At 72.0% G+C, this 48252-nt stretch carries 46 protein-coding genes (1 of these 46 cut by a window edge); 19 read left to right on the top strand and 27 right to left on the bottom strand.

Annotated features, from left to right (window positions below; translation table 11 throughout):
- The 4 genes from IO20_RS0124930 to IO20_RS0124945 all read left to right on the top strand — a co-directional run.
- Positions 1 to 588, top strand: partial view of a carbohydrate ABC transporter permease gene (locus IO20_RS0124930; protein WP_030553891.1) — the 3' portion only. It extends 417 nt beyond the left edge of the window; the window shows 588 of its 1005 coding nt (coding positions 418-1005); its start codon lies beyond the left edge, outside the window; it ends in the stop codon at positions 586 to 588.
- Positions 589 to 592: 4 nt separating this feature from the next.
- Positions 593 to 1507: a carbohydrate ABC transporter permease gene (locus IO20_RS0124935; protein WP_030553893.1), complete on the top strand. Its 915-nt coding sequence runs from the start codon at positions 593 to 595 to the stop codon at positions 1505 to 1507.
- 89 nt (positions 1508 to 1596) lie between these two features.
- Positions 1597 to 3039: a GH1 family beta-glucosidase gene (locus IO20_RS0124940; RefSeq protein WP_030553894.1), complete on the top strand. Its 1443-nt coding sequence runs from the start codon at positions 1597 to 1599 to the stop codon at positions 3037 to 3039.
- A 107-nt stretch (positions 3040 to 3146) separates the two neighbouring features.
- Positions 3147 to 4094: a glycerophosphodiester phosphodiesterase gene (locus tag IO20_RS0124945; RefSeq protein ID WP_030553896.1), complete on the top strand. Its 948-nt coding sequence runs from the start codon at positions 3147 to 3149 to the stop codon at positions 4092 to 4094.
- Between the two features lie 27 nt (positions 4095 to 4121).
- Here the strand turns inward: IO20_RS0124945 and IO20_RS0124950 are convergent, their stop codons facing one another.
- The 3 genes from IO20_RS0124950 to IO20_RS0124960 are packed head-to-tail and all read right to left on the bottom strand — an operon-like array spanning position 4122 to position 6366.
- Positions 4122 to 5174, bottom strand: coding sequence for a CU044_5270 family protein (locus tag IO20_RS0124950; protein ID WP_030553899.1), 1053 nt, complete (start codon positions 5172 to 5174; stop codon positions 4122 to 4124).
- A complete protein-coding gene (locus IO20_RS0124955; RefSeq protein WP_030553901.1) occupies positions 5171 to 5815 on the bottom strand; it encodes an RNA polymerase sigma factor in 645 nt (214 codons plus the stop codon). Before IO20_RS0124955 ends, IO20_RS0124950 begins: the two co-directional genes overlap by 4 nt.
- 50 nt (positions 5816 to 5865) lie before the next feature.
- On the bottom strand, positions 5866 to 6366 hold the full coding sequence (locus tag IO20_RS0124960) for an HD domain-containing protein (protein ID WP_030553903.1): 501 nt from the start codon (positions 6364 to 6366) through the stop codon (positions 5866 to 5868).
- A gap of 82 nt (positions 6367 to 6448) precedes the next feature.
- Here IO20_RS0124960 and IO20_RS0124965 point away from each other — a divergent pair, with 82 nt between their 5' ends.
- Positions 6449 to 7393 (top strand): TIGR03564 family F420-dependent LLM class oxidoreductase, encoded by a 945-nt coding sequence (locus tag IO20_RS0124965; RefSeq protein ID WP_030553905.1) that lies wholly within the window; start codon positions 6449 to 6451, stop codon positions 7391 to 7393.
- A 17-nt stretch (positions 7394 to 7410) separates the two neighbouring features.
- On the opposite strand, the gene IO20_RS0124970 is transcribed toward IO20_RS0124965, so the two are convergent.
- Positions 7411 to 8115 (bottom strand): DUF2470 domain-containing protein, encoded by a 705-nt coding sequence (locus IO20_RS0124970; protein WP_030553907.1) that lies wholly within the window; start codon positions 8113 to 8115, stop codon positions 7411 to 7413.
- A gap of 109 nt (positions 8116 to 8224) precedes the next feature.
- Positions 8225 to 8506, bottom strand: a complete 282-nt coding sequence (locus tag IO20_RS0124975; protein ID WP_030553909.1) for a hypothetical protein — start codon at positions 8504 to 8506, stop codon at positions 8225 to 8227.
- 180 nt (positions 8507 to 8686) lie between these two features.
- On the opposite strand from IO20_RS0124975, the gene IO20_RS0124980 reads away from it, so the two are divergent.
- From IO20_RS0124980 to meaB, 3 genes are read left to right on the top strand one after another with little or no spacing between them, the layout of a single operon-like run.
- Positions 8687 to 10498, top strand: coding sequence for a methylmalonyl-CoA mutase subunit beta (locus IO20_RS0124980; RefSeq protein ID WP_030553911.1), 1812 nt, complete (start codon positions 8687 to 8689; stop codon positions 10496 to 10498).
- On the top strand, positions 10498 to 12672 hold the full coding sequence (gene scpA / locus IO20_RS0124985) for a methylmalonyl-CoA mutase (RefSeq protein ID WP_030553913.1): 2175 nt from the start codon (positions 10498 to 10500) through the stop codon (positions 12670 to 12672). Before IO20_RS0124980 ends, scpA begins: the two co-directional genes overlap by 1 nt.
- Positions 12669 to 13652, top strand: a complete 984-nt coding sequence (gene meaB / locus IO20_RS0124990) for a methylmalonyl Co-A mutase-associated GTPase MeaB (protein ID WP_030553915.1) — start codon at positions 12669 to 12671, stop codon at positions 13650 to 13652. Before scpA ends, meaB begins: the two co-directional genes overlap by 4 nt.
- 170 nt (positions 13653 to 13822) lie before the next feature.
- Here the strand turns inward: meaB and IO20_RS0124995 are convergent, their stop codons facing one another.
- On the bottom strand, positions 13823 to 14173 hold the full coding sequence (locus IO20_RS0124995) for a winged helix-turn-helix transcriptional regulator (protein ID WP_030553917.1): 351 nt from the start codon (positions 14171 to 14173) through the stop codon (positions 13823 to 13825).
- An 89-nt stretch (positions 14174 to 14262) separates the two neighbouring features.
- On the opposite strand from IO20_RS0124995, the gene IO20_RS0125000 reads away from it, so the two are divergent.
- Complete coding sequence (locus tag IO20_RS0125000; protein WP_030553919.1) at positions 14263 to 15162, top strand: NAD(P)-dependent oxidoreductase; 900 nt, start codon at positions 14263 to 14265, stop codon at positions 15160 to 15162.
- Between the two features lie 28 nt (positions 15163 to 15190).
- On the opposite strand, the gene IO20_RS0125005 is transcribed toward IO20_RS0125000, so the two are convergent.
- On the bottom strand, positions 15191 to 16408 hold the full coding sequence (locus IO20_RS0125005) for a nitric oxide synthase oxygenase (protein ID WP_063761432.1): 1218 nt from the start codon (positions 16406 to 16408) through the stop codon (positions 15191 to 15193).
- Positions 16409 to 16599: 191 nt separating this feature from the next.
- Between IO20_RS0125005 and IO20_RS0125010 the strand changes: the two genes are divergently transcribed.
- From IO20_RS0125010 to IO20_RS0125020, 3 genes are all read left to right on the top strand, one after another.
- Positions 16600 to 18363, top strand: a complete 1764-nt coding sequence (locus tag IO20_RS0125010; protein ID WP_030553921.1) for a histidinol-phosphate aminotransferase family protein — start codon at positions 16600 to 16602, stop codon at positions 18361 to 18363.
- Positions 18360 to 19163, top strand: a complete 804-nt coding sequence (locus IO20_RS0125015; RefSeq protein WP_030553922.1) for a phosphatidate cytidylyltransferase — start codon at positions 18360 to 18362, stop codon at positions 19161 to 19163. Before IO20_RS0125010 ends, IO20_RS0125015 begins: the two co-directional genes overlap by 4 nt.
- A 156-nt stretch (positions 19164 to 19319) precedes the next feature.
- On the top strand, positions 19320 to 20507 hold the full coding sequence (locus IO20_RS0125020) for an acetyl-CoA C-acyltransferase (protein WP_030553923.1): 1188 nt from the start codon (positions 19320 to 19322) through the stop codon (positions 20505 to 20507).
- 44 nt (positions 20508 to 20551) lie between these two features.
- On the opposite strand, the gene IO20_RS0125025 is transcribed toward IO20_RS0125020, so the two are convergent.
- The 13 genes from IO20_RS0125025 to IO20_RS0125085 all read right to left on the bottom strand — a co-directional run bounded on the left by IO20_RS0125025 (position 20552) and on the right by IO20_RS0125085 (position 32548).
- Positions 20552 to 21322: a hypothetical protein gene (locus tag IO20_RS0125025; protein WP_030553924.1), complete on the bottom strand. Its 771-nt coding sequence runs from the start codon at positions 21320 to 21322 to the stop codon at positions 20552 to 20554.
- 83 nt (positions 21323 to 21405) lie between these two features.
- Positions 21406 to 21948, bottom strand: coding sequence for a hypothetical protein (locus IO20_RS0125030; RefSeq protein WP_030553925.1), 543 nt, complete (start codon positions 21946 to 21948; stop codon positions 21406 to 21408).
- 26 nt (positions 21949 to 21974) lie between these two features.
- A complete protein-coding gene (locus IO20_RS0125035) occupies positions 21975 to 22631 on the bottom strand; it encodes a hypothetical protein (RefSeq protein WP_425423749.1) in 657 nt (218 codons plus the stop codon).
- The gene (locus IO20_RS0125040) at positions 22568 to 23083 is read right to left on the bottom strand and encodes a hypothetical protein (RefSeq protein ID WP_030553927.1); all 516 of its coding nucleotides are present in this window, start codon (positions 23081 to 23083) and stop codon (positions 22568 to 22570) included. The genes IO20_RS0125035 and IO20_RS0125040 overlap by 64 nt, the downstream gene beginning before the upstream one ends.
- Positions 23080 to 24372 (bottom strand): MCE family protein, encoded by a 1293-nt coding sequence (locus tag IO20_RS0125045; protein ID WP_030553928.1) that lies wholly within the window; start codon positions 24370 to 24372, stop codon positions 23080 to 23082. Before IO20_RS0125045 ends, IO20_RS0125040 begins: the two co-directional genes overlap by 4 nt.
- A complete protein-coding gene (locus tag IO20_RS0125050; protein WP_030553929.1) occupies positions 24369 to 25592 on the bottom strand; it encodes an MCE family protein in 1224 nt (407 codons plus the stop codon). Before IO20_RS0125050 ends, IO20_RS0125045 begins: the two co-directional genes overlap by 4 nt.
- Positions 25589 to 26614 carry an MCE family protein gene (locus IO20_RS0125055; RefSeq protein WP_030553930.1) on the bottom strand — a complete coding sequence of 342 codons (1026 nt, stop codon included), beginning with the start codon at positions 26612 to 26614 and terminating at the stop codon, positions 25589 to 25591. Before IO20_RS0125055 ends, IO20_RS0125050 begins: the two co-directional genes overlap by 4 nt.
- Positions 26614 to 27660, bottom strand: coding sequence for an MCE family protein (locus IO20_RS0125060; protein ID WP_030553931.1), 1047 nt, complete (start codon positions 27658 to 27660; stop codon positions 26614 to 26616). The genes IO20_RS0125055 and IO20_RS0125060 overlap by 1 nt, the downstream gene beginning before the upstream one ends.
- A complete protein-coding gene (locus IO20_RS0125065; RefSeq protein ID WP_030553932.1) occupies positions 27657 to 28712 on the bottom strand; it encodes an MCE family protein in 1056 nt (351 codons plus the stop codon). The genes IO20_RS0125060 and IO20_RS0125065 overlap by 4 nt, the downstream gene beginning before the upstream one ends.
- Positions 28709 to 29962, bottom strand: coding sequence for an MCE family protein (locus tag IO20_RS0125070; RefSeq protein WP_030553933.1), 1254 nt, complete (start codon positions 29960 to 29962; stop codon positions 28709 to 28711). Before IO20_RS0125070 ends, IO20_RS0125065 begins: the two co-directional genes overlap by 4 nt.
- Position 29963: 1 nt before the next feature.
- Positions 29964 to 30770: an MlaE family ABC transporter permease gene (locus IO20_RS0125075; RefSeq protein WP_030553934.1), complete on the bottom strand. Its 807-nt coding sequence runs from the start codon at positions 30768 to 30770 to the stop codon at positions 29964 to 29966.
- A 3-nt stretch (positions 30771 to 30773) separates the two neighbouring features.
- Positions 30774 to 31538, bottom strand: coding sequence for an MlaE family ABC transporter permease (locus IO20_RS0125080; protein WP_030553936.1), 765 nt, complete (start codon positions 31536 to 31538; stop codon positions 30774 to 30776).
- A complete protein-coding gene (locus IO20_RS0125085) occupies positions 31535 to 32548 on the bottom strand; it encodes an ABC transporter ATP-binding protein (RefSeq protein ID WP_030553938.1) in 1014 nt (337 codons plus the stop codon). Before IO20_RS0125085 ends, IO20_RS0125080 begins: the two co-directional genes overlap by 4 nt.
- 642 nt (positions 32549 to 33190) lie before the next feature.
- Here IO20_RS0125085 and IO20_RS0125090 point away from each other — a divergent pair.
- The 4 genes from IO20_RS0125090 to IO20_RS0125105 all read left to right on the top strand — a co-directional run bounded on the left by IO20_RS0125090 (position 33191) and on the right by IO20_RS0125105 (position 38018).
- Positions 33191 to 33826, top strand: a complete 636-nt coding sequence (locus IO20_RS0125090; RefSeq protein WP_030553940.1) for a hypothetical protein — start codon at positions 33191 to 33193, stop codon at positions 33824 to 33826.
- 189 nt (positions 33827 to 34015) lie between these two features.
- A complete protein-coding gene (locus tag IO20_RS0125095; RefSeq protein ID WP_342668790.1) occupies positions 34016 to 35590 on the top strand; it encodes a DUF6801 domain-containing protein in 1575 nt (524 codons plus the stop codon).
- A 55-nt stretch (positions 35591 to 35645) separates the two neighbouring features.
- Complete coding sequence (locus IO20_RS0125100; protein ID WP_030553943.1) at positions 35646 to 36590, top strand: hypothetical protein; 945 nt, start codon at positions 35646 to 35648, stop codon at positions 36588 to 36590.
- 216 nt (positions 36591 to 36806) lie between these two features.
- Positions 36807 to 38018 (top strand): PucR-like N-terminal domain-containing protein, encoded by a 1212-nt coding sequence (locus IO20_RS0125105; protein WP_030553945.1) that lies wholly within the window; start codon positions 36807 to 36809, stop codon positions 38016 to 38018.
- Positions 38019 to 38062: 44 nt separating this feature from the next.
- On the opposite strand, the gene IO20_RS0125110 is transcribed toward IO20_RS0125105, so the two are convergent.
- Both IO20_RS0125110 and IO20_RS0125115 read right to left on the bottom strand, forming a co-directional pair.
- Complete coding sequence (locus IO20_RS0125110) at positions 38063 to 38491, bottom strand: nucleoside deaminase (protein ID WP_030553946.1); 429 nt, start codon at positions 38489 to 38491, stop codon at positions 38063 to 38065.
- A 54-nt stretch (positions 38492 to 38545) separates the two neighbouring features.
- A complete protein-coding gene (locus IO20_RS0125115; RefSeq protein WP_030553948.1) occupies positions 38546 to 39382 on the bottom strand; it encodes a TIGR03619 family F420-dependent LLM class oxidoreductase in 837 nt (278 codons plus the stop codon).
- 94 nt (positions 39383 to 39476) lie between these two features.
- Between IO20_RS0125115 and IO20_RS0125120 the strand changes: the two genes are divergently transcribed.
- Entirely contained in the window at positions 39477 to 39947 is a 471-nt protein-coding gene (locus IO20_RS0125120; protein WP_030553950.1) for an Lrp/AsnC family transcriptional regulator, read from the top strand.
- A gap of 22 nt (positions 39948 to 39969) precedes the next feature.
- Here IO20_RS0125120 and IO20_RS36870 read toward each other — a convergent pair whose 3' ends face one another.
- Positions 39970 to 41133 (bottom strand): SGNH/GDSL hydrolase family protein, encoded by a 1164-nt coding sequence (locus IO20_RS36870; RefSeq protein WP_245685038.1) that lies wholly within the window; start codon positions 41131 to 41133, stop codon positions 39970 to 39972.
- Positions 41134 to 41383: 250 nt separating this feature from the next.
- Between IO20_RS36870 and IO20_RS0125130 the strand changes: the two genes are divergently transcribed.
- Together IO20_RS0125130 and IO20_RS0125135 are read left to right on the top strand one after the other, a co-directional pair.
- Positions 41384 to 42157 carry an IclR family transcriptional regulator gene (locus tag IO20_RS0125130; protein WP_030553952.1) on the top strand — a complete coding sequence of 258 codons (774 nt, stop codon included), beginning with the start codon at positions 41384 to 41386 and terminating at the stop codon, positions 42155 to 42157.
- A complete protein-coding gene (locus IO20_RS0125135) occupies positions 42154 to 42999 on the top strand; it encodes an SMP-30/gluconolactonase/LRE family protein (RefSeq protein WP_030553953.1) in 846 nt (281 codons plus the stop codon). The genes IO20_RS0125130 and IO20_RS0125135 overlap by 4 nt, the downstream gene beginning before the upstream one ends.
- Positions 43000 to 43058: 59 nt before the next feature.
- Here the strand turns inward: IO20_RS0125135 and mmsB are convergent, their stop codons facing one another.
- The 4 genes from mmsB to IO20_RS0125155 are packed head-to-tail and all read right to left on the bottom strand — an operon-like array spanning position 43059 to position 47973.
- A complete protein-coding gene (gene mmsB, locus IO20_RS0125140) occupies positions 43059 to 44279 on the bottom strand; it encodes a multiple monosaccharide ABC transporter permease (protein ID WP_030553954.1) in 1221 nt (406 codons plus the stop codon).
- On the bottom strand, positions 44269 to 45831 hold the full coding sequence (gene mmsA, locus IO20_RS0125145) for a multiple monosaccharide ABC transporter ATP-binding protein (RefSeq protein ID WP_030553955.1): 1563 nt from the start codon (positions 45829 to 45831) through the stop codon (positions 44269 to 44271). The genes mmsB and mmsA overlap by 11 nt, the downstream gene beginning before the upstream one ends.
- 16 nt (positions 45832 to 45847) lie before the next feature.
- On the bottom strand, positions 45848 to 46966 hold the full coding sequence (gene chvE / locus IO20_RS0125150) for a multiple monosaccharide ABC transporter substrate-binding protein (RefSeq protein ID WP_030553956.1): 1119 nt from the start codon (positions 46964 to 46966) through the stop codon (positions 45848 to 45850).
- Between the two features lie 5 nt (positions 46967 to 46971).
- Positions 46972 to 47973 (bottom strand): hypothetical protein, encoded by a 1002-nt coding sequence (locus tag IO20_RS0125155; RefSeq protein WP_030553957.1) that lies wholly within the window; start codon positions 47971 to 47973, stop codon positions 46972 to 46974.
- Positions 47974 to 48252: the final 279 nt, after the last annotated feature.

Raw genomic sequence — 48252 nt, forward strand, 5'->3', positions numbered from 1 at the left:
CGGGTCGCGATCCTCGCCCCGTACGCCACCTCGATCGCGGCGGCGACCCTGGTCTTCGCCCAGCTGTTCAACACCGACTACGGGATGATCAACGGCGTCCTGGGCTGGTTCGGGTTCGATCCCGTGAACTGGGAGTCGTCCAAGTGGCCGGCGCAGATCGCCATCTCGGTGATCGTCACCTGGCGCTGGACCGGCTACAACGCGCTGATCTACCTGGCCGCCATGCAGGCCGTGCCGCAGGACCTGTACGAGGCGGCCTCGCTCGACGGGGCCTCGCGCTGGCGCCAGTTCATCAGCGTCACGATCCCCTCGATCAAGCCGACGATCTTCTTCACGATCATCGTCTCCACCATCGGCGCCACCCAGCTCTTCGGTGAGCCGATGCTCTTCGGCGGCAGCGTCGGCATCAGCGGTGGCAGCGGCAACCAGTTCCAGACGCTGAGCCTGCTGATGTACGAGAAGGGCTGGGTGACCGGCGCGCTGGGCCAGGCTTCGGCCATCGCCTGGGTCATGCTGCTGCTCCTGCTCCTGATCGGCGGCGTCCAGGCACTCGTCTCCCGCCACAACCGCAAGAAGCTGGGGGGCTGACCTCATGGCCCGCACACTCGACACGACACCGACGGCCGAGGCCGAGGCGCCGACGACGGCCCGGCCGGGGCGCAGGTTCCGCCAGTCGGCCGGCAAGCAGCACCACGCCGGCCCGCTCACCTACGTCCTGCTGGTCGTGGCCGCGTTCGTCTCGCTCTTCCCGCTGTACTGGAACGTCGTCGCCGCCTCGCACACCGGCGAGCGGGTCGTGGAGGCTCCGGCGCCGCTGCTGCCGGGCAACCGTCTCCTGGACAACCTCAGCTTCGCCTGGAACCAGGTCGACATGGGCGAGGCGCTGATCAACACCACGGTCGTGGCGAGCCTGGTGGCCCTGTCCACCGTGCTGTTCTCCACGCTCGCCGGCTTCGCCTTCGCCAAGCTGCCCTTCAAGGGGCGCGGCATGCTGCTCTCCCTGGTGGTCGCCACCATGACGATCCCGCCGCAGCTCAGCGTCATCCCGCTGTACCAGATCATCACCGACCTCGGCTGGTTCGACCAGCTCCAGTCGGTCGTCCTGCCCTCGCTCGTCGCCGCCTTCGGCGTGTTCTTCATGCGCCAGTTCCTGGTGGAGGCGCTGCCGATGGAGCTGGTCGAGGCGGCCCGGATGGACGGGGCGCACAGCCTGCGGATCATCTGGCACGTGGTGTTCCCGGTCGCCCGGCCGGCCATGGCCGTACTCGGCATGCTGGTCTTCGTCCAGGCCTGGAACGACTTCTTCTGGCCGTTCATCGCCCTCACCCCGGACGGCAACCCCACCCTTCAGGTGGCGCTCGCCGGCCTCGGAGCGGGAAACCACACCGTGGACCACGCGGTCGTGCTGACCGGCGCGCTCATATCGACCGTGCCGTTGCTGCTCGTCTTCGCCTTCCTCGGCAAGCACATCGTGGGCGGCATCACGGCGGGCGCCGTCAAGAGCTGACCGGCCGCCGCCCCGCACCGTCCGTCCCCCCTTTCGTACCGCACGTACCGCACGTACCTGCCCCGTACCCGCGTTGGGAGCGCTCTTCTATGACCGCGTCCGAAACCCGGCCGCTCACCGCCACCCGCTCGTTCCCGTCCGACTTCCTCTGGGGCGCGGCCACCGCCGCTTACCAGATCGAGGGAGCGGCGGCCGAGGACGGCCGTACCCCGTCCATCTGGGACACCTTCTCGCACACCCCCGGCAAGGTCTTCGAGGGCCACACCGGTGACGTGGCCGTGGACCACTACCACCGGTTCCGCGAAGACGTCGGCATCATGTCCGAACTGGGCCTGAACGCCTACCGGTTCTCCGTCTCCTGGTCCCGGGTGCAGCCCACCGGGCGCGGTCCCGCCGTGCAGAAGGGCCTGGACTTCTACCGTTCGCTCGTCGACGAGCTGCTCGCCGCCGGGATCGAGCCCGCCCTCACCCTCTACCATTGGGACCTGCCCCAGGAGCTGGAGGACGCGGGCGGCTGGCCCGAGCGGGCGACCGCCGAGCGGTTCGCCGAGTACGCGGGGATCGTCGCCGACGCCCTCGGCGACCGGGTGACCCGCTGGACCACGCTCAACGAGCCGTGGTGCAGCGCCTTCCTGGGCTACGGCTCCGGGGTGCACGCCCCCGGCCGTACCGACCCGGTGGCGTCGCTGCGCGCCGCCCACCACCTCAACCTGGGCCACGGCCTCGCGGTCCTGGCCCTGCGGGCCGCGCTGCCGGCGGACCGGCAGCTCTCGGTGTCGCTCAACCTGCACGAGCTGCGGCCGCTGACCCCCTCGGCCGAGGACCTGGACGCGGTCCGCAGGATCGACGCCGTCGGCAACCGGATCTGGCTGGGTCCGATGCTGGAGGGCGCCTACCCGGAGGACCTGTTCCGCGACACGGCGCGGCTGACCGACTGGTCCTTCGTCAAGGACGGCGACGCCGCGACCGCGCACCAGCCGCTGGACCTGCTGGCGATCAACTACTACACGCCGACGCTCGTCTCGCACGTCCCGGAGGGGACGGAGAAGCCCCAGGACGACGGGCACGGCAACAGCGAGCACTCGCCGTGGCCGGGCGCGGACTCGGTCGCCTTCCACCGGGCGCCGGGCGAGCGGACGGCGATGGGCTGGCCGGTCGACGCGAGCGCCCTGTACGACCTGCTGACGCGGGTGTCCGACGCCTACCCGCAGCTTCCGCTGGTCATCAGCGAGAACGGGGCCGCGTACGACGACGTGGTCTCCCCCGACGGGTCGGTGAACGATCCGGAGCGCGCGGCGTACGTGCACGCGCACCTGGAGGCCGTGCACCGGGCGATCGGCGAGGGGGTGGACGTGCGCGGCTACTTCCTCTGGTCGCTCCTCGACAACTTCGAGTGGGCGTACGGCTACGCGAAGCGGTTCGGCGCCGTCCACGTCGACTACGACACCCTGGAGCGGACCCCGAAGTCCAGCGCCCGCTGGTACGCGAAGGTGGCCCGATCGGGCGAGCTGCACGCGCCCGACGGCGCCTGATCCCGTCGCGCGGAAGGGCCGTACCGGGGATCCGGTACGGCCCTTTCCGGTCAGGGTGGGGACGTCGTTCACCCTGCCGCGAGGCGGGGCCTCTAGGGTGTCCCGACATGAGAGACGTCCCACCGCCGGTCCCCCGGTCCCGTCGACGCAGGACCGTCGGCCTGTCCGCCGCCGCCCTGGCCACCGCCGTCGCGGGCCTCGCGACCGCGTTCGCCGCCGCCCCTGAGGCACCGTCCGCGCCCCGCCCGGCCCCCGAGGCCGCCGCGGCGGCAGGCGCGAGCCAGAAGACCCGCTCCAGTCCCTGGATGCGCGAGGCCGGGGCGCCGCCGACCGTGATCGCCCACCGGGGCGCCTCGTCGGCCGCTCCCGAGAACACCCTGGTCTCCGACGAGGTGGCCCGGCGGGGCGGGGCCGTCTGGATCGAGAACGACGTCCAGCCGAGCAAGGACGGCGTGCCGTACATCCTGCACGACACGACCGTCGACCGGACCACCGACGGCACGGGCCGGGTCCGCGCCCTGACATCCGCCCAGCTGGACGCCCTGGACGCCGGTTCGTGGTTCGCCCCGGCCTACGCCGGGGCGCGGGTGCCGACCCTGGCCGCCCAGCTGGCGGACCTCCGGGAGCGCGGCGGGAAGCTGCTCCTGGAGATCAAGGGGCGCCACACCCACGCCGAGGTGGCCCGGATCGTCCAGGACATCCGGGACCAGGGCATGACCGGACGAGTCTTCGTCCAGAGCTTCGACGTCCCGTCGCTGCGGTACGCCCACGAGCTGGCGCCCGAGCTGCCGATCGGCCTGCTGCGGAGCACCCTCGACGCCGATCCGGTCGCCCTGGCCGAGGAGCTGGACCTCGACGCGTACAACGTCTCGGACGCCGCCCTGTCCACCCGGCCGCGCGTCGTGCGCGACCTGCACGCGGCGGGCGTGGCCGTGAACGTGTGGACGGTGGACAGCCCGGCCCGCTGGAAGGCGCTGGACGCGCTCGGCGTGGACGGGATCATCACCAACCGCCCCACGGAACTGGGCGGCTGGTCGGCGGACCGTACGCGGTAGGGCGTGCGGTCCCCCGTATCCCTGTCCCTACGGCTTGACCTTGATGTCGTCGACGAAGGCCCGGACCATGATCGCGCTGGTGCTGATGACGGTTCCGGGCTTGATCAGTCCGTCCTCGTCGCCGTTGCCGTTCACCTGGACCGTGCGCTCCCCGAGCAAGGCCAGCGTCTTGCTGTCGAAGATCCACTCGGTGCGCGCGCCGAACTCGTCGAGCCGCGCGACCGCGACGCCCTTGCGACCGACCGCGTCGGTGGCACTGTCCACCAGGACGACGCCGGGGATCTTCGCGGCGGCCCGGTAGAGCGCCGCCGTCAGCTCGGGCGACGGCCAGCTCTCGCCGAGCAGGTCGCCGATGGTGGTGAAGGCCTGCTGGTCCTTGCCGTTGCCCTGGCCCTCGGTCTCCTCGTAGATCTTGCGCAGCAGCGCGTCGGGGTCGGTGGGGAGGCTGGCGAGGTAGTCGTGCGAGGGCGCGCCGAGGTGCGGCTTCGGCACGTTGCCGAGCTCGTCGAGACCTCCCAGGGTCATGCCCTCGGGGCCGGTGGTGCCGGGCTCGATCAGCCAGCCCTTGAGGCCGTCGGGGGACTTCCAGGACTGTCGGGTGTGCAGGGGGACGGTGACGAGGCTGCTGACGTTCGCGTCGGTCCTGATGTGCGTGCTCGCGGACCGCGTCTCGATGTAGACGTACTGTCCGGCGCGGCCCTGCGGGGCGTCCGCCTCCGCCGCGGCGAGCGAGATCCGGTCGAGGAGCCGGGGCGCGCCGTGGGCGTCGACGGTGCCGATGCGGGTGGTGAGGACGGGGCCCGTGGCGCGGTCGTCGGGGCCCTGGGTCCCGCCCGGGGTGAAGACGAGGACGCCGACGGCGAGCGCGCCGGCGAGTGCGGTGGCGGCCGGCAGCAGGATCGCCTTCCGGAGGAAGGGGTTGCGGCGGGCGGTGGCGCGGCGGTCGTCGTGGATCTGGCTCATCAGGCGCTCCTTGTGGAACTGGTGGCGGCCCTGAGGAAGGTCGTGCTCCTCGATGGCGGGGAGGTCTCCGGTCTCGTGCCGGTTCGCCGTACGGGGCTGGTTCGGGTCGGGGTTCATCGGATTCCCTCCTGTGCGGGCCGGACCGCGTTCATGCGATCACCTGTTGTCTGTCGGGGGCGGGAGCCGGGTTCCCGTTTTTCCCGGGCGAGTTCTTCCTCCGCCTTGGTGCGGAGCTTCGCGCGGGCACGGGAGAGCCGGGAGCGGACGGTGCCGACGGGGACGCGGAGGGCCCGGGCGACATCCGTGTAGGCGAGGCCCTCCCAGAGACAGAGGACGAGGACCTCGCGTTCGGTGCGGCGGAGTGTGCCGAGCGCCCTGAGGGTGGCGGCGATGCGGCGCCGGTCGTCGATCCGGCCGGCGACCTCGGGGGCGTGGTCGGGTACCGCGGCCGCGGTCGGGCCGGCCGCCACGTACGCGGCGACGGCGGCCCGGTACCTGCGGTTGCCGCGGCAGTGGTTGCGGGCGACGTTGGTGGCGACGCCGAGCAGCCAGGGCCGGAGCGAGCCCCCTTCGGGGTCCACCTTCCGGCGCAGCCGCCAGGCCTCCAGGAAGGTGGCCGCCATGACGTCCTCGGCGACGGACCAGTCGCCGGTCAGCCGGAAGGCGTGGTTGTAGACGCTCCGGGCGTAGGAGTCGTAGAGCCCGGCGAAGGCCGAGGGGTCTCCGTCCCGGATGCGTGCGCGCAGGTCGATGTTCACGTCTCTCGTCTGTCCGGGGCGCGGGACGGGTTCCCGTGACCCGGGTCACATCAGGGGGTCCGCTCCTCCAGGAGGCCTGGGTTGACCACCCGCAGGATCGTCGTGACGTCCTCGGGGTCGGCCGCCGCCCACAACAGCTCCCTGGCCGCCCGGTACTTGGCGGCGAGCCGTTCCCGCCGGTCGGGCGGCAGTGCGGCGGCCCGGTCCGCGCGGCTGTTGTGGGCGTTGTCGGCGATCTTCACGAGGGTGGCGTCCCGGTCCCGCGTGATCTGGCGGATCTTCTCCTCGTACGTCGTGCCGGGCCTGTTGGTGACGGCTTCGACGATGTCGACGACCCGGTCGGGGATTCCCGCGGCGCGCAGCCGCTCCGCCGTCCAGTCGGTGTCCTCGATGACGTCGTGGAGCAGTCCGGCCATGGCCAGGTGCGGGCCGAGCGGTGCCAGGCCCGCGGCGACCGCGCGGACGTGCTCGACGTACGGGACACCGATCTTGTCGGTCTGTCCGGCGTGCGCGCGTGCGGCGAGCGCGTCCACCTCGGCGAGAGTCTTCATCGGTCCATCATGGCGGGGGCTGCAACACGCTCTTCACACACGGGCGGGAATGGCGTCCGTGACGGCGTCGGTTGCCGGAAGCATGACTCTCGGAACTCCTGGAACCATCGGCGTGACGCTCAGCTCGACCGCCGTCCAGCGCACGATCGACGACACGGTGCTGCTCGCGAGGGAGGCGCGTGACGCCGGTCTGCACTCGGCATGGTTCGGCCAGACCTTCGCGTACGACTCGCCGTCGCTCGCCGCGATCGTCGGGCGCGAGGTGCCGGAACTCCACGTCGGGACCTCCGCGATCCCGGTCTTCGGCCGCCATCCACTGCTCGTCTCCAGTCAGGCGCAGACGGCCCAGGCCGCGACCGGGGGCCGGTACCACCTCGGGCTCGCCCTCGGCACCAGGCATCTGACGGAGACCGCCTTCGGCCTTCCGTACGAGCGGCCCATCGGTCTGCTCAGGGAGTTCCTCACCGCTCTGCGCCCGCTGCTCGAGACGGGCGCCGCCGACTTCCACGGGGAGCTGCTGACGGCGACGACCCCGTATCCGGCGTCCGTGCCGGGGGCCCGGCCGACGGTGCCGGTCCTGGTGGCCGCCATGGGCCCGCAGGCCCTGCGGGTCAGCGGTGAACTGGCCGACGGCATCCTGCCGTTCCTGGCGGGGCCGCGCGCGCTCGCCGAGCACATCGTCCCGGCGGTCACGGCCGCGGCCGCCGCGGCCGGCCGGCCCGCGCCGCGGATCGTGGCGCTCGTCCCTGGCGTCGTCACGAGCGACGCGGAGGCCGTGCGCGAGGCCGCGGGCGAGGCGCTGGCGCTGTACGAGCGGATTCCTTCGTACGGGCGCGCCATCGGGCTCTCGGGCGCTTCCCGGGCAGCGGAGCTCGCCGTGATCGGCGACGAGGAGACCGTCGCCGCGGAGGTACGGCGCTACCGCGAGGCGGGGGCGACGGAGGTGGTGTTCACGATGACGGAGCTGAACGGCGAGGACGACCGCCGCCGCACCTGGAAACTGCTCGGCGAACTGTCACGCGGCTGATCTCCGGAGACGGCAGCTCAGGTCAGCAGGCGGTTGGGGTGGGAGGAGCGGCGGGCCGCGGAGAGGAGGGCGTGGATCCGGGGTCCTGCCTGGTCGATGTCGGTGACGGGGGTGGGGAAGGGCAGCCTGACGTCCTGGTGGCCCGTGGGGTGTTCGAGCCGCAGGGTGATGCCGTACCGGTCGAGGGCGACGGGGAGGGCGCGGACCATGTCCCGTTCGGGGCGCGGCCTGACGAGCCGGAGGAGCAGGGGCACGAGTTCGCTGTGGCTGTCGACGAGGTGGGTCAGCATGGACGCCTCGCAGGAGGCCATCGGGTCGACGTCGGTCGCGTGGAGCTCTTCGAGGGTGATGTAGGTGCGGCCGTCGGCGTCCTCCAGGAGGGCCTGGCCGAACTCCATGCAGATGCTGCCGCTCGTCTCCGGTTCGTAGGGGGCGGCGAGGAGTCCGGTCAGGGTGACGCGGGCCCTGAGGCGTTCGCGTACCGGGACGGGGGCGATGTCGGTGAACTCCAGGCGTACGGGGATCCGGGCGGCCCGCCCGTCGTGGCTCTCCTCCGAGGGGTCGTGCAGGTGGATGTGTCCCATCGGCCCGGTGCCGTCGAGGAGGTGCACCTCCTGGTGGTGCCCGTCGGACACGACGGTCATCGAGTGGGCGGCGGCCAGGATCGATCGCACGCGGTCGGCGGGGGCGGGCCGTGTGACGCGAGGGCTGAAGGGACGCATCCGAGTTCTCCCGGGACAGGTGACGGAGACACTGTTACTTAGGTAAGCCTAAGCTAACTTACCGTCGGGAGTCACGGAAAGCCCGGCCCGCCGATCCGCTCACACCGGGTCAGGGCGCGTCCCCCGACCAGTCGAAGCGACGCGCGTCCCCGCGGCGGGGGTCGTACAGGGAGCGCCCCTCGGCGCCGAAACGCCCGAGCTCCGTCTCCAGGACCGCTCCGGCGGCCCGCTCGCGCTCCGTCCAGTCCGTGACGTCGAGGAGCAGGCCGTCGAGCGGTCCGCCGACCAGCTCGGCGTAGACCCGGCCGGGCCTGGGCCCCGGACGCGGGTCGTCGTGGTCCTGGCCGTAGACCCTGCCTCTCAGCAGCTCCTCGCCCGCGTCCTCACCCATGCCCCTGCCCACGCCCCCGTCCATGCCCCTGCCCATGTCCCTGTCCATACGGACCAGCGTCCCAGCCGCCTCTGACAACGCCCCGGACCGCCCACCACACAGAACGCCGCAGGTCGACGAGAAGAAGGTCACAGTCGTACGCCCTCCTGGTCCCTCGGCGATCTCCCCTAGCATCCGAGCATGACGGTCCTGCCTGACGACGGGCTCTCCCTGGCGTCCGAATTCCCCGACGCGCCACACGAACAGTGGCAACACCTCGTGGCGGGTGTCCTGCGCAAGTCCGGCAAGGAGGCCTCCGGCGACGCAGCCGAGGACGCCCTGTCCACACTTATGGAGGACGGCCTCGACATCCGTCCGCTGTACACGGCGCGCGAGGCCGCGCCCGACACCGGCCTGCCCGGCTTCGCGCCCTTCGTGCGCGGCGGCCGCGCCGAGGGCAACGCCCTCGGCGGCTGGGACGTGCGCCAGCGCCACCTCGCACCCGACAACGACGCCGTCCTCTCCGACCTGGAGAACGGCGTCACCTCCCTCTGGCTGGGCGTCGGCGGCACCGGCATCCCGGTCGCCTCCCTGGACAAGGTCCTCGACGGCGTCTACCTCGACCTCGCGCCCGTCGTCCTCGACGCGGGCGACGAGACGGAAGCGGCGGCCGAGCGGCTCCTCGGGCTGTACGAGCAGCGGGGCGTCGCCGCGGACGCGGCCCGGGGCAACCTGGGCGCGGACCCCCTCGGCCACGAGGCCCGCACCGGACGGCCTTCGTACGACCTGGCGTCCGTCGTCGGTCTCGCGCGGCGCTGCGCCGACACGTACCCGGGCCTGCGCGCCCTGACCGTGGACGCCCTGCCGTACCACGAGGCCGGCGGCTCGGCCGCGCAGGAGCTGGGCTGCTCGCTCGCGACGGGCGTGGCCTATCTGCGCGGTCTGACCGACGCGGGACTGAGTGTCGCCGAGGCCTGCGGACAGCTGGAGTTCCGCTACGCGGCGACCGCCGACCAGTTCCTGACGATCGCCAAGCTCCGCGCGGCGCGCCGGCTGTGGGCCCGGGTGGCCGAGGTCTGCGGCGCCCGGGACGCGGGCGCCCAGCGCCAGCACGCGGTGACCTCGACGGTGATGATGACCCGCCGCGACCCGTGGGTGAACATGCTGCGGACCACGGTGGCGACGCTCGCCGCCGGGGTCGGCGGCGCCGACAGCGTGACCGTGCTGCCGTTCGACGAGGCACTCGGCCTGCCGGACGCGTTCGCGCGCCGGATCGCCCGTAACACCTCCACCGTCCTCATCGAGGAGTCGCACCTCTCCCGGGTGATCGACCCGGCGGGCGGTTCCTGGTACGTGGAGCGGCTGACCGACGAGCTCGCGCACGCGGCCTGGGAGTTCTTCCAGGACATCGAGCGGGCGGGCGGCCAGCGGGCCGCTCTGCGGTCCGGCACGATCGGCGAGCGCCTCGCCGGAACCTGGGCCGCGCGCAGCGCGAAGCTCGCCACCCGCCGCGAACCGATCACCGGCGTCAGCGAGTTCCCCCACCTGACCGAGAAGCCCGTCGACCGCGCGCCCGCCCCCGAGCCGCCGACCGGCGGCCTCCCCCGGGTCCGGCGCGACGAGGCCTTCGAGGCGCTCCGCGCCCGCTCCGACGCGCATCTCGCCGCGACCGGGGCCCGGCCCCGGGTCTACCTGGCCGCGCTCGGCCCGGCCGCCGCGTCCTCGGCCCGGGTCGCCTTCGCCACGAACCTCTTCCAGGCGGGCGGCGTCGAGACCGTCACCGAGGGCACGTTCGAGGAGAGCGGCGCCCGCGAGGTCTGCCTCTGCTCCAGCGACGCGCTGTACGAGGAGCAGGCCGGGACCGCGGCGGCGGAGCTGCGCGCCGCGGGCGCCGAGCACGTCCTCCTCGCCGGCCGTCCGGGTGCGTACCCCGGTGTCGACACCTACCTCTTCGCGGGCTGTGACGCCGTCGCCCTGCTCTCCACCGCCCTCGACCGCATGGGAGTGTCCTGATGTCCATCCCCGACTTCTCCGGGATCGAGCTCGGGGCGCCGACCGCCGACGGCGGCCCCGACGCGTGGCGTGCTGCCGTCGAGAAGGCGGCGGGCGGTGACGACCTGCTCTGGGACACCCCGGAGGGCATCGGCGTCAAGCCGCTCTACACCGGTGAGGACCTGGAGGGCCTGGACTTCCTGGACACCCGCCCGGGCATGGCCCCGTACCTTCGCGGCCCGTACCCGACGATGTACGTCAACCAGCCCTGGACGATCCGGCAGTACGCGGGCTTCTCCACGGCCGAGGAGTCGAACGCCTTCTACCGGCGCAACCTCGCGGCCGGTCAGAAGGGCCTGTCGGTCGCCTTCGACCTGCCGACCCACCGCGGCTACGACAGCGACCACCCGCGCGTCACCGGTGACGTCGGCATGGCCGGCGTGGCCATCGACTCGATCTACGACATGCGGCAGCTGTTCGACGGCATCCCGCTGGACAAGATGACGGTGTCGATGACGATGAACGGCGCCGTGCTGCCGGTCCTCGCGCTGTACATCGTGGCGGCCGAGGAGCAGGGCGTTCCGCCCGAGAAGCTGGCCGGGACCATCCAGAACGACATCCTCAAGGAGTTCATGGTCCGCAACACGTACATCTATCCGCCGGGTCCCTCGATGCGGATCATCTCCGACATCTTCGCGTACACCTCCCAGCGGATGCCGCGCTACAACTCGATCTCCATCTCCGGCTACCACATCCAGGAGGCCGGAGCCACGGCCGACCTGGAGCTGGCGTACACCCTCGCCGACGGCGTGGAGTACATCCGCGCGGGCCGGGAGGCCGGGCTCGACGTCGACGCGTTCGCGCCGCGCCTGTCGTTCTTCTGGGCGATCGGCATGAACTTCTTCATGGAGATCGCCAAGCTGCGCGCGGCCCGTCTCCTCTGGGCCAAGCTGGTCAAGCAGTTCGACCCGCAGAACCCCAAGTCCCTGTCGCTGCGCACCCATTCGCAGACCTCCGGCTGGTCGCTCACCGCGCAGGACGTGTTCAACAACGTCACCCGCACCTGTGTGGAGGCGATGGCGGCCACCCAGGGCCACACCCAGTCGCTGCACACCAACGCCCTCGACGAGGCGCTGGCCCTGCCGACGGACTTCTCCGCCCGGATCGCCCGCAACACCCAGCTCCTCCTCCAGCAGGAGTCGGGCACCTGCCGGACCATCGACCCGTGGGGCGGCAGCGCGTACGTCGAGAAGCTCACCCACGACCTCGCCCGGCGCGCCTGGAAGCACATCCAGGAGGTCGAGCAGGCCGGCGGCATGGCGAAGGCGATCGACGCCGGCATCCCCAAGCTGCGCGTGGAGGAGGCCGCGGCCCGTACCCAGGCCCGGATCGACTCCGGCCGGCAGCCGGTGATCGGCGTCAACAAGTACCGGGTGGCGACCGACGAGCAGATCGACGTCCTCAAGGTCGACAACTCCTCCGTACGGGCCCAGCAGATCGCCAAGCTGAAGCGGCTGCGCGAGGAGCGCGACGAGCAGGCCTGCCAGGACGCGCTCGCCGCGCTCACCCGGGCGGCCGGCGGCGAGGGCAACCTCCTCGAACTCGCGGTGGACGCGGCCCGCGCGATGGCGACGGTCGGCGAGATCTCCGACGCCCTGGAGAAGGTGTACGGGCGGCACGCGGGCCAGATCCGTACGATCTCCGGTGTGTACCGCACCGAAGCAGGCGAGTCCCCCTCCGTGGAGCGCACCCGGGCCCTGGTCGACGCCTTCGGCGAGGCCGAGGGGCGCCGGCCGCGCATCCTGGTCGCCAAGATGGGCCAGGACGGCCACGACCGCGGCCAGAAGGTCATCTCCACCGCCTTCGCCGACCTGGGCTTCGACGTCGACGTCGGCCCGCTGTTCCAGACGCCCGCCGAGGTGGCCCGCCAGGCCGTCGAGGCGGACGTGCACATCGTCGGGGTCTCGTCGCTGGCCGCCGGACACCTCACCCTCGTACCGGCGCTCCGGGAGGAGCTGGCCGCGGAGGGACGCGAGGACATCATGATCGTGGTCGGCGGGGTGATTCCTCCGCAGGACGTGGCGACGCTCCTGGAGATGGGCGCGGCGGCCGTGTTCCCGCCGGGGACGGTGATCCCCGACGCGGCCCACGACCTGGTGACGCGCCTCGCGGCCGACCTCGGGCACGAGCGGTGATCGATCTCGACACGTACGCACGGGGTGTGCGGGAGGGGAAGCGGGCGCTGGTCGCCCGCGCGATCACCCTCGTCGAGTCGACCCGCCCGCAGCACCGGGCGCTCGCCCAGGAGCTCCTGACGGAGCTGCTTCCGCACAGCGGGAACGCCGTGCGGATCGGGATCAGCGGAGTGCCCGGTGTCGGCAAGTCGACGTTCATCGACGCGTTCGGGACGATGCTCACCGGGCTCGGCCACCGGGTCGCGGTGCTCGCCGTCGACCCGTCGTCCAACCGCACCGGCGGCTCCATCCTGGGCGACAAGACCCGGATGGAGCGGCTCGCCGTCGACCCGGCGGCGTTCGTCCGCCCCTCCCCCACCGCCGGCACGCTCGGCGGTGTCGCGAAGGCGACCCGTGAGTCGATCGTGGTGATGGAGGCCGCCGGTTACGACGTGGTGCTCGTCGAGACGGTGGGCGTCGGCCAGTCCGAGACGGCCGTCGCCGACATGGTCGACTCCTTCCTGCTGCTCACCCTGGCCCGTACCGGCGACCAGCTCCAGGGCATCAAGAAGGGCGTCCTGGAACTCGCCGACGTCGTCGCCGTCAACAAGGCCGACGGCCCGCACGAGCGCGACGCCCAGGCCGCGGCCCGCGAACTGGCGGGCGCGCTGCGGCTCATGCACGGCGCCGAGTCGTTCTGGACGCCGCCGGTCCTCAGCTGCAGCGCCCGGGAGTCCGCGGGTCTGGACGAGGTGTGGGGGCGGCTCCAGCAGCACCGGACCCTGCTCGACTCGACCGGCCGCCTGACGGCCAAGCGTCAGGACCAGCAGGTCGACTGGACCTGGACCATGGTCCGCGACGAGCTCCTGCGCCGGCTCCACACGGATCCGGCGGTCCGGGACCTCGCACCCGCCCTGGAGGGGCGGGTGCGCGCCGGGCACCTGACGGCGACCCTGGCCGCCGAGCGGATCCTGACCGCGTTCGGCGAGCGTCGCGACTGACGTCTCCCGCGCAGGAGACCTTCCTCTCCACGGCGCCTCCGGGGCCTCCCTTCACGGGGAGGCCCCTTTTCGCGCTCCCCCGCATACCCACTTTTTTGTGGGTACTTGTCGGGGGCACGCACCCCGGGCGAAGCTGGGAGCGGCCCGGAGGAAGGGAGGACGAGCGGGCCTCAGGAAGCGGTCGGCACGGCCGTGAGCCGGTCCAGGCGACGGTGGCCCCAGTCCGACAACGGGGCCAGCGCATCGGAGAGTTCCTGTCCGAAGGCGGTCAGCGAGTAGACGGTCTTCGGGGGCATGACGTCGTACACCTCGCGGTGCACGAGTCCGTCCTCCTCCATCTCGCGCAGTGCCTGGGTCAGCACCCGCTCGCTGATGTCGGGGAGCTTCCGGCGTATCTCGCCGGGGCGGTGCGGGCCGGTTTCGAGCAGCCACAGCAGGGCCGTCTTCCATTTGCCCTCGATGACGACGATCGCGGCGTTCACTCCGCAGACGTTCGTGTCCTGGACCCGGGCGCGATTCATCCGCGTCCTTCCCCTTCCTCCGGCGTTTCTTGCCTTCAACTCTTACCTTCACCATGTCACAAGGGAGTTCACCCATGTCTTCTTCCGCCATGCCCTCTTCCGGCACGTCCTCTGCCGGGCAGCACGCGGTCACTGTTCTCGGACTCGGACCGATGGGACGGGCCTTGGCCTCCGCGTTCCTGGCGGCGGGCGTACGGACCACCGTGTGGAACCGGACGCCCGGCCGGGACGGGGAGCTGGTCGCCGCCGGGGCCGTCTCGGCCGCGAGCCCCGAAGAGGCGGTCGCCGCGAGCCCGTTGACCGTGGTCTGCCTGGTCAACTACGACGCCACCGACTCCGTCCTGCGGCAGGAGGCCGTGACGGACGCGCTCAAGGGGCGGAGCGTCGTCAACCTGAGCGCCGACGCCCCGGAGCGGGCCCGGGACACCGGGCGCTGGGCCGACGAGCACGGCATCGGCTATCTCGACGGCGCCATCATGACCCCGACCCCGACCATCGGGACGCCGGCGGGGGTGTTCCTGCACAGCGGGCCCGAGGCGCTCTACCGCGAACACCGGCCGGTACTCGACGCCCTGGGCGGCACCCACACCCACCTCGGGGAGGAGGTCAGCCGGGCGGCGGCGTACGACATCGCGCTGCTCGACATCTTCTGGACGTCGATGACGGGGTACGTCCACGCGCTCGCGGTGGCGCGAGCCGAGGGCATCACCCCGACCGAGCTGGCCCCCTTCGCCCAGGGCATCGGCGCGATCCTGCCGCCGCTGTTCCAGGAGCTGGCCGAGGAGGTGGAGAACGGCACGTACTCCGGCGAGGGGAACCCGCTCACCTCCGCGGTGTCGACGATGGCGCACATCGTGCACGCGTCCGAGGCGCACGGCATCGACGCGGGCGTGATGCGCGCCGCCGAGGATCTGGCCCGCCGGACGGTGGCCCTCGGCCACGGCGCGGAGGGCTTCACCCGGATCGCCGAGGTCCTCGGACGCCGCTGATCCGGCGCACGGTTCAGACCGGTCGGTCTCAGGTGCGCGCCAGGAAGGCCGGCCGGAGCGAGGGGTCCACCGGGTCGTAGTACCGGTGGAAGACCGGGGTGGCGGCGCCGGACACCGGCGGGACGATCCAGCTCCAGTCGGCGGGCGTCGCCCTGCCGTGCCGGCTCTCCTGGGCGATGTGGCGGAGGAACCGCCGGGACTCGGTGTGGTGGTCGGCCATCGTCACCCCGGCCTCCTGGAAGGAGTGCAGTACCGCCAGGTTGAGTTCCACGAGCGCCCGGTCGCGCCACAGCGTGCGCTCGGTGGACCGGTCGAGCCCGAGCCGGTCGGCCACGACCGGGAGGAGGTCGTACCGGTCGGCGTCGGCGAGGTTGCGGGCGCCTATCTCGGTGCCCATGTACCAGCCGTTGAACGGCGCCGCCGGATACCGCACGCCGCCGATCTCCAGCGTCATGTCGCTGATGGCGGGCACGGCGTACCACCGCAGGCCGAGCTCCGCGAACCACGCGTGCTCGGGGTGGCTGAGCGGCACCTCGTGTACGGAGCCGTCCGGCAGCTCGTACCACGCGGGCCGCTCGCCGGGGCGCTCCCGCACCATCAACGGCAGTACCTGGAAGGGGTCTTCCTCCCGCTTCCAGCCCACGTCGCGGGCCTGCTCGGTCAGGGACGCGCTGCGCGGGTCGCCGCACCGGCCGCCGTCGTCGTCCCGGTGTCCGGCGTAGCGCACCAGCTGGTCGTTGACGATCCGGGGCGCGGGGCGGCCCGGCCGGTCGGGCGCGAAGACGGAGATCACCGGGCGGATCCTGCCGTCGTTGCCCGCCATGCGCAGGTGCTCGAAGCACTCGGCGGCGATGTCGTCGGCGGTGGCGACGTGGCGCAGGTCGCGCACGACGAGGCTGCGCCAGTAGAGCCTGCCGATGCAGCGGGCCGCGTTGCGCCAGGCGACGCGGGCGCCGAAGGCGAGTTCGCCCGGGGAGTGCTCGTAGGTTCCGGTCCTGTCGATCTCGGCGAGCACCTGGCGGACGCGGCTGTCCACGTCTCCGGCGCCGGGTTGCTCGTCATGGAACTGGCGGACGAACCGTTCGGCCTGCCGCCGGTCGGCGAGGGGCGGCGGCGCGACCGGGGGCGCGGGGTCGGGGGCGGTGCGGGCGGGGTCCCCGGACGTGTAGGGGCAGACGCCCGTGCTGGGTACGGGCTTCCGGCGGCGGCTCAGACTGAAGATCAATGTGTTCCTCCCGGCGTCCATGACTACCGCATGAACACATTCGGAAGCGGAGAGTGCGTGAAACTCCGCATCCGGCGGCGCCGACGCTGGTACGGTGCCCCGCCCGCCCTCAACTACCCTGATCATCGGCTGAGTACGCGTACTCAGGTGCCGTCGGCCGGACTCATCCATGCTGGGGCGCGACTGACGGACCGTCTCAGGGGGACACACGCATGGACCACGCCCTACAGCTGCGCACCGCCACGCCCCGGGATCTCGACTGGATCCACGAACTGCGCCACCGGGTGTACGCGGAGGAGCTCGGCCAGCATCCGGTGGATCCGTCGGGGCGCCTCAGCGACGGGCTCGACGGCGACAACGTCTATCTCGTGGCCGCGCGCGGCGAGACGCGGATCGGTTTCGTCAGCCTCACCCCGCCGTGGGTCGGCCGCTACTCCCTCGACAAGTACCTGACGCGCGACGAACTGCCGGTCCTGTCGGAGGAGTCGCCGTTCGAGATCCGCGTCCTGACCGTCGAGGAGCGCTGGCGGTCCACCGCGGCGGCGCCGCTCCTCATGTACGCGGCGCTGCGCTGGGTCGCGGCGCGGGGCGGCCGCCGGGTGGTGGCGATGGGACGCACGGAGCTGCTCGACATGTACCTCGCCGCCGGGCTGCGGCCCGTGGGGCGCACGGTCCGCTCGGGCGCCGTCTCGTTCGAGGTCCTCAGCGGCTCCGTGGCCGAGCTGACGAGGACGGTGGCGGAGCGCCACGGCCGGACCCTGGAGCGGCTGCGGGCGGGCCTCGAATGGCGGCTCGACGTGCCGTTCGCGCCGCGCGCGGACGGCTGTGAGCACGGCGGCGCCTTCTTCTCGGCGATCGGCACGGACTTCCGGACGCTGACCCGCCGTCACGATGTCGTCGCGGCGGACGTGCTGGACGCCTGGTTCCCGCCGTCCCCGGCGGTCCGCGCGGTCTTGTCGGAGGATCCGGGCTGGGCGGCCAGGACCTCGCCGCCGACGGGCGCCGAGGGGCTGCTCGCGGAGATCGCCGCGGTCCGCGGGCTGCCGGTGGAGTCGCTGGTCGTCGGGGCCGGCTCGTCCGACCTGATCTTCCGGGCCTTCGGCCGGTGGCTGACGCCCGCGAGCCGGGTGCTCCTGCTCGATCCGGGCTACGGGGAGTACGCCCATGTCACCGAGCGGGTGATCGGCTGCCGGGTGGACCGGCTCCCCCTGCGCAGGGAGGACGGCTGGCTGGTCGATCCGGCCCGGCTCGCCGCCGCGACCGGCGACGGACGCTACGACCTCGTGGTGGTCGTCAACCCGAACAACCCGACCGGCCGCCACGCCCCGGCCGACGCGCTGCGCGCGGTGATCGAGGCCTCGCCCGCGCGGACCCGGTGGTGGATCGACGAGGCGTACCTGGGCTACGTCGATCCGGCGGACTCGCTCGCCGGGCTCGCCTCGGCCGACGACCGGGTCGTGGTCTGCACCTCCCTGTCGAAGATGTACGCGCTGTCGGGGATGCGGGCGGCGTACCTGGTGGCCGATCAGGAGACGGCCGGGGAGCTGCGCCGGTGGACGCCGCCGTGGCCCGTGAGCCTGCCCGCCCAGCTGGCCGCCGTGACGGCGCTCCGCGACCCCGCGTACTACGCGGAACGTTGGGCCCGCACCCATGTCCTGCGCCGGGAACTGGCATCCGCCCTCACGGAGTTGGATGGATTCTCCTCGGTCGACGAGGGGGTGGCGAACTTCCTCACGGTGACCCTGCCGCCGGACGGGCCGAGCGCGGCCCGGCTGGTACGCGACTGCCGACGGCACGACGTGTTCCTGCGTGACCTGTCGCCGATGTCCCCGGCGTACGAGGGGCGGACCGTCCGGATCGCCGTCCGCGACACGGCGGAGAACGCGCGGATCGTGGCGGCGTGCCGCAGCGCCCTGGACGCGCTGCGCGCGCCGGCCGCGGTGGCGTCGGGCGCGCCGGGGCGGGCTTCCCGGTGACGACGGTCGCCGGTCTCGTCCCGTACCTCGGCGGGGCGCTGGCGGTCGGGGGCGTCGCGGTGGCGGCGTCCCGGCGCCGTGAGCTGATGGTCCGCTGGTGCGTGTGGGCGCTCGGAGTGCCCCTGGTGACCGCCGCGTTCTGGCTCGGGCCGCCGGGGATCGTGGTGCTCGCGGCCGTGGTCGGGGTGATCGCGGTGGCGGAGTACGGCGGGCTGCTCCGGCTGGGCCCGCTGGACCGGGCGGTCCTCGGCGCGGCGGTCGTCGGACTCGTCCTGGCCGCATGGCTGGCTCCCGGGGAGGTGCTCAGGGTGGCGGCGGCCGGAGCCCTGGTGATCGCCGGGGTGCCACTGCTCTCGGGCGACGCGGAGCATGGGCTCCGGCGCCTGGGGGCGGGCCTGCTGGGGCTCGTGTGGCTCGGCGCCCTGGCCGGTCTCGTACCGCTCGGCGCCCTCGGCCTCGTCCTGTTCGTGGCCGTGTCGATCGCCGACATCGTCGCGTACGCGGCGGGTCGCCGTCTCGGAGGCCCCCGACTCTCCCCGCTGTCGCCCGCCAAGCGGTGGAGCGGCACGCTGGCCGGGGCCGCGGCCGGCCTCCTCACGCTGGCCGTCCTGTCCTCCCTGACGTGGCAGACGGCGGTGGCCGTGGCGGTCGGCGGCCCGCTCGGGGATCTGCTCGAGTCGATGGTCAAGCGGGGCGCCCGCGCGAAGGACGCCGGCAACTGGCTGGCCGGCTCCGGCGGTCTCCTCGACCGGATCGACTCCCTCCTCGTCGCCCTGGCGGTGCTGCTGGTGCTGGGGTGAGGCACGCGGGCGGGAGGTCTTGACCGGGGAGGGACCCCAGCGGCTAAAGTCGATAAAACTTGCGCCGCTAGTTTCTGGAACGCCGTCCAGGACCTGATCCGAAAGACAGGCCCTGGGCCTTCCGAACCCGCCCCGACCGCACCCGGAGCCGTCCCCATGCGTCCCGTGTACTTCGCCGCCGCCCGGCGCACCCCGATCGGCCGCCTCCGCGGCGCCCTCTCGGCCGTCCGGCCCGACGACCTCGCCGCCACCGCCGTCCGCGCCGTCCTGGACGCCGTGCCCGGCCTCGACCCGGCCCGGATCGACGACGTCTACTGGGGCGCCGCGAACCAGGCCGGCGAGGACAACCGCAACGTGGCCAGGATGGCCGTCCTCCTCGCCGGGCTGCCCGACTCCGTCCCCGGCGCCACCCTCAACCGGCTCTGCGCCTCGGGCCTGGAGGCGGTCACCACCGCCGCCCGCGCCATCGCCTCCGGCGAGGCCGACATCGTGCTCGCCGGCGGCTCGGAGTCGATGAGCCGGGCCCCCTTCGTGCTGCCCCGCGCCGACCAGGCACTCCCCCACCACCAGGAGATCGCCGACACCAAGCTCGGCTGGCGGCTGACCAACCCGCGGATGAAGGAACTCCACGGCGTCCTCTCCATGGGCGAGACCGCCGAGGAGGTCGCCGCCCGGTACGGCGTCAGCCGCGCGGACCAGGACGCGTTCGCCCTGCGCAGCCACCGGCTCGCCGCCGCGGCCCGCAAGGACGGCCTCTTCGACGCCGAGACCGTCCCCGTCACCCTCCCCGACGGCACGGTCGTCGCGCACGACGAATCCATCCGGGCCGACACCACACCGGAGAAGCTGGCCGCCCTCAAGCCGGTCTTCCGCCCCGACGGCACCGTGACCGCCGGCAACGCCTCCCCGATGAACGACGGGGCCGCCGCCCTGCTGCTCGTCGGCGAGGAGGCCCTGCACGAACTGGGCCTGGAGCCGCTCGGCCGCTACGTGGCCGGCGCCAGCGCCGGCGTCCACCCGGACGTCATGGGCATCGGCCCGGTCCCCGCCGTGCGGCGCGTCCTCGCCCGCACCGGCCGCGCCCTCACGGACATCGACACGGCCGAGTTCAACGAGGCCTTCGCCGCCCAGGCCCTCGCGTGCGTCCGCGAGCTCGGCATCGACCCCGACCGCGTCAACCCGCAGGGCGGCGCCATCGCCCTCGGCCACCCCCTGGGCGGCTCGGGCGCCCGCATCCTCACCACCCTCCTCCACCGCATGCACCGGACCGGCGACCGGCGCGGCCTCGCCACCATGTGCGTCGGCGTCGGCCAGGGAACCGCGGTGCTTGTCGACCGGGACTGACGTTCGGTTCCCGTACGGCCGCCCTCCGCCGGGGGGGCAGCGGCTCAGCGGCCGAAGGTGTCGATGTTCTCGACGAGCCAGCGGCCGTCGCGGTGCACGACGTCGACGGCGAACATCGCCCCCGCGTAGACGCCCTGGTCCTGCGCCTGTTCCCGGGGCTGCTTCGGGGTCTTCGGCTGCCGCTCAGCGGTCCCCGCCGTGCTCACGCTGCTCTGGTCCGCGTAGACGAGCACCCGGGCGCGGTCGCCGTCGATCCGCTCGACCGCGCTGTCGGTGACCGTCGTGGTGATCACCGTCTTCTGCCGCGCCGCCTGGGCGAGGACGCCGTCGAGCAGCGTCCGGTGCTGTGCGACGGCCTTGCCGGTGAGGAGGGTCTTGCCGGCCTGCTCGAAGGGGCCCGTGTCGGCGTGGTCGTAGGAGAAGAGCGCGGCGACGGCCGCGGCGGTCTGTCCCTTGATCTCGCTGGTGCGGGCGAGGTCGGTGAGGGCCGTGTTGCCGAGCGCGGGGTCGGCCCGTAGCCCTTCCGCCCTGCTGTGCGCCCAGCCCGCGAAGCCGCCGAGCAGGAGCGTCAGGACGCACAGGACCGCGAGGGTGGCCGGGGGGACGAGGCGCCGGGGCCGTACCACCGCGTCCTCGGCGACCGTCTCCCGCTTCGGCTCCGTCGCCGTCCCGCGCTTCGACTCCGTCGCCGTATCCCGTACGGCCGTCATCAGCGCCGGCCGCTGCCGGGGCCGTGCGGCGGCGGGCTCCGCCGGGGGACCGGCGAGGGCCTGGCGGCGGCGCTCGCGGTTGAGGTGGTGGCGGGGCGTCGGCATGGTGCGTGTCCTTTCGGGTGCGGGCGGCGGCTCCGGTCGTAGGGCCTGAGGTCTGAGGCCTGATCTCGACGACAGGCCCTGGATCAGCCCGCCGCCGTACCGCCCACGGGGGCCTGCCCCAGACCGCTGAGCTTCCAGCGGCCTTCGGCGCGGGTGAGTTCGCCCAGCATGCGGCTGTCCTTCTCCGTGCTCTTGCTGTCGGGCGTCGTGACGGTGATGCGCAGCGCGACGAGGACCCGGGCCCGCCCCGCCCGGTCGTCGAGTTCCGTGACGGCCCCGGACAGCACCCGTGCCGTGGTCACCGTCTTCGCGGTCTTCACCTGGCCCGTGAACTCGGCGCGGCCGTCGACGAGTTGCTTGTGCAGGTCGCCGGTCGTGGAGGACTCCCAGAGGTCGAGCCCCTGCTCGACGCGGTGGTGGTCGAGCGTGTTGAGGTTCTGCACGGCCTGCTCCCCCGCGGCGAGCGCCCGGTCGCGCTGCACGGCGTACGCGGCGGAGTCGTCGTGCGCCGCGGCGTACCAGTCCCGGCCGGTCCAGGCCGCGAAGCCACCGGCGACGAGGGTGAGCGCCAGTGCCCCCGCCAGGGCGGGCCTGCTGCCCGCCGGGGTGCGGACCGCGCGTGTCATGGGGTGCTCCCGTCTCCCGCTCATCGTCAGCGGGCCTTGATGTCGACGATCAGCCACCGGTCGCCACGGAACTCCGCGGTGACGGTGAGCTGGGCGGCGGCGGACGTGGCGGCGGCCTTGTCCCGGCGCGAGGTCTGGTCGAGGAACACGAGGAGCCGCGCCCTGTTCCCGTCGAGTTCGATCACTCCGGTCCGGACGGCCTGGGTGGTGAGGGTGAGCCGCTGCTCGACCAGACTCGCGCGGACCTGGGCGAACAACTCGGTGTACTGGCGGGCGGCGCGTCCGGCCAGCACGGTGCGGGCGGAGCGTTCGGCGGCGTCGGCGCCCGCGGGCGCGTACGAGAAGACCCGGGCGAGCCCCTCGCCGACGTCGCCGCCGACGCGGGTGGTGGCCCCGGTGTCGGTGAGCGCGTGGTTGCGGGCGGAGGGGGTCGACCGGAGCTGGTCGGCGAAGTGGAAGAACGCGCTCCCGGTGATCAGCAGGACGGCGACGGCCGCGGGGAGGAGGGCCTTGCGCCAGAGGGCGGGGGAACGCCTGCCTCCCTGCGGCGGAAGGTTCTCCTCGCCGTCCACGTCGGCTTCGGCCTCCACGTCGTCGGCCGTCCCGCTCAGCAGTCGTGTCACTCGTCCTCGCTCCCCTCGGCTCCGGTCACGGGCACCGCGCTCAGCGCCGCGACCCGCCACGTGTCCTCGCCGGTGCGCGTCAGGACGGCCTCCAGGCGCTTGCGGTCGGTGGTCGGGCCGCCGGCCCCGCGCGGGGTGACGTCGACGCGCACGGTCGCGATGAGCTTCGCCGTACCGGCTCGCGTGTCGAGCGCGGTCAGGGCGGCCTCGGTGACCGTGGCACGCGCCGAGGCGCCCACCGCGGGCTCGGTGCCGCCCAGTTCGGTGCGGAGCGGTCCGGTCGAGGCGTCGCGCCAGGCCTGGATGCCCGCTTCGGCGCGCTCGCGGGTCGAGGCGTCGAGCGTGTTCAGGACGGTGAGGCGGTGGCGGCCCTCGGCGAGGGCGGTGTCCCGTGCGCGGCCGAAGGCGAGTTCCTCGTCGGTGCGGGCCTGGGCGTAGGTCCAGGCGCCGGTCCCGCAGAAGCCCAGAGCGACGACGAGGGCGCCGGCCCCGAGGATCCCGGCCCGCCTCATCGCGTACTCCCGGTGGCCGGGGCGCTCACGGCGCCCAGGCCGAGGAGACCGGCCATGTCCGTCGGCCCGTCGGTGTGTCCGGGCAGCGCGAGCGCGCCGGGCAGGGGCGTCCGCGCACCCGGCTTGGGCGGTGTGCTGCCCGAGGGCAGGGCGCCCGGCCTGGCCGGTTCGGACACCCCGCCGGCCTTCGGAGCCTGGCCCGAGCCGCGTACGTTGACCCCGGTGGCGGCGGAACTGGCGCAGGAGGCGCCGGTGTTGAGGGCGGGCGCCGTTCCCAGGTCGAGTCCGTTGCGGTAGCGCGTTCCGCCGTATCCGGACGTGCAGGGCAGTGGCTTGAAGAAGGTGACGGCGAGACCGATGCGCAGGCGTCCTCCGTCGACGGCGGTGGCTCCGGCAGCGACGGCCGCCGGGAGTTTCACGAGCAGTTCCTCGGTGCCGCGTTGCCGGGTGACGGCGATCTCCGAGGTGGTGAGGAGGTTGGCGAGGACGACGCTGAGGCTCGGGTCGAGGTCGCGCAGGAGGCTGCTGACCTGGCCGGCCGCGTCGGGTGTCACGGCGAGGAGGCGGCGCAGGTCGGCGTCGGAGCCCTTGAGGGTGGCGGCGAGGTCGCGTGCGCCGGTGGCGAAGTCCCGGATGGCGCGGCTCTCTTCGGCCTGGGTGCGCAGGACGGTCTCCCCGTCGTCGATGAGCCGGGTGGTGGCGGGCAGCGCGTCGTCGGCGGCCTGGACGAATCTGCTGCCGTTGTCGAGGAGGGCCTGGAGGTCGTCGCCGTGTCCCTCGAAGGCCTTGCCGAGTTCGTCGACGACCGTGCGCAGGGATTCCAGGGGTACGGAGCGGGTGAGGTCGTTCATGCTCGCGAGGACGTCGGTGACGGGCGCCGGTACCTGGGTGTCGGACTGCTCGACGCGGGCGCCGTCGGTGAGGAAGGGGCCGTCGTCGCTCTCGGGGCGCAGGTCGATGTACTGCTCGCCGACGGCGGAGAGTCCGGCGACGACGGCCCGCGCGTCGGCGGGGATCCGGGGGGCGGACTTCTTGATGCGCAGTTCGGCGACGACTCCGTCGGCGGTGAGGCCGATGTCTCCGACGCGTCCCACGGAGACGCCCCGGTAGGTGACGTCGGAGTGGGTGAACAGGCCGCCGGTACGGGCGAGATGGACCCGCACGGTGTAGTGGTCGGCGACTCCGGCGTAGCGGCCGAGGTCGGCGTAGCGGATGCCGACGAAGCCGAGGACGAGCACGGCGATGACGAGGAAGGCCAGGTTCTTCAGCCGTACGGTTCGGGTGATCACCGGTTCTCGCCTCCGTCCTTGGGTGGGGTGGCGGACTGCGTCGGGATGCCCGTCCGGACCGGAGGCAGTGGAAGGGCCGTTCCCGGGCTCTGGGCGGTGCCGCCCGTCCCCCTTCGCTCGCCGGGGGCCGGGGCCGGGGGTGAAGGCGAGGCGGTGGGCTCGGGCTGCGGGATCAGCGGCGGGATCACCTCGGTGCCGGGGGCGGCCGAGAGGTGCAGATAGGTGTTGAGGTAGTCGCCCTTGACGCCGCGCATGACCTCGTCGGTGAAGGGATACGTCAGGAGCACCTGGAGCGATGCGGGCAGGTCGGAACCGGCGTCCGCGAGTGCCTTCAGGGTCGGCGCGAGGGCCTTGAGGTCGGCGACCATGTCCTTCTTGCTCGCGTCGATGGTGGTGACGGCCACGCCGGACAGCGTGTCCAGGGCGCGCAGCATGGTCAGCAGGGATCCTCGCTGGTTCTCCAGGGTCTTCAGGCCGGGCGAGAGGCCGGTGAGGACCGTGTCGACGTCCTTCTTGCGGCCGGCGAGGGTCGCGGAGAGCCGGTTGACGCCGTCGAGGGCGCGGGTGATGTCGCCGCGGTGCGCGTCCAGGGTCGTCACCAGGGTGTTCACCCGCTTCAGCATCGAACGGACCTCGGGTTCGCGGCCGCCGAGCGCCGCGTTGAGTTCGCGGGTGATGGTCTTGAGCTGGTTGACGCCGCCGCCGTTGAGCAGCAGGGACAGTGCGCCGAACACCTCCTCGACCTCCGTGTTGCGGCTGGTGCGGGCCAGCGGGATGACGCTGCCTTCGGCGAGGCGTCCGCCGCCGTCCTTGCGGGGGGCGACGAGCTGGATGTACTTCTCGCCGAGGAGGCTCGACTGTTCCAGGCGGGCGCTCGCGTCCGCGGGCAGCCGGACGTCGCCGTTGATGGTGAGGGTGACGCGGGCGGACCAGGTGCCGGTCGCGAGCTCGATGGCGGTGACGCGGCCGACGGCGACGTCGTTGACCTTGACCGCGGACTGCGGGGCGAGGCTCAGGACGTCGTCGAGTTCGGCGGTGACCGTGTAGGGGTGGGCGCCGAGGTCGGCGCCGCCGGGCAGGGGCAGGTCCTCGATGCCGTCGAAGCGGAACGGGTTCGCGGGGACGGCGCCGAGGAGGAGGGCGAGGCCCACGCCGAGGGCGACCAGTCCGGCCGCGCCGGTGGCGGCGGCCTTGGCGGAGGGCGGGGTGCCGCGTCTCATCGCTTCTCCTGTCCGGGGCTCGTGGCGGAGGCGCCGGACACCGGAAGCGGGAGGAGGGGGCCGCCCATGCTGATCTCGTTGAGGTTGGCGCGGCCGTCGATGGTGCGGGTGTCCGGGTCGTACGCGTTGACGAGGTTGCCGGCGGCGAGCGGGGCGACGTCGAGGGCCTCGGCGAGGGAGGCGCGTTGGTCGACGAGGGTCTGGGTGAGGGGCACGAGCCGGTCGACGTTCTTCTTCAGTTCGCCGCGGTTGTCCTTGATGAAGGTCTTGACCTGGGCGAGGGCCTTGCCGAGTTCTTTGAGGGCGGCGGCGAGGTCGTCCTTGTTCTCGGCGAAGTAGCCGACGACGTCGTCCAGGCGTTCCTGCGCGGTGCGGACGTCGCCGTCCTTCTTCTTGAGCATGGTGGTGAAGGTCTGGAGTTGCCCGAGGGTGGCGAAGAGGTCCTCGCTGCTGCCGTCGAGGGTCTTGGCGGCCTTGCCGAACTGTTCGATGGAGGTGCCGATGGCCGCGCCGTTGCCCTTGAGGTTCTCGGCCCCGGTGTCGAGGAGTTCGGACAGGGCTCCCGTGGAGTTGGCGCCGTCCGGCCCGAGTGCCCGGCTCAGTTCGGTGAGGGAGGCGTAGAGCTGGTCGATCTCGACGGGGACGCGGTTGCGGTCGGCGGGCAGGTCGGCGCCGTCGGTGAGGGTGGGGCCCGTGCTGTAGGCGGGGGTGAGCTGGACGTACCGGTCGGCGACGATGCTGGGGGCGACGACGAGGGCCCGCGCGTCGGCGGGGACGCGTACTCCCTCGTCGAGACGGAGTTCGACGCGCACCCGGGTGCCCTGCGGCTGCACGGACTCCACCTCTCCGACCCGTACGCCGAGGACGCGCAGGTCGGAGCCTGCGTAGATGCCGACGGCCCGGTCGAACCAGGCGGTGACGCGGATGCCGTCGGCGTCGAGGAACCGTACGGCGACGAGACCGCAGGCCGCGAGCACCGCGAGGGCGAGCCCCGCGACGAGGGGTTTTCTGGCCTTGGTCATCATTCACCGCTCCCCGTGGCCGCCGCCTGCTGTTTCGGCGGCCGGCATCCGGACGTGGGCTGCGAGGCTTCGGGCAGGTAGGTGCGGGGCACGACGCCGCACAGGTAGCTGTCGAACCAGCGGCCGTTGCCGAGGGTGTTGCCGACGAGCCGGTAGTACGGGCCGATGAGCGCGAGCGTCTTGTCGAGCTGACCGCTGTTCTTCTCCAGGACGCCGGTGACGCGGCTGAGGGCCTTGAGGGTGGGGCCGAGCTGCCGGTCGTTGTCGCCGACGAGGCCGCTGAGTTCGGTGCCCAGGCTTCGGCTTCCCTTGAGGAGGGCGCGGATGGCGTCGCGGCGCTTCTGCAGCTCCCCGAGCAGCGAGCCGCCGTCCTCGATGAGGGTCTCGAAGCTGGACTTCTTGCTCTCCAGGGTCTTGGTGAACTTCTTGCTGTTCCGCAGGAGCCGGTCGAGTTCGGTGTCGCGCTTGGAGACGGACTTCGACAGTTCGGAGAGGCCGGTGGCGGCGTTGCGGACGTGCGGCGGCGAGTTCCTGAAGGTGTCGGAGATCGTCCGGAAGCTCTCCGCGAGCTTCTCGGTGTCGAGGTCGTCGACGGTGCCGCCGAGGTCCTGGAAGGCCTGCGTCACGTCGTACGGGGAGGTGGTGCGGGTCTGCGGGATGCGGGTTCCCGGGTCCTGCGGGCCGGAGCCCAGGGGGTCGAGCGCCAGGTACTTCTCGCCGAGGAGGGTCTTGATGGCGATGGCGGCGGTCGACCGGTCGCCGATCCAGGCGTCGCCGACCTCGAAGGTCACCTTGACCTTGGCGCCGTCGAGGGCGACGTCGGTGACCTTGCCGACCTTGACCCCGGCGATGCGCACCTCGTCGCCCGCGTCGAGGCCCGCGGACTCGGAGAAGTCGGCGCTGTAGGCGGTGCCGCCGCCGACGAGGGGCAGCCGTTCCACGTTGTAGGCGAGGGCGGCGATCAGGCCGAGGAGCAGGAGGCCGACGACGGCGACGGCGACGGGGCTGCGTTCCTTGACCGGCTTGAACCGGCGGCGGGCGGTCATCCGCGGCACCTCGGTTCGGACACGGCTATGCCGGTCGGCGGCTTGGAGCCGTCGGACGTTCCCACGCCGCTCACGCGCGCCTCGCAGAGGTAGAGGTTGAACCACGATCCGTACGAGGACAGCCGGGCCAGGGCGGTCATCTTGGCGGGGGTGTTGGCGAGGAACCTCTCGATGGCGGGGGTGTGGTCGCCGAGGGTGCCCGAGAGCCGGCCCAGTTCGCGGATGTCCTTCTTGAGGGGGGCGCGGCCTTCCTGGAAGAGGCCGGCGGTCGTCGTGGTGAGGTCGCCGATGGCCTGGACCGCCTCGCCGAGGGGTTTGCGGTCGGTGTTGAAGCCGGTGACGAGCTTCCGAAGGGTGACGACGAGGTCGCCGAAGGCGGCCTCGCGGCTGTTGAGGGTGGTCAGGACGGTGTTGAGGTGGGTCACGACCTTGCCGATGACCTCGTCCTTGGCGGCCACGGTCTTCGTGAGGGAGCCGATGTGCCGCATGAGGCTGTCGACGGTGCCGCTCTCGCCCTGGAGGACCTCCACGAGCGATCCGGCGAGGTCGTTGACGTCGCCGGGCGAGAGTCCCTCGAAGAGGGGCTTGAACCCGTTGAACAGCAGGGTCAGGTCGAGGGCGGGGGTGGTGCGGTCGAGCGGGATGGTCTCGCCCGCGCCGAGGGTGCCGGTGAGGTCCCCGCTGCCGCGGCCCAGGGAGACGTAGCGCTGTCCGACCATGTTGAGGTACTTGACGGCGGCGGTGGCGGACCGGGGCAGGGTGCGGTCCTCGTGGACGGAGAAGGTGACCTGGGCGGTGCGGCGTTCGACGACGCGCACGTCGGTCACCTCGCCCACCTTCACTCCCGCGATGCGCACCGAGTCGCCCTTGACGAGTCCGGTGACGTCGGTGAACAGCGCCTTGTACGAGCGGGTGGCGGCGCCGACGCCGGTGTCGGCGATGCTGAGGCCGAGCACCGTGGTGGCCAGGGCCGTGACGAGGACGAACGCGAGGGACTTCAGTACGGTCCCGGTGAGGCCGCGTCGCCGCGTGTGGGCGGGTCGGCTCGTCATCGCAGGGTCACCTCCGCGCCGCGGAACGCGGGTCCGGCCAGCAGGCTGCTCCAGTCCGGCAGGTCGCCGGGCCGCTTCTTCGCCGCGGGGGCGAGGAGTTCGTTGACGAGGTCGTTCTCCTGCGGGGAGTTGGCGGGTCCGAGGTCCTGTTCGGCGGCGGCGGACGCCCGTGCGGCGGGTGCGGCGGGGACGCCGAGGTAGGGCACGGGGTGGCAGCGCGGGCCGCCGCCCGATGCGTAGGTGGGCCGGTCACGGCCGGGGACGTAGGCGCCTCGCGAGGGCACGGTGGTCACGTCGACGTGCAGTCCGGGCCGGTCGGTGCCCTTGCCGAGCGCCTTGTCCATGGCGGGCACGAACTGGGCCAGGGTGCGCAGGGTGCAGGGGAAGGAGGGCGCGTACTCGGCGAGCAGTTCCAAGGTGGGCCTGCTGGTGGCGCTGAGGCCGATGATGTTGTCCTTGTTCTGCCGCAGGAAGGCGGTCAGGTCCTGGGCCGTGCGGGTGGCGGTGCCGAGGGTGCCGGCGAGGGCGGCCTCCTTCTCGGCGAGGGTGCCGCTGGTGGTGGTGAAGTCGGTGAGGGCGGTGACGATGTCCGGGGCGGCGTCGGCGTAGAGATGGCTGACCTTCACGAGTTCTTTCAGGTCGCGGGTGAGGGTGGGCAGCTGGGGGTTGAACTTCCTCAGGTGCGCGTCGAGTTGGGCGAGCGTCTCGCCGAGCTTGTCACCGCGTCCTTCGAGGGCCTGGGAGACGGCCGACAGGGTGGCCGACAGCTTCTGTGGCTGGACGGCGGTGAGCAGGGGCAGGACGTTGTCGAGGACCTGCTGGAGTTCGACGGCGTTGCTCGAACGGTCCTCGGGGATGACGGCCCCGGGGCCCAGCGACCCCGCCGAGGGGTCCGCGGGCGGTACGAGGGCGACGAACCGTTCGCCGAAGAGCGTCGTGGGCAGCATCTGCGCGCGGACGTCGGACGGGACGTGACGCAGGGCCCCGGGCCGCATGGCGAGGGTGAGCCGCGCTCCGCCGTCGCGGGCGTCGATGGCCCGGACCTCGCCGATGACGACGCCGCGCAGTTTCACCTCGGCGCCGAGGTGCATCTCGTTGCCGATGCTGCCGGTCTCGACGACGACCGGGTCGGAGTCGGTGAAGCGCTTGTCGTATACGGCGACCGCCAGCCAGGCGAGCAGGGCGGGTACGAGCAGGAACACGACGCCGGCGAACCGGCGGCGCAGGGTCTCGGCCGTGGAATCGTTCATCTCACCCCGCCACCTTCACGGTCGTGGTCGCGCCCCAGAGGGCCAGCGACAGGAAGAAGTCGGTGACGCTGATCAGCACGATGGCGTTGCGTACGGAACGGCCGACCGCGATGCCGACGCCGGCGGGGCCGCCGGAGGCGCGGAAGCCGTAGTAGCAGTGGGCGATGATCACCATCACGCTGAAGATCAGCACTTTGAGCATCGAGAGGAGGACGTCGGTCGGCGAGAGGAAGAGGTTGAAGTAGTGGTCGTACGTGCCCCGGGACTGCCCGTTGAACAGGACCGTCACAGAGCGGGAGGCCAGGTAGGAGGAGAGCAGGCCGATCGCGTACAGCGGGACGATCGCGACGACGCCCGCGATGATGCGGGTGGTGACCAGGTACGGCATGGAGCGGATGCCCATGCCTTCGAGGGCGTCGACCTCCTCGTTGATGCGCATCGCGCCGAGCTGGGCGGTGAATCCGGCGCCGACGGTCGCGGAGAGGGCCAGTCCGGCGACGAGCGGGGCGATCTCCCGCGTGTTGAAGTAGGCGGACACGAATCCGGTGAAGGCGGCGGTGCCGATCTGTTCGAGGGCCGCGTGTCCCTGGAGGCCGACGACGGTTCCGGTGAACAGCGTCATCGCGATCATGACGCCGATGGTGCCGCCGATGACGCCGAGGCCGCCGGAGCCGAAGGCGACCTCGGCGAGCAGCCGTTGCACCTCCTTGAGGTAGCGGCGCAGCGTGCGGGGAATCCAGAGCAGGGCTCTGACGTAGAACAGGAGCTGGTCGCCGGAGCGGTCGAGCCAGACGAACGGGGAGGCCATGGGTCAGCCTCCCTTCGGCGGGACGATCTGCAGGTAGATGCCCGTCAGCACCATGTTGACGAAGAACAGCAGCATGAAGGTGATGACGACGGACTGGTTGACGGCGTCGCCGACCCCCTTGGGGCCGCCGCGGGGGTTGAGTCCCCGGTGGGCGGCGACGATGCCCGCGATGAACCCGAAGATCAGGGCCTTGAGTTCGCTGATGTAGAGGTCGGGCAGCTGGGCGAGGGCGGAGAAGCTGGAGAGGTACGCGCCGGGGGTGCCGCCCTGGAGGACGATGTTGAAGAAGTAGCCGCCGAGGGTGCCGACGACGGAGACCATTCCGTTGAGGAGCACGGCGACGGCCATGGTGGCGAGGACGCGGGGGACGACGAGTCGCTGGACGGGCGAGACGCCCATGACCTCCATCGCGTCGAGTTCCTCCCGGATCTTGCGGGAGCCGAGGTCGGCGCAGATGGCGGAGCCGCCCGCGCCGGCGATCAGGAGGGCGACGATCAGCGGGCTCGCCTGCTGGATGACGGCGAGGACGCTGGCACCGCCGGTGAACGACTGGGCGCCCAGCTGCTGGGTGAGCGAGCCGACCTGGAGGGCGATCACGGCGCCGAACGGGATGGAGACGAGCGCGGCCGGGAGGATGGTGACGCTCGCGACGAACCAGAACTGCTCGATGAACTCGCGGAACTGGAAGGGTCGTCGGAAGACGGCCCGGCTCACCTCGGCGGCGAGGGCGAAGAGGCGGCCGGTCTGCCGCAGAGCCCCGGTGATCACGAGCCGCTCCCGGGACGCGGCACGGAGGGGGTGGGCGCCGCGGCGCCGCGCGCGTAGGTGTCGCGGATGGCGGCGCGGGCGGCGGGCGGCAGGCTGTCGAGCATGCCGAGGACCCGCTCGCGCCGCCGGGCGACGGCCGCGCGGGGCGGCAGGCCGGGCGAGGGTTCCAGCTGCGGGACGATGACGGGCGGCCCGGACGGCCGGTGGTTTGCGGGGTCGACCAGCTCGGCGGCGAGCAGGGCGGCGTCCTTCTCCTCCGACATGCCGATGGGGCCTTCGCGGCGGCCTGCGAGGAACTGGGTCACGACCGGCTCGTCGCTGGTGAGGAGTACTTCGCGCGGGCCGAAGGTGACCAGGTTGCGCCGGAAGAACATGCCCATGTTGTCGGGGACGGTGGCGGCGATGTCCAGGTTGTGGGTGACGATCAGCATCGTCGCGTCGATCCGGGCGTTGAGGTCGATGAGCAGCTGGGACAGGTAGGCGGTGCGGACGGGGTCGAGCCCGGAGTCGGGTTCGTCGCACAGAACGATCTGCGGGTCGAGCACGAGCGCGCGGGCCAGGCCGGCGCGTTTGCGCATGCCGCCGCTGATCTCGCCCGGCAGCTTCCCCTCCGCGCCGAGCAGGCCGACGAGTTCGATGCGCTCCATCACGATGCGCCGGATCTCCGGCTCCCGCTTGCGGGTGTGTTCGCGCAGCGGGAAGGCGATGTTGTCGAAGAGGGTCATGGAGCCGAAGAGCGCGCCGTCCTGGAACATGAGGCCGAAGAGTTTCCGGGTCTCGTAGATGTCGCGTTCCGCACCGCCGACCATGTCGACGCCGTTGATGAGGACGCGGCCCTGCTGGGGCTTCAGCAGCCCGATGAGCGATTTCAGGAAGACCGTCTTCCCTGTTCCGGAAGGGCCGAGCATGACGCTCACCTCTCCGGCCGGCAGGGTCAGTGTCACGTCCTGCCAGATGTTCTGCTTGCCAAAGGACATGGTCAGACCCTCAACGACTACTTCGATTCCCATCCCACCTCCAGCAAGCGTGCGTCGGGTGTGCGCCGCGGGCGCACGGTAAGTCGGAGCGGATCACCCGGACAATAGCCGGGCGCCGAAATCATGAAGCTGTTCCCGTGTTTGTCACGGCGGAGACAAGGCAGGAATGGCCTTTTGTCACCGCCGAGACAGGACGGTCCTCCGGAACCGTTCCAACCTGCGACGAGGCGCCGCCCCGGGAACGCTACGGCCGAGTAACCTTCCCCGGCAATACCGGATTCCGAGATTTCCGCAGTCGGGACCGAACGGCCGGGAACTTGTCAGCCGGGAGACAGTCGGGCATCGCGAACTATCACCGGAGAGAGCAAGAAAAGCGTCCGGCGAACCGTCGAGGAGCATGGAATCCACGCCGCTGTCCAAGGCGCTACCCCTACCGCGTGATCGATCAAAATTGTCGACATTGCGCACCCCGGAACCAAGGGCATTCCGGCCACCCCTCACCCGCCTGACAGGCAATTCGGCCTCTTCAAAGAATCATGGACTCCGCCATTGTTCAGCTAAGTTTCCCGCAAGTAACGTCAGGTTTCGCGGCCGAGAAACAGCGGGCCGCCGGCCGCTTCGACCCCCACCGCGGCCACCCTCTGCCGGTCAATCCCCAAGGAGAGTCCCAGAGCCATGAAGAAGCCCATGAGAAACGTCGCCGTCGTCGCCGGAGCCGCCACGGCCGCGTTCGCCCTCGCGGTGAGCCCCGCCTCCGCGGTCCCCTCGACGGTCTGGACCGTCAACCCGTCGCCGGCCAACTTCACCGCCGTCAACAGCGGCAACATCGTCCTCAGCGTCAACGGCATCGCCATGACGTGTACGAAGTCGAACGCCTCGGGCACCATGCAGAGCGCCACCGGCAACCCGGCGACCGTCGCCTCCATCAGCGCCATCGCCTTCGGCGCCACCGGCGCGCCCTGCACCAGCGTCCTGGGCAACGTGACCACCGTCGCGACCACCCCCTGGACCGTGGTGGCGCAGGACTACACCGCCGCGACCGGCGTCACCAAGGGCTACGTCGGCAACGTCGACGCCAAGGTGACCGTGGGCGCCTGTGTCTTCCGGGTCACCGGCAAGGCCTCGGGCACGTACACGAACTCGACGGGCGCGCTCGCCGTCAACAGCCTGGCCGGCGAGCTCACGGTCGTCTCGTCGACCAACTGCGGCTCCGCCGTCCCGGTCGGCGCCAAGCCGCTCTTCAAGGGCACCTACCTCGTCAAGGTGGCGGGCAGCACCACCATCCCGACGATCGTCGGCTCCAACCCGTAGGACGCAGGAACCCGCGTCCGTCCGGCCGGCGACCCCGGCCGGGCGGGCGCGGGCCTGTCCGTGTTCCCATCGCCCGCGGCCTTCCCCGCCGGCGCACGAACGACCCGAGCGGAGCAGCAGATGAGAGGCCCAGGGCCCGGCCCCCGACCGTCCCGTGTCCGCGCGCGCGGCGCGACGATAGCCGCGTTCGTGGCGCTCGCCCCCCTGCTCCCGGCGGCGGCCGTCGCGGTGGGGACCCTGAAGGTCGACACCGCGCTGCCCTACGTCTGCACCCTGCCCTCGGGCCCGCAGGCCGCGACGGTGCGGATCACGGCGGCCTTCCCCGAGCGGGTCGCCGTGGGCGAGGAGATCCGGCCCACCGACGTCACCACGACGGTGGAGCTCCCCGCGGCGGCCGTGGCCGACCTCACCGTGCTCGAAGCGGCCACCGTACGGGCCGAGACCCGGCTCACCGTCGGTGTGACCCAGAACGGGCAGCGGGCGGAGGCCACTTGGCGCGGCACGTCACCGTCCCTCGACGTACCCGCCGACGGGCCCCTCACGCTCACGACGACCGGCGACGTCCCGATCCTGACGACGGGCGGCCCCGGCGATCTGTCCCTCACCGCCGGGAGCCTGGGCGTCGACCTCGCCCCCAGCACGGCGGACGGCGCGGCCACCGTCCCCGCGTCCCTCTCCGTCACCTGTGTCCCCGCCGAGGCGGCGGAGGGCCGGCGGGTGCTCGCCACGGTCCCGGTGAGCCCCGGCGCCACCACCGGCGAACCGAGCGCGCCCCCCACGCCTTCGACCGCCCCCTCCTCGTCCTCCCCCTCGTCATCGCCCGCCTCTCTCCCTTCTCCACCGCCGTCCCGTCCGACGGGGCGGGAGCCCGCGAGCGGGACGAGCGGGGCTTCGCGGAGCCCGGCGGCCGGGCGTACGGCGGACAGCGGCCCGCAGGCGGCGGACGACACCGCGCCCGGCACCGGGGCCGGCACCGAGGCCCCGCGACCGCCCGCCCCGACCTGCCGCAACGACAAGCCGACGTCCAAGTCCCTCACCGCCTACATCACCGGCTACTCCAACGTGCGGAAGCTGAACGGCGCCAACGTCATCCCGGTGTCCTGCACGCTGATCGAGCAGGGAGATCCCGAGATCGTCTTCCTGCCGGACGGCGTCCACCTGCTCCAGAAGTCGGACGCCGAACTGTCGTACAAGGGACGCAGGCAGACCCCGCCCTTCGAGGCGACCTTCCTGACGTTCGGCTTCGCCCCCACCACGGCGACCCTCGTCCTGGAACAGGTGGGGCCCATGGCCGTCGAGTCGGACATACTCCTCGTCTTCCCCGACAACATCGCCGAGACCTACATCCGCGCCCCCCTCGTCCTGCGCGTCCTCGACGTCCGGGTCAACGGCACCCGGCTGGACGTCGGCCCCTCGTGCCGCACGGCGAAGCCGCTCAGCTCCCCCGAGCCCGACCCCGCCAAGTACCCCGGGGACCACCTGGTGCTCCTGGGCAAGGGGCAGCTCCTCAACGGCACCGACGCCAGCGGCTACGTCCTCACCAGCGGCGGCCCGCTCACCGGCGAGGTGACCATCCCCGCCTTCGAGAACTGCGGCGCCGGAGGCGAGGACCTCGACCGGCTCCTCACCGCGACCATCTCCGGCCCCGGCAACCACCTCAAGCAGATCCAGGGCCAGACCTGCGCCGTGGGCGTCGAAGTGCCCACCGAGGGCCAGTGCACCGAGGACCGCCAGCCGTACGTCGTCCCCAAGCCCGCCCGCTGAACCCCCGCACGAGTCACCCCCTCTTCACCGCTCCCCCTCATCGGAAGGCTTCGCCATGCCCCTCGTCTCCGCCCGCACCCGCCTGGCCACCCTCTCGGCGCTGACCGCGCTCGGCGCCTTCGCCTCCATGGGCACGGCGACCGCGGCCGTCCCCGAACTGAACGGCAGCTGGGCGCCGTTCACCCGCTGCCCCGTCGACGCCCCGGCCATGCTCGCCGCCGACGGACTCGACAAGGCGCCGCAGTGCGTCTCCTCGGCCTCCGCCAGCGGCTCCATCAAGCTCGGCAACACGACCGTGGTCACCGGGAGGACCAACCTCCAGATCGGCGTCGTCCAGAACGCCGACGGCACCAGCACGGTCGTCGCCCCCGCCGCCGGCTCGCTCATCGCCGACTCCGCCACCGTCCCCGGCGGCCTGCTCGGCCTGATGTGCCCGAGCGACATCCCGTTCATCACCGACATCTGCCGGCAGCTGTCCGACGCCCGGCTGAACAAGATCACCGCCACCGTGGAGTCGGTCGGCACCCCCTCGAACTTCGACCAGATCGCGGGCGTCCTCACCGACATGCCGATCGTGAACATCCCGGTCCGCATCCACCTGCAGAACCCGTTCCTCGGCAGCAACTGCTACATCGGGACCAGGTCCAACCCCATCGTGCTGCGCCCGAGCAACCTCACGGCCCCCTCCTTCGCCGTCGACCGCTCCAACGGCGACGGCTCGCCGAACGAGGAAGGCGACATGAGCCGCCTCAACCTCCTCGGCTCCACCCAGGTCGACACGACCTTCGCCGTCCCCGGCGCCAGCGGCTGCGGCCTCGGACTGCTCGGCCTGATCGACGGCGCGGTCAACCTCAAGACCGGACTGCCCTCCGCCGCCGGCAAGAACCGCCTCACCCTCGACAACACCCAGACGTATCTGACCGGCCTCTACGCACCCGGCGTCGTCGCCCCCGACGCCGGAAAGGTGATGGCCCGGAACTGGCACTCCGCCGTCAACTAACGGCCAGTCAGGGGCGATTCCCGGCCTACTCTCCGGCGCACGCCGCTCCGGCACGCCAACTCTTGTGCAAGTTGTGTACAGCACACAGCAGTTGACCTAGCTTCGGCAGTCCACGTCGGTACGCGCCTGACGGCCACGGCGGCGCCCGCCACGCCAGGTCCGGGTGCCGCACCGCCACTCCCCCACCGGTCGCGCAGGAGAGCAAGGGATCGGCTCATGCCCGCAGTCACACAGTCGCCGGACACCGGTGAACCGCTCGACCCGCTCCCCAGGGAGTTCGCCGAGCTGATGAGGCCCGAGATCCCGGGCCTCATCAAGGAGATAGGCGTGGAGATCCAGCGGGCCTACCCGGTGTACGCCCATCTCTTCAACGGACCGCACTCGGACGCGATCCGCCAGGGCGTGGAACAGGCCCTGGCGGCCTTCGTGGAACGGGTCGCCGCCCCCGGGACCCAGTCGGCCCTCCGGGACGAACTCATCCGCAAGTTCGGCCGGGTGGAGGCCTACGAGGGCCGCGATCTCGACACCCTGCAGGGCGCCTACCGGCTCGGCGCGCGGATCGCCCTGCGCCGGGCCAAGAGCATCGGGCGCACGTACAACCTCTCCCCCACCCTGATCCTGGCCTTCGCGGACGCCCTCTTCGCCTACGTCGAGGAGCTGGAGGCGCTGTCCCGCGAGGGCTACGTCATGGTGCAGACCCGCACCGTCGCCGACGTGGCGGCCCTGCGAAGACAGCTGCTCCACCTCCTCCTCGCGGGCCCGCCGCTGCCGCGGACGACCATCGCCGAACTGTGCAAGGAGGCCTCCTGGCAGCTTCCCGCGGAATGCACCCTGGTCGCCCTGCGTCCCCCCGTCGCGGATCTCGTCCAGGCCGGTCTCGACCGGGACGTCCTGGCCGATCTCGGCCTCCCCCAGCCGCACCTGCTCATCCCCGGCCCGCTCACCGCCGAGCGCCTCGCGATGCTCGGCTCCGCCCTGGCCGGCACGCCCGCGGTCGTCGGTCTGACCGTGCCGCCGGGACAGGCGGCGCACTCCGTCCGCTGGGCACGGCGGGTCCTCGAACTCATCGACGACGGCATCGTGCCGGACGCCCCCCTGGTGCGCTGCGAGGACCATCTGACAACGTTATGGTTACTGGCCGACCCGGCCCTCACGGCGCAACTCGCCACCCGCGAACTGGCCCCGCTCGACGGCCTTTCGGGGACCCGGCGCGACCGGCTGATCGAGACCCTGCGCGTCCACGTCTCCACCCGGGCCCCCGCCGAACAGGTCGGCGAGATGCTGGGCGTCCACGCCCAGACGGTCCGCTACCGACTGCGGAACCTGGACAACCACTTCGGCGACCGGCTCGTCGACCCGGACCGCCGTTTCGCCCTGGAAGCGGCCCTGCGCTCGCTCCACCTCCAGGGCACGAGGCGCACCGACTGAAGCGCCCGGACATCGGTGCCGGCGCCCGCCGTCGCGGGCCGCGGTCAGCGGTAGTACCCCTCGACCACGGCCCGCACCTCCTCGAGCAGTGCGGGGCCCTCCTGTGGCACGGGCGGCCTGCCGCTGCCGGGCCTGATGTCCAGGAGCTGTTCGCCGGAGAGGGCGAACACCACCCGCCGCAGCCCCGCCCGCTGGATGACGGCCTCGCACATCCCGCACGGCTCGCAGCTGGTGTACATCGTGGTGCCCGCCGCCGTCTCCTCGTCCAGTTCGCGCGCCGCCCACCTCGCCAGCTTCAGCTCCGGGTGCGCCGTGACGTCGTCGTCGGTGAGGGTCGTGTTGCACTCCTCGGCCAGGACCGACCCGTCCGGTCCCACGAGGAGGGACCCGAACGGCGGGTCGCCGCCCGCGCGTGCCTTGGCCGCGAGCCCGATGGCCCGTCGAAGGAGGGCGTGGTCGTCGGATGTGGTCATGACTGCTCCGTTCCTGTGTGGGGTCCCGTGCGGGGATCGGGCCTGTCCGGCGGATCAGGGTCGGTGAGCGGCCACCGCAGCGAGGGTCTGCCAGGCCGCCTCCGGGTGGCGCGTCTCCTCCGGGTCCCCCTGATAGGTGTCCAGGACGACGGACTCGGCGCCGAGCAGCCGGAGTTGGTCGAGGTCGTCCATGATCTGGTCGAGGGTGCCCTCGCCGGCGAGCCGGTCCGGTCCGCCGACCGTTGCCGCGGTGGGCCGGAGCACGATCCGGGGGGCCAGGGCGGGGACGGGGAGCCCGTCCTCGTCCGCGTACGCCTTCAGCCTGCCCGCGGCCTCGCGCAGCCACGGCAGCGTCGGGCGCAGCGGATGCCACGCGTCCCCGAGCCGTACGGCGCGGCGCAGTCCCGCGTCGCTGTTGCCGCCGACCCACACCGGGATCCTGCGGTGCCCGTAGGAGGCGGTGTCCGCCCAGGCCGCCCGCATGTCCCGCAGGTGGTCGTCGGTGAGCCGGCCGCGTTGGGTGAACGGGATGCCGAGGGCGGCGAACTCCTGCCGTGCCCAGCCGACTCCGACGCCGAGGACGAGGCGGCCGTCGCTCAGCTCGTTCAGGTTGGCCGCCATGCGGGCGGTGAGCAGCGGGTGCCGGTAGGGGGCGATGAGCACCGTCGTGCCGAGCCGGACCCTGGTGGTGAGGCCGGCAAGCCAGGACAGGGTGGTGAAGGGTTCGAAGAAGGGTGCCGGGTAGCGTTCGGCGACGTCCGGAGTGATGGCCACGTGGTCGGAGACCATCAGGAGGTCGAAGCCCAGGTCCTCCACGGTGCGGGCCCAGTTCCGCAGGACTCCCGGGTCGCTTCCCGGGCCGAAGTTGAGGACGTTCACGCCGATCTTCATGGGGACGAGCGTAGTGGGGCCGTACGGCTCCTCAGAAGGGATTCCTCCCTGTCCCGGCGCGGTTGCGCCGTGGATCTACCGGTAATCTGACTGGATGACCGAGAGTCTCGACGCCACGGACTGGGCGATCCTGGACGAGCTCCAGCACGAGGGCCGGATCCCGTTCACGGAGCTGGCGCGGCGGGTGAACCTGAGCACCTCGGCGACGACCGAGCGGGTGCGGCGCCTGGAGGCGGCCGGGGTGATCTCGGGGTACCGGGCGGAGGTGGACCTGGAGCGGACCGGGTACCCGGTGTTGGCGGTGGTGCGGCTCAAGTACCCCGGTCCCGGCAACCGGCACGAGCCGCTGCGCCGGCTCCTGGGGGAACGGCCGGAGATCCTGGAGTGCCTGCGCACCACCGGGGACGACTGCTACGTCATGAAGGTGGCGACCACGTCGATGGCCCATCTGGAGGAGGTCGTCGACAAGCTGGCCGAGTTCGGGAGCACGACCACCAACCTCGTCCTCAGCCGCCCCCTCCCGCTCCGCGGCCCGCGGGTCCCACGGGCGCGTCCTTCGGAATGATCACTCCACCGGGGCGGTGCGGTCACCAGCGCAGCGGCAGGCCGGCGACGAACGAGGTCAGGCGGTCGGCGATGAGGCGGTCGTCGTGGGCGGAGTAGTGCCAGTGGCATCCGGAGAAGTCCAGGCCCGAGCCGTCGAGGTACCAGTAGCGGACCTTGTTGTCGCCGGCGTCGGCGCGTGCCCTGACGACCTGCTGGACGTGGTCGGCGAACTGGCCGTGGCCGACGGCCCCGAAGGTCGTCGCGGCGCCGTAGCGCGCCCGCAGCTTCTGGAGGAACTCGCCGTACGCGGTGCGGTAGGCGGCCGCGAGGGTGTCGGGGGTCCACGGTTCGCCGGGGTTGACGGCGGTGGAGAAGTCGTTGGTGCCGAGGTTGACCACCACGAGCTGGGGCCGCCAGGTGCCCGGGTTCTGCCAGACGTCGCCGGGCGTGTTCAGCAGGGCGCGGTCGTAGAAGGTCCGGTACGTGACGTCCGGCGAGCCGCCGTTGTAGTTGCGGACCATGCCGAGGCCCGAGATGGCGTTCAGCTGGTAGTCGGCGTTCAGCTTCCGGGCGGCGAGGGCGCCGTAACTCACGTCGGCGTTGGTGGACCGCCTGATCTGGTCCCAGGTGCAGTCGCGGGACGTGGAGAGGTTGCCGTAGCCCACCGTGTTGGAGTCCCCGATGAACTCGATCTGGCGGTGACGTGGTGCCCCCGGCCTGCTCAGTACGGCGCCGCCGGGCGCGGCGACGAGTCCTCCGAACTCGCTGGTCTCCCACGTGCTGTCGTTGCGCTTGACGACCCGGACGGTGTGGGCGCGGTCCCGCAGGCCGTTGATCCAGTGCGTCGTACGGCCGGGTGTGACGAGCGTGGCCGCGGTGACCCCGTCGATCTGGACGTCGTAGTCGGCGGCCGCGTCGTTGAGCACGATGCCCACGCCGGTGCCCCTGAAGGCACCCTCGAAGTACACGCCGGGCCAGCTGTACTGGACGGTGTTCCCGGCGTCCTTGACCCGCCCCGCGGTGTGCACCTGCGCCAGCACGCCCGTCGCCGACGGCGTTCCCGGGCCCACGGGGGTCGCCTGCGCCGTCCCGGCGGTGCCCACGCCGGTCAGTGACGCCACGACCAGGGCGGTCACCGCGAGGAGTGCTTCCGTGCGACTGCGGCGTTTCCGCCGCGCCGTGAACGGCGTGTCCATGGCCTTCATCCCCATCTCCTCTGCGAGCGCTCCACGCGGTGTCGAAATATCGAACAATGATCGGTATGTCGACGATTCGGGGCGGACACTATTGATGCGCATCACCGCCGTCAACAGGGTCCGACGGACAGAGGGGGTCCTAAGTCCCCACACAACCAAGGGAGTTCACCGACGCCCTGACAAGGGGCGGGTCTGTCAGTAGCCTGTGTTCGTCATTCCGATCGGATGTTGATATTTCGAACACAAGGGAAGGGCGGTCATGGGACGCCTCGTACCTGCCGTGACCCGGGCCCTGGACATCCTGGAGCTCTTCCTCGACGGGGACGGCACGCTGTCGACCCCCGAGATCGTGCGCCGGCTCGGGTTGCCGCGCACCACCGTGCACGAGCTGGTGGCCACACTGACCGCCCGCTCGTACCTGGTACCGGTCCCGGAGCAGCCGGGACGCTACCGGCTCGGTGTCCGCCCGTACCAGCTGGGCAGCCGGTACGCCGAGCAGCTCGATCTCGCCGCCGAGGGACAGCGGGTCGCCCGCGCGGTCGCCGAGACCTGCGACGAGACCGTACACGTGGCGGTCCTGGAGGACACGAGCGTCATCTACATCGCCAAGGTGGACTCCACGCACGCCGTGCGCATGGTCTCCGCGGCCGGTCGCCGCCTGCCCGCGCACTGCACCTCCGTCGGCAAGATGCTGCTCGCCTCGCTCCCCGAGGAGGAGCTGGCGGCCCGCGTCCCCGACGACGCCGAGCTGGTCGCGATGACCCCGCACAGCGTCACCGACCCGGCCACCCTGCGCGCCGCCCTCGCCGACGTGCGGCGGCGCGGCATCGCCCTGGAGAGCCGTGAGTCCAACCCGGACGTCAGCTGTGTCGCCGCCCCCGTGCGCGACCGCGGCGGCCGGGTGGTCGCCGCCCTCTCGATCTCGGTGCCGATGATCCGCTGGAGCGATGCCCGCCGCGTCGAGCTGGAGGGGCTGGCCGTCAAGGGGGCCGCGGAGCTGTCCGAGCGGCTCGGCCACCGGGGTGCGCCGTGACCGAGGTCGCCGTCCGCGCGTACGCGGAGCTGGGCGAGGGCCCGACCTGGGACCCGGCCGCCGGGCGACTGGTGTGGGTCGACGTCCTGGGCTCCCGGGTGCACACGTACGACCCCGCCTCCGGGCGCCGCACGGTCCTCGCCACCGAGCAGCACGTGGGCGCTGCCAAGCCGCGCGCGAACGGCGGCCTGGTGGTCAACCTCCGCGACGGCGTGGGCGCCTACGGACCGGCCGGGGACTTCTCCTGGCTGCACCGCGACCCCGTGCCCGACCGCCGGGGCAACGACGCCGCCGTCGCCCCCGACGGGTCGCTGTGGGCCGGCACCATGCGCTACGACGAGGCACCCGGCGGCGGCACGCTGTCCCGGGTGGCGCCCGACGGCACGGTCCGTACGGTCATCGACGACGTCGCCGTCAGCAACGGCACCGGCTGGAGCCCCGACGGGCGGCGGATGTACTACATCGACTCGCCGACCCGCCGGATCGACGTCCTCGACCTCGACCCCGGCACCGGGGAGCCCACGGCCCGCCGCCCGCTGGCCGTGATCGAGGAGGGCGCGGGCTTCCCCGACGGGCTCGCCGTCGACGCCGACGGTTGTGTGTGGGTGGCGCTGTGGGACGGCGGGGCATTGCGCCGCTACACGCCGTCCGGGGCGCTCGACAGGGTCCTGACGCTGCCCGTGCGCCGGCCCACGGCCTGCGCCTTCGGCGGGCGGGACCTGACCGACCTGTACGTGACGACGGCGCGGACGGGTCTGGACCGCCCGCACCCGCTGTCCGGCTCGCTGCTCGTCGTGCCGGGCCTCGGCCAGGGTCTGCCCCAACCCCCCTTCGCGGGCTGAGGACAGGACGTGAGGGAGCGGCCCCCCGCGGGCCGCCCCCTCGCCGTCTCCCGGCGCCGCTACGCGCCGACCCGCCGCTTGTTCCACACGTCGAAGCCGACCGCGGCCAGCAGGACCAGGCCCTTGATGACCTGCTGGAAGTCGCTGCCGATGCCCACCAGGTTCATGCCGTTGTTCAGTACGCCGAGGACCAGGCCGCCGATGATGGCGCCGAGCACCGTGCCGACACCGCCGCTCATCGAGGCGCCTCCGATGAACGCGGCGGCGATGGCCTCCAGTTCGAAGTTGAGCCCGGCCTTCGGCGAGGCCGCGTTGAAGCGGGCCGCGAAGACCAGTCCGGCGAGCGCCGCCAGCATGCCCATGTTGAGGAAGACCAGGAAGGTGACCTTCTTGTCCCGTACGCCGGACAGCTTCGCCGCCGGCAGGTTGCCCCCGATGGCGTACACATGGCGGCCTATGACCGCGTTGCGCATCAGGAAGCCGAAGCCGACGAGCAGGGCCGCCAGGATCAGCAGCACCACCGGCGCGCCCTTGTAGCTGGCGAGCAGCATCGTGAAGATCAGGATCGAGGCGGTCAGCGCGGCCAGCTTCACCGCGAACAGCCCGGCCGGCGGCACGTCGAGGGCGTACTCGCTCTGCCGGCGCCGGTTGCGGACCTCCTGGCGGATCACGACCCCGATCAGCAGGAAGCCGAGGAGCAGGGTCAGGTTGTGGTAGTTCGTCGTCGGGCCGACCTCGGGCAGGAAGCCGTTGGCGAGCTGCTGGAGGTCCTCGGGGAACGGGCCGAGGGTCTGCCCCTTGAGGAAGACCTCGGTCAGGCCCCGGAAGACCAGCATCCCTGCGAGCGTGACGATGAACGACGGCATGCCCGCGTAGGCGATCAGATACCCCTGCGCGGCCCCGGCGACCGCGCCGATGGCCAGGCAGAGGAGCACCGCGACCGGCCACGGCAGGTCGTACTGGACCATGAACACGGCCGCCACGCCGCCGACGAACGCGGTGATCGAGCCGACCGACAGGTCGATGTGCCCGGCCACGATGACGATCATCATGCCGATCGCGAGGATCAGGATGTAGCTGTTCTGCAGCACCAGGTTGGACACGTTGCGCGGCAGCAGCAGGTCGCCGCCGGTCCACACCGCGAACAGGGCCACGATGACGCCGAGGGCGATCAGCATGCCGTACTGGCGCATGTTGCGGCGCATGCCGTCGAGCAGCGGCGCGACCGCGCCCCCTGGCGCCCTGGCCACCGGCTTCTCGGTCGTGACGTCAGCGCTCATGGTCGTTCTCCCTCGCGTCTTCCCTGGTCATATGGCGCATCAGCACGTCCTGTGTCGCCTCCGAGCGGGGCACCTCGCCCGTGAGCCGGCCGGCGGCCATGGTGTAGATCCGGTCGCACATGCCCAGGAGTTCGGGCAGTTCGGAGGAGATGACGATCACCGCCTTGCCCTCGGCGGCCAGCCGGTCGATCACCGTGTAGATCTCGTACTTGGCACCGACGTCGATACCCCTGGTCGGCTCGTCCAGGATCAGCACGTCGGGACCCGCGAAGATCCACTTGCTGAGGACGACCTTCTGCTGGTTGCCGCCGGACAGCCGGCCCACCGGCTCGAAGACGGTGGGCGCCTTGATGTTCATGGAGGTGCGGAACCCCTCGGCGACCCGGCGCTCCTCGTGGGCGTCGACCACACCGCGCCGGGCGACCCTGCCCAGCGCGCTGAGCGAGATGTTCCGTCCGATGGTGTCGAGGAGGTTGAGCCCGTAGTGCTTGCGGTCCTCGGTGACGTACGCGATGCCGTGCGCGACCGCCTCCGGGACGCTGCGGGTGCGGATCGCCTCGCCGTCCTTGAGGACGGTGCCGCCTCCGTACCGCCCGTACGAGCGGCCGAAGACGCTCATCGCGAGTTCGGTGCGGCCCGCGCCCATCAGGCCCGCGATGCCGACGATCTCACCGCGCCGGACCGACAGCGACACCCCGTCGACGACCTTGCGCTGCCGGTCGATCGGGTGGAACACCGTCCAGTCGCGGATCTCCAGGGCTGGGGCGGTGCCCGGCTCGCCCCCGTACGGGGTGCGGTCCGGGAAGCGGTGGTCGAGGTCCCGGCCGATCATGCCGCTGATGATCCGGTCCTCGGTGGTGGCGGGGTCGGCCACGTCGAGGGTCTCGATGGTCCGGCCGTCACGCAGGATCGTCACCGCGTCGGCGACCCGGCGGATCTCGCCCAGCTTGTGCGAGATGATGATCGAGGTGATGCCCTGCTCCTTCAACTCCAAAATGAGGTCGATGAGTTGGGCGCTGTCCTCGTCGTTGAGCGCGGCGGTCGGCTCGTCCAGAACGAGCAGCTTCACCTCCTTCGACAGTGCCTTGGCAATCTCGACGAGCTGCTGCTTGCCGACGCCGATGTCCGCGACGCGGGTCTGCGGGTGCTCGTCGAGGCCGACCCGGCGCATCAGCCGGGTCGCCTCCTTCAGCGTCTCGTTCCAGCTGACGACGCCGCGCGTCGCCCGCTCGTTGCCGAGGAAGATGTTCTCGGCGATGGACAAATACGGGACGAGGGCCAGCTCCTGATGGATGATCACGATGCCGCGCCGCTCGCTCGCCCGGATGTCCCGGAAGCGGCAGGGGTCTCCCTCGAAGAGGATCTCCCCCTCGTACCCGCCGTGCGGGTGGACACCGGAGAGGACTTTCATCAGCGTCGACTTGCCCGCACCGTTCTCCCCGCAGAGGGCGTGGACCTCGCCCCGGCGGACGGTCAGTGTGACGTCCGCCAGCGCCCGGACTCCGGGGAAGGTCTTTCCGATCGAGCGCATCTCCAGGACGGGTCCTGTCATGGTCGCCCCCTCCCGGCTACTTCAGGTCGGCGGCGTCGTAGTAGCCGCCGCCGACGAGGATCTGCTCGTAGTTCGTCTTGTCCACGCTCACCGGCTGGAGCAGGTACGCGGGGACGACCTTGGCACCGTTGTCGTACGCCTTCTCGTCGTTGACCTCCGGCTTCTTGTCGTGCAGCACCGCGTCGACCATGTTCGCGGCGACCTTGGCGAGCTCCCTGGTGTCCTTGTAGACGGTCTGGGTCTGCTCGCCCGCGATGATCGACTTCACCGAGGCCAGCTCGGCGTCCTGGCCGGTGACCACCGGCAGCGGCTTGGTCTTCGAGCCGTAGTCGTCGGACTTGAGGGCGGACAGGATGCCGATGGAGATGCCGTCGTACGGCGAGAGCACCGCGTCCACCCGGCCGGTCTTGTACGAGGAGGTGAGGATGTCGTCCATCCGCTTCTGCGCGGTGCCGCCGTCCCAGCGCAGGGTGGTGACCTGGTTGAGCGCCGTCTGACCGGAGGCGACGACCAACTGCTTCTTCTCGATGTACGGCTGCAGCACGCTCATCGCGCCGTTGAAGAAGTACTTGGTGTTGTTGTCGTCGTTGGAGCCGGCGAACAGCTCGACGTTGAAGGGGCCCTTCTTCGAGCCGTCCTTCAGGCCGAGCTTCTCGACCATGTACGTGGCCTGCAGCTCGCCGACCTTCGTGTTGTCGAAGGAGGCGTAGTAGTCCACGTTCTTCGAGCCGAGGATCAGCCGGTCGTAGGCGATGACCGGAATGTCCGCGTCGGCGGCCTGCTGGAGGACGTTGTTCAGGGACTTGTTGTCGATCGCGGCGACGATGAGGGCCTTCACGCCCTGGGTGATCAGGTTCTCGATCTGGGCGACCTGCTGGTCGGGGTCGTCCTCGCCGAAGACCAGCTGGGTCTTGTACCCCTTCGCCTCCAGGTTCTTGACGACGTTCGCACCGTCGGCGATCCACCGCTCGGAGGACTTCGTCGGCATGGCGATGCCGATGGTGGCGCCGTCGGCGCCGCCGCTGCCGGATCCCCCCTTGCCGCCGCCCTCGGCGTTCTGGCCGCAGGCGGACAGGGCCAGGGCGAGACAGGCGGCTGCGGTCAGGGAGGTCAGTGCGGCTCTGCGGTTGCGCATGGTGATCAGTCCTCGTTCTTCTCGTCGTCGAGAGCGGGCGATTCCGTGGCGGAGAAACGGTTCAGGGGCCCCGGAAGGCGGGTGCCGAGCGGCGCCATCGCGCCGTCCGCGCCGTGCCGGGCGAGCAGGTCCAGGGCGAGGCGGCCCCGCCGCACCCGCTCCCGGGCCGAGTCCAGGGCGAGGGTCCGGAGATGGGCGCCGTACGGATAGATCCCGGGCGCCCTGGACAGGCCGAACTTCAGGTAGAGCGGTGCGCCGCGCCGGATGAGCTCGGCGACCTCGTACATCCGGACGTAGCCGCCGAGGTCGTCGGGGGCCTCGATGTACATGTCCATGGGGGCGGCGGAGACCCGCCGGATGCCGGTGAGGTGATCGAGCGTCAGGTCGCTCGGCACGTTGACCGAGTCGGCGCCGAGCCGCTCGTACACCGCGTACGAGGCGGGGTTGACCGGACCGATCAGCGCGGACACCTTGAGCGTGGTGTCGGCCGGGAGGAGGCCCATGAGACGGGCCCGGTGCAGCGTCCACAGCACGCCCTCGTCGGCGACGAGCAGGCATTTCACGCCCAGCTCGGTCGCGCGTACCGCGTCCTCGACGCATCCGGCGACGGCGTCGTGGCCACGCGCCCGCAGTCCGGCCCCCCGCGAGTCGGTGCGCACGGAGGCCCCGGTGTCCCAGGTGCCGCGCGGTCCGGTGAACAGGCAGAGCTCGACGGCCCGTTCGGTGGTGGCGGCGACCATCTCGGCGATCTCGGCGTCGGTCAGCATCCACACGCCGCTGCCCTGGCTGATCCGGTGCACCGGCACGTCGAGCCGGTCGACCTCCTCCAGGATCACGGCCAGCGCCTCCGGCCCCTCACAGGAGGGGACCTCGGTGCGCCAGCGGCCGCCGCCGGGGAAGGTGTGCGGTGAGGCGTCTTCGGGGGAAGGGGCGGGCGCGCCCAGGCCGAGCGCGGCGAGCGCCTGTTCGGCGGGCCGACGGGCGGTCGGGGCGGAGACATCGGTCACGGACTGTCCTTTGTGTTCGAGATATCGGACGTGGTTCGGCGGTGTGGGTACGAGGCCGTCAGCGTCGGAGCCGGGGCCGGGGGCGGGGGCGGGGCAGGACGTCCCGCCGCCTGCGACGGCGACGTCACCGTGGCGCACGGCTCACGGCCGTGGCACCGGCGCTCACTTCGGCTGCCTCCGCTCCCAGCCTTCGGCCCACAGGTCGAACCGGGCCTGCTGCTGGGGGAACTCGGCCGCCGCGTCCACGTCCAGCTCGACGCCGAGGCCGGGGGCGTGGGA

It is taken from the genome of Streptomyces exfoliatus, from assembly GCF_000725545.1.
Taxonomy (GTDB): domain Bacteria; phylum Actinomycetota; class Actinomycetes; order Streptomycetales; family Streptomycetaceae; genus Streptomyces; species Streptomyces exfoliatus.

Bases quoted from the DNA above. Each gene is read 5' to 3' on its own strand.
- IO20_RS0124935 (WP_030553893.1), top strand. From the start codon at position 593: ATGGCCCGCACACTCGACACGACACCGACGGCCGAGGCCGAGGCGCCG.
- IO20_RS0124940 (WP_030553894.1), top strand. From the start codon at position 1,597: ATGACCGCGTCCGAAACCCGGCCGCTCACCGCCACCCGCTCGTTCCCG.
- IO20_RS0124945 (WP_030553896.1), top strand. From the start codon at position 3,147: ATGAGAGACGTCCCACCGCCGGTCCCCCGGTCCCGTCGACGCAGGACC.
- IO20_RS0124950 (WP_030553899.1), bottom strand. From the start codon at position 5,174: ATGAACCCCGACCCGAACCAGCCCCGTACGGCGAACCGGCACGAGACC.
- IO20_RS0124960 (WP_030553903.1), bottom strand. From the start codon at position 6,366: ATGAAGACTCTCGCCGAGGTGGACGCGCTCGCCGCACGCGCGCACGCC.
- IO20_RS0124965 (WP_030553905.1), top strand. From the start codon at position 6,449: ATGACTCTCGGAACTCCTGGAACCATCGGCGTGACGCTCAGCTCGACC.
- IO20_RS0124970 (WP_030553907.1), bottom strand. From the start codon at position 8,115: ATGCGTCCCTTCAGCCCTCGCGTCACACGGCCCGCCCCCGCCGACCGC.
- IO20_RS0124975 (WP_030553909.1), bottom strand. From the start codon at position 8,506: ATGGGTGAGGACGCGGGCGAGGAGCTGCTGAGAGGCAGGGTCTACGGC.
- IO20_RS0124980 (WP_030553911.1), top strand. From the start codon at position 8,687: ATGACGGTCCTGCCTGACGACGGGCTCTCCCTGGCGTCCGAATTCCCC.
- scpA (WP_030553913.1), top strand. From the start codon at position 10,498: ATGTCCATCCCCGACTTCTCCGGGATCGAGCTCGGGGCGCCGACCGCC.
- IO20_RS0124995 (WP_030553917.1), bottom strand. From the start codon at position 14,173: ATGAATCGCGCCCGGGTCCAGGACACGAACGTCTGCGGAGTGAACGCC.
- IO20_RS0125000 (WP_030553919.1), top strand. From the start codon at position 14,263: ATGCCCTCTTCCGGCACGTCCTCTGCCGGGCAGCACGCGGTCACTGTT.
- IO20_RS0125005 (WP_063761432.1), bottom strand. From the start codon at position 16,408: ATGGACGCCGGGAGGAACACATTGATCTTCAGTCTGAGCCGCCGCCGG.
- IO20_RS0125010 (WP_030553921.1), top strand. From the start codon at position 16,600: ATGGACCACGCCCTACAGCTGCGCACCGCCACGCCCCGGGATCTCGAC.
- IO20_RS0125020 (WP_030553923.1), top strand. From the start codon at position 19,320: ATGCGTCCCGTGTACTTCGCCGCCGCCCGGCGCACCCCGATCGGCCGC.
- IO20_RS0125025 (WP_030553924.1), bottom strand. From the start codon at position 21,322: ATGCCGACGCCCCGCCACCACCTCAACCGCGAGCGCCGCCGCCAGGCC.
- IO20_RS0125030 (WP_030553925.1), bottom strand. From the start codon at position 21,948: ATGACACGCGCGGTCCGCACCCCGGCGGGCAGCAGGCCCGCCCTGGCG.
- IO20_RS0125040 (WP_030553927.1), bottom strand. From the start codon at position 23,083: ATGAGGCGGGCCGGGATCCTCGGGGCCGGCGCCCTCGTCGTCGCTCTG.
- IO20_RS0125050 (WP_030553929.1), bottom strand. From the start codon at position 25,592: ATGAGACGCGGCACCCCGCCCTCCGCCAAGGCCGCCGCCACCGGCGCG.
- IO20_RS0125055 (WP_030553930.1), bottom strand. From the start codon at position 26,614: ATGACCAAGGCCAGAAAACCCCTCGTCGCGGGGCTCGCCCTCGCGGTG.
- IO20_RS0125060 (WP_030553931.1), bottom strand. From the start codon at position 27,660: ATGACCGCCCGCCGCCGGTTCAAGCCGGTCAAGGAACGCAGCCCCGTC.
- IO20_RS0125065 (WP_030553932.1), bottom strand. From the start codon at position 28,712: ATGACGAGCCGACCCGCCCACACGCGGCGACGCGGCCTCACCGGGACC.
- IO20_RS0125070 (WP_030553933.1), bottom strand. From the start codon at position 29,962: ATGAACGATTCCACGGCCGAGACCCTGCGCCGCCGGTTCGCCGGCGTC.
- IO20_RS0125075 (WP_030553934.1), bottom strand. From the start codon at position 30,770: ATGGCCTCCCCGTTCGTCTGGCTCGACCGCTCCGGCGACCAGCTCCTG.
- IO20_RS0125085 (WP_030553938.1), bottom strand. From the start codon at position 32,548: ATGGGAATCGAAGTAGTCGTTGAGGGTCTGACCATGTCCTTTGGCAAG.
- IO20_RS0125090 (WP_030553940.1), top strand. From the start codon at position 33,191: ATGAAGAAGCCCATGAGAAACGTCGCCGTCGTCGCCGGAGCCGCCACG.
- IO20_RS0125100 (WP_030553943.1), top strand. From the start codon at position 35,646: ATGCCCCTCGTCTCCGCCCGCACCCGCCTGGCCACCCTCTCGGCGCTG.
- IO20_RS0125105 (WP_030553945.1), top strand. From the start codon at position 36,807: ATGCCCGCAGTCACACAGTCGCCGGACACCGGTGAACCGCTCGACCCG.
- IO20_RS0125110 (WP_030553946.1), bottom strand. From the start codon at position 38,491: ATGACCACATCCGACGACCACGCCCTCCTTCGACGGGCCATCGGGCTC.
- IO20_RS0125115 (WP_030553948.1), bottom strand. From the start codon at position 39,382: ATGAAGATCGGCGTGAACGTCCTCAACTTCGGCCCGGGAAGCGACCCG.
- IO20_RS0125120 (WP_030553950.1), top strand. From the start codon at position 39,477: ATGACCGAGAGTCTCGACGCCACGGACTGGGCGATCCTGGACGAGCTC.
- IO20_RS36870 (WP_245685038.1), bottom strand. From the start codon at position 41,133: ATGAAGGCCATGGACACGCCGTTCACGGCGCGGCGGAAACGCCGCAGT.
- IO20_RS0125130 (WP_030553952.1), top strand. From the start codon at position 41,384: ATGGGACGCCTCGTACCTGCCGTGACCCGGGCCCTGGACATCCTGGAG.
- mmsB (WP_030553954.1), bottom strand. From the start codon at position 44,279: ATGAGCGCTGACGTCACGACCGAGAAGCCGGTGGCCAGGGCGCCAGGG.
- mmsA (WP_030553955.1), bottom strand. From the start codon at position 45,831: ATGACAGGACCCGTCCTGGAGATGCGCTCGATCGGAAAGACCTTCCCC.
- chvE (WP_030553956.1), bottom strand. From the start codon at position 46,966: ATGCGCAACCGCAGAGCCGCACTGACCTCCCTGACCGCAGCCGCCTGT.